We start from the raw sequence: 55815 nt of genomic DNA on the forward strand, positions 1-55815 counted from the left end.
GCGGCCTGGATGGTGAGCTCGGCGATTGCCGCCTTGGCCGCAGCATAGTTGCCCTGACCGACGGAACCGAAGATGCCCGCACCCGAACTGGTGTTGATGATGCGAGCTTGAACGTTCTCGCCCGCCTTGGCCTGCGCCCGCCAGTGCGCGCCGGCGTGGCGCAGCATCACGAAATGCCCCTTGAGGTGCACGCGGGTCACCGAGTCCCATTCCTCTTCGCTCAGCGAGAGCAGCATGCGGTCACGCAGGAAGCCCGCGTTGTTGACCAGCACGTCGAGACGGCCGAAGGAGTCGATCGCGGTCGCCACGATCGCCGCGCCGGTGTCCCAGTCGGCGACGTCGCCCGCGGCGACCACCGCGTCGCCGCCCGCAGCCGTGATCTCACCGGCGACGGTCGCTGCCGAATCGGCGGCGTAGTCGTTGACCACCACCTTGGCGCCGTCGGCCGCGAAGGCGTGCGCGTGGGCGCGGCCGATGCCCTGGCCCGCGCCGGTGACGATGACGACGCGGCCGTCGTTGAGTGTGTTGCTCACTGGTTCTCGCTTTCTCTTGTTACGACTCGTTGCCAGCGTTGGCGGCCGCGAGGAAGGCCGGCTTCTCGCCGCCGCCGTGGACGGTGACGGTGGAGCCGGTGATGTACTGGGCCAGCGGCGACAGGAAGAATGCCGTCGCGTTGCCGATGTCGGCGGGGCTCGCCAGACGGCCCATCGGGATGGTCGCCCCGACCGCCGCAACCCCCGCGTCGTCGCCGTAGTGCAGGTGCGCGAGTTCGGTCTCGACGGGTCCGCAGACGACGGAGTTCATCCGGACGGCAGGCGCCCACTCGACGGCGAGGGATTCGGTGAGGTTGTCCAGTCCGGCCTTGGCGGCGCCGTACGCGGAGGTGCCGGGCGACGGCCGGTGACCGCTGACGCTGGAGATGTTGACGATGGCCCCGCCGCCCTCCTGGCCCGCCATCACCGCGTGGGCGGCCCGCGCGACGACGAGGGGCGCCACCAGATTCAACTCGATGATCTTGCGCGCGAAGTTGTCCGAGGCGTCGGCGGCCAGCGCGAACGGCGAGCCGCCCGCGTTGTTGACGACGCCGTCGAGCCTGCCGTGCTTGGCGACGATCGCGCCGATCATCTCGGTCACCGCGTCTGCGTCGCGGACGTCGCACGAGTAGAACTCGCGGCCGTCGTCGACGGGACGTCGGGCGCAGACGATCGGAATGGCGCCGAGGCCCTCGAGGACGCGGGCGATCCCCGCCCCCACGCCGCGTGCGCCGCCGGTGATCAGGACGGTTCGGCCACTCAAGCCCAGGTTCACCGGGCTGTGCGCTGGTTCGGTCATGGTGCTACTGTAGCAAACAACCAAGCATTTGCTTGGGTGCTCTCACGCCTCCCAAGAGCCCCACTCCGCACTAAACAAAGGAGACGGTGTGCCGATCACCACCGCCCGAGCCGAATCCGGCATCGTCACCGTGACGGTCGACTTCCCGCCGGTCAACGCGCTCCCCAGCGCCGCCTGGTTCGAACTCGCCGACGCGATCCTCGCCGCAGGCGCCGACCCGGAGACCACCGTGGTGATCCTGCGGGCCGAAGGCCGCGGCTTCAACGCGGGCGTCGACATCAAGGAGATGCAGAGCACCAGCGGCTTCGACGCCCTCATCGGCGCCAACAAGGGTTGCGCCGCCGCCTTCTCAGCGGTGTACGACTGCGCGGTCCCGGTGATCGTCGCCGTCAACGGGTTCTGCGTCGGCGGCGGCATCGGGCTGGTCGGCAACGCCGACGTCATCGTCGCGTCCGACGACGCCGTGTTCGGATTGCCCGAGGTGGACCGCGGCGCACTCGGCGCCGCCACCCATCTGGCACGACTGGTCCCGCAGCACCTGATGCGGACGTTGTACTACACCGCGCAGAACGTGACCGCGCAGCAGTTGGTGCACTTCGGCTCCTGCTACAAGGCTGTCCCCCGCGACGACCTCCTCGAGACCGCGCTGGAGGTCGCGCGACTGATCGACGCCAAGGACACCCGCGTCATCCGCGCCGCGAAGGCCGCGATCAACGGCATCGATCCCGTCGACGTCAAGACCAGCTACCTGCTCGAGCAGCGCTACACCTACGAACTGAATCTGGCCGGCGTCGCCGACGAGCACCGCGACGCGTACGTGGCGCAGAGCAGACCCACCACCGCTGACTGAGCGAGCGCAGCGAGTCGACACCCTGTGACATGAAGGAGAACTGAAGTGCCCACCGATAAGACGAGCACGCTCGACGACGTGGTCGCCGAACTGCACGACGGCATGACGATCGGCGTCGGCGGCTGGGGTTCCCGGCGCAAGCCGATGGCGCTGATCCGCGCGATCGCACGGTCGGACGTCAAGGATCTGACCGTGGTGACCTACGGCGGCGCCGATCTCGGTCTGCTGTGCGCGGCGGGCAAGGTGAAGCGCGCGTACTACGGCTTCGTCTCTCTCGACGCCGCGCCGTTCTACGATCCGTGGTTCGCGAAAGCGCGCACGTCCGGTGCGATCGAGTCCCGCGAGATGGACGAGGGCATGGTCAAGTGCGGACTCGAAGCCGCTGCGGCACGACTCCCGTTCCTGCCGATCCGCGCGGGTCTCGGCTCGGCGGTCCGCGAGTTCTGGGGCGACGAGCTCAAGACCGTCGAATCGCCGTACCCGGACGCCGACGGTCGCACGCAGACCCTGGTCGCGATGCCGGCACTCAAACTCGACGCCGCGGTGGTGCACCTGGACGTGGCCGACGCGCACGGCAATGCCGCCTACACCGGCGTCGACCCGTACTTCGACGATCTGTACCTGGCCGCCGCCGATCGTCGTTACGTGGAGACCGACGCCATCGTCAGCACCGAGGAGCTGGTCTCGTCGGTGGAGCGCGAACGGCTCATCGTGAACCGCATGAACGTCGACCGCGTGGTGCACACCCCGAACGGTGCGCACTTCACGTTCGCCGGCGGATACGGGCGTGACAACGCGTTCCTGAAGCATTACGCGACGGCGGCCGCCGACGACGAGAACTGGGCGGCGTTCCGCACTCGCTTCCTCGACGTCGACGAGGCCACCTATCAGAACGAAGTCACCGCGTGGCAGGCCGAGCAGGAGGACACCAAGTGAGCGTCACCGAAACCACCACAGCCATCACGCGCGCCGAGTACTGCGTCGTGGCGTGCGCGGACATCTTCACCGGCGCCGGCGAGATCATGGCGTCGCCGATGGCCACCAACCCGCTGATCGGCGCGCGCCTCGCACGGCTCACCACCGAGCCGGATCTGCTGATCACCGACGGTGAGGCGCTGATTCTCGCCGACACCCCGGCCGTCGGGCAGTCGGGCGCCGTGGAGGGGTGGATGCCGTTCCGCAAGGTCTTCGACGTCGTCGCGTCGGGGCGTCGACACGTGGTGATGGGCGCCAACCAGATCGATCGCTACGGCAATCAGAACCTCTCGGCGTTCGGTCCGCTGCAGCAGCCGACCCGACAGATGTTCGGCGTCCGCGGTGCACCCGGCAACACCATCAACCACCCCACCAGCTACTTCGTCGGCAATCACTCCACGCGAGTGTTCGCCGAGCAGGTCGACGTCGTCTCGGGCGTCGGCTTCGACAAGGTGGACGAGCGCAACCCCGCGTTCGATGCGCTGAACATCCACCGCGTCGTCACCAACTTCGGCGTATTCGATTTCGGCGGCCCCGGGCACACCATGCGGGCGCTGTCGCTGCACCCGGGAGTGACCGCCGAGCAGGTGGCCGAGAACACCGGATTCCCGATCGCCGACCTCGAGAACGCTCCGGTCACCGTCGCACCGACCGCCGAGCAGTTGCGTCTGATTCGCGAGGTGCTCGACCCGAAGGGCTTGCGCGACCGCGAGGTCCGCTCGTGACCGCACCCGCACCGCTGCCCACTCGGTTCACCGAGATGGTCGGGATCGAGTACCCGATCGTGCAGACCGGCATGGGGTGGGTCTCGGGTCCGTCGCTGACCGCGGCGACCGCCAACGCGGGCGGACTCGGAATCCTCGCGTCGGCGACGATGACGTTCGACGAGCTCGAGTTCGCGATCAAGAAGACCAAATCGCTGACCGCCAAGCCGTTCGGCGTCAACCTGCGGGCCGACGCCACCGACGCCGCCGAGCGCGTCGACCTGATGATCCGCGAGGGTGTCAAGGTCGCGTCGTTCGCCCTGGCGCCGAAGCAGGAGCTGATCGCCAAGCTGAAGGACAACGGCCTGGTGGTGGTGCCGTCGATCGGTGCGGCCAAGCATGCGGTGAAGGTCGCGTCGTGGGGCGCGGACGCGGTGATCGTGCAGGGCGGCGAGGGCGGCGGCCACACCGGTCCGGTCGCCACCACGCTGCTGTTGCCGTCGGTCATCGACGCACTCGGCGGCGGCGACGGTCCCACCTCCATCCCGGTGATCGCGGCGGGCGGATTCTTCGACGGCCGCGGTCTCGTCGCCGCGCTCGCCTACGGCGCCGACGGCGTCGCGATGGGCACCCGTTTCCTGCTCACCTCGGACTCCGCTGTTCCCGACAGCGTGAAACAGGAGTACCTGCAGCGGGGTTTGAACGACACGGTGGTCTCGCTCAAGGTGGACGGCATGCCGCACCGGGTGCTGCGCACCGATCTGGTGAACGCACTCGAGAGCGGGTCGCGCGTCAAGGCGCTCGTCGCCGCGGCGCGGAACGCGAGCGAGTTCAAGCAGCTGACCGGCATGCGCTGGACCAGCATGCTGCGCGACGGCGCTGCGATGAAGAAGTCGGGCGAGCGCACCTGGCAGCAGATCATCATGGCGGGCAACACCCCGATGCTCCTGAAGGCCGGTCTGGTCGACGGCAACACCGACGCAGGCGTGCTGGCGTCCGGTCAGGTGGTCGGGATGATCGACGACCTGCCGTCGTGCCAGGAGCTGATCGATTCGATCATGACGCAGGCGCACGCCCGGCTGGCGGCGTTGGGTCAGATCGCCGGCTGACGTCCACCCGAACGCGGCGCCGCTCACCTCATCCTCCGCAGATAGGGAACAATGGGAACTATGGCGTCAACAGAATTCCGAATGGATGGATCCCTCGCACGTGCGGCCCGACACCTCAGCCAAGTCTCGCCGCGCACGATCGCTCGACACGCAGGCATCAAGCCCGAGGCGTTGCGACAGTACGAGAAGGGCGGCAGTTCGCTCAGCGATGCGGAGGTGCAGCGCGTCACCGAGGCGCTGGTCCACTACGGCGCGCACTTCATCCCCGAGGACGAGTTCGGCGGCGTCGGCGTCCGACGCAAGTTCACCCAGACCAGCGTCCAGCTGATCGAGACGTGGGAGAGCGAAGGCGGGCCCGTCGGCGACGACGACGTCTGACCAGCCTCAGCGTCCCTTCCACGACAGGGTGTCGGGCAGGCCGGCGAGCGTGAAGAGTTCGGTCTCGAAGAACGCGCCGACGTGGGCGATCTCGCCGTCGACGATGGTGAGCACGTCGAGCTGAAAGCGTCGCCAGACGTCGCCGTCGCGCATGTACATGCCCGCGGCGGGAAGCCCGTTGCAGGTGGTCTTGACCATCCGGATGTCCCCTGCCTGCTTGGCCGGGCACTGGGTGCTGTTGAGGATTCCGATCGACTCGCGGCCGCGGTACCAACCGGGGAACGGCGGCATCTCCCACACCGCGTCGGCGGCCAGGACGCCGACGACGCCGGGAATGTCGTGCCGCTCGAACGCTGAGCAGAACTCGTCCCATACCTGCTTCTCGTGCTCGGACAGTTCAACAGCACGTCGCCCCTCCTGCCGTGCGCCGTCGCCGATCGTGGCACGAGCGCGCGCCAAGGCGCTGTTGGCCGCCGCGACCGACATGCTCAGCGTCGTCGCGGTCTCCGCCGCGCTGAACGCGAGGACGTCGCGCAAGATGAGCACGGCGCGTTGCCGGGCGGGCAACTCCTGCATGGCGGCGACCATCGCCAGTCCCACGCTCTCGCGCGCGGTCACCTGCGACGCCGGGTCGCCGAGCGCGCCGTCGGGCAGCGGTTGCAGCCACCGGATCTCGTTGTTCGCGATCACCGGTTCACGCGGGTCGGCCGCGTCGGTCCCGAGACCGGTCGGGAGCGGCCGCCGGGCTCGGCCCTCCAACGCGGTCAGGCAGGTGTTGGTCGCGATCTTGTACATCCAGGTCCGGACCGACGACCGTCCCTCGAAACGATGAAACGCCTTCCACGCACGCAGGTACACCTCCTGCAGGACGTCTTCGGCGTCGGTCGCCGAGCCGAGCAGGTGATAGCAGTGCACGAGCAGTTCGGCGCGCAGTGCGCGGGTCGCCTCGTCGAAGGCGCGGTCGCCGGTCATGGTCTGGTCAGTGTCCGTTCTGCGCGGCGGCGTAGTTCTCCGGCCCCGCCTCCACCGCGGCGGGATCCATCCACATGATCTCCCAGCCGTGGCCGTCGAGGTCGTAGAACGAGCTGCCGTACATGAATCCGTGGTCTTCGGTGTTGCCGAACGTCGCGCCCGCGGCGAGCGCCTTGCCGACGATCTCGTCGACCACCTCGCGGCTGTCGGCGTCGAGGCACAGGATGGCTCCGCTGGTGGTCGTGGCGTCGATGACTTCCCGGCCGGGCACGAAGGTCTGGTAGAAGTCGCGCCGCAGGAGCATGGCGACCTGAGTCTCGCCGAGCACCAGCGCGGCGGCGTTCTCGTCGGAGAACCGCTCGTCGAATCGGTAGCCGATCGCCCCGAAGAACGCCTTGGAGGCGTCCAGATCGGCGACGGGCAGGTTCACGAAGATCATCTTGTGCATGGCGGGTTCCTCTCGTCTGCGGTTCCCCGGTGGGATGCCGTCATAGAGATAGACCGCGGTGGTGACCGAAACTGATCGGTGTCGCCGAAGAAACTTTCAGCGCGGTGAGACCTCGCGGATGGTCGGGCCGTCGTCGGGGACGCTGACCACCGTGATCTCGTCACCGGCTTCGACGCTGCCGCGCTCCACCACCCGCAGGTATGGCCCCACCCGGCCCTCGTGCGCGAAACGCTTCACCCAGCCCGGACCGTCGTCGCCCATCCAGCGGGCGAACGTCTGGCACGGGATGCGCGGTGAGGTCACCTCGACGATCACCGTCGCGCCGATCCGCCACCGCTCGCCGATCCGGGCGCCGTTCACGTCGATGCCGACGGTCCGCAGATTCTCGCCGAAGAAGCCGAGCGGGATCTCGCGTCCGAGTTCGGTCGCCCAGAAGTCGGCGTCCTCCTGCGCGTACGCGTACAGCGCCTTGTCCGGACCGCCATGGTGTTTCCGATCGGCCTGCACATCCCCGTAGACGCCGTATTCGCCGATCCGTACCGGGCCGTCGACCGGGCGCTTGTCGATCGCCGTGGTGCCGACCGCGCCGGAGTCCGGATGAAGCCGTGCCACGACGCAGATCGCCGTCACCTCTGCCATGCGGGCCAGGGTACCGACCGGCGGCTGTCGTTTCGCGTCTCAGCGACGAGTCGTGAGGAAGGCTCCCGCCGACAGCAGCGTGCACACCAGCACCACCGTCGCCATCGGCACTGCACTGGTCGATCCGCCGAGCCCCGCGAGCGGCGGCACGATCGCCCCGACGACGAACTGCAGCGTGCCGAGCACCGCCGACCCCGACCCCGCGTTGTCGCGCACTTCGCCGAGTGCGAGCGCCGTCGCATTGCCCGCGGTGAGTCCGAACGACGACGTCAGGCAGAACATGAGCACCAGCAGCAACCAGTGCACGCCGGGTGCGAACACCGTCGTCAGCATCATCGCGATGCCGACCGTCACGAACATGCCGACGCCGACGGCGAGCAGCCGCTGCGGCCGGACCCGGCCGACGAGTCGGGTGTTCACGGTGCCCGCGATGCCGATGCCGATGGCGTTCACCGCGAAGAGGATCGAGAACACGCCGGGCGAGAAGCCCATCAGATCCTGGATCACGAACGGCGACGCCGAGATGTAGGCGAACATCGCGCCGAAGCCGATCGAGAACGTCAGCGTGTAACCGAGGTAGCGGCGGTTCCGCAGCACCACGCCCATGTTGTGGGCGATGGAACCCGCCTCGAACGGATGCCGCCGCTCCACGGGAAGGGTCTCCGGCACACAGGTGAGAACCGCGAGCAGCATCACGAGGGCTAGGCCGGTGAGGACGTAGAAGATGCCGCGCCAGCCGATCGGCCCGATCAGCGCCCCACCGAGCAGCGGCGCGACCACCGGCGCCGCACTGGTGATGATCATCATGATGCTGAAGAGCTTGGCCGAGCGGTCGCCGGAGGTGCGGTCTGCGATCACGGCGCGAGCGACGACGACGCCGATGCCGCCGGTCAGCCCCTGCATGAAGCGGAACGCGATCAGAACCCCGATCGACGGAGCGAGAGCACACCCGATTCCGGCCACGATCAACAGTGCGGTGCCGAGGATCAGCGGGCGTCGTCGTCCCAGGCTGTCGGAGAGCGGGCCCATGAGCAACTGCCCGGCCGCCAGCCCCAGCATGAACGTGGTGAGCGTGAGCTGGGCCGCCGCCGGCGAGGTGTGCAGGTCGTCGCCCAGTGCCGGGAGCCCCGGCAGGTACATGTCGATGGCCAGGGGCGCGATGGCCGACAGCAGCGCCAGCGTCGCAAGCATCGGGACGGGGATCGACGGTTTACCCGCCGTCGCCGCGGTAGCAGACATGCGATGACGGTACCGCCGTCGCGCAGAGATTCCCGAATCGTCCGCCGTCACCGGTAATCTCCCGATCGTGGACTTCTCCCTGCTGCAGCGCGCCCCGGACGTCGACGGTCCCGACCTCGCCGCGTTCGACGCCGCCGACCGGCTGATCCTGGACCAGGCCACCGATCTGATCGCGGGCAGCGCGCCCGGCACGGTGACGGTGATCGACGACGCGTACGGCGCTCTCACGCTCGGCGCCCTCGCGGCCGGAGCCGTCGACGTCCGCAGTCACCAGGACGCCCTCACCGGTCAGCGCGCGCTCGCCCGCAACGCGGAGCGGCTCGGCGCCGCCGTGACGCAGGCCCCGTTCGACGCCTCCGCGGTCGCCGGCGCCCGAGTGGTGCTGATGCGCCTCCCACGCAGCCTGGATCGACTGGCCGAGGTCGCCGCGCTCCTCGCCGCGCACGCCGAGCCCGACGTCGTCGTCGTGGCGGGCGGACGCATCAAGCACATGTCGGTGGCGATGAACGAGGTGCTCGGTGAGTTGTTCGAGCGCATCGACGTCAGTCATGCCCGCCAGAAGTCGCGGGTGCTCTTCGCCCGTGGTCCGCGCGCCGACCACGGCGCCGAACTGCTCGCGACCTGGCCGCGCACGCAGCGGCACGACGACCTCGCGCTCACCGTGGCCGCGCACGGCGGCGTCTTCGCGGGCACCCGCGTCGACATCGGCACGCGCTTGCTCCTCGGCGAACTCGATGCGGCGCTGCCCGACGCCTCGACCGCCGTCGATCTGGCCTGCGGCAGCGGCGTCGTCGCGAGTGCGCTGGCGCTGGCCCGTCCGCACGCGGCCGTGATCGCCACCGATCGTTCCGCCGCAGCCGCGGCGTCGGCCCGCGCCACCGCGGCCGCCAACGGCGTCGCCGACCGGGTGACGGTGGTGCAGGCCGACGGTCTGGAGACGGTCGGCGACGCGTCACAGGAACTGGTGGTGCTGAATCCGCCGTTCCATGCCGATGCCGCGCTCTCCACCGGTATCGCCCGTCACCTCTTCTCCGATGCGGCCCGCACGCTGGCGCCCGGCGGCGAGCTGTGGTGCGTGTGGAACTCGCACCTGCGCTATCGCCCCGCGTTGGAGAAGATCGTCGGACCCACGCGGCAGATCGCGCGGAATTCGAAATTCACGGTGACGGCATCGGTCGCGCGCTGACGATCACGGGCAACAGACCGTGCATTCCCCGTCTCGCGGTGACGCACCACTTCTCGTTCCCGCACTCCGTCGCGCCCCAGTGCGGAACTGACGACGGTCTCGATAAACTGCGTGCTCGCTCCGCTCGCAGGCAGCACTCGACCAGCGTGGGGAGGCATCCCCATTGAGAGCATCGGTGCCGGGCCACTGCCGAGCACTCGACCACCGTGCGGACGGCCATCAGCGGGAATCAGCTAGCGCGGAAGAATTCCGTCGAGCACGATCGACAGATACTGATCGGCGATCTGCTCGACGGTCATCGAACCGCCCGGCCGGTACCACCGCACGGCCACCCAGACGGTGTCGCGCATGAAGCGGTAGACCAGGTCGATGTCGAGATCGGCGCGAAAATCGCCTTCGTCGACGCCGCGGCGCAGCACCGACTCCCACAGCCCGCGGAATTCGACATTGCGTTCGCCGATGTAGCCGAAGCGCTCCTGGCTGCTCAGCTGGCGAGACTCGTTCTGGTAGATCGCCACGGCCGTGTGCTTGGTATCGATCGCCTCGAAGGAAGCGATCACCAGCTGCCGCAACGTCTGGGTCGCAGGCAGTTCGGCGCCGACGATCTCGCGATAGCGCGCGAACAGGGCGTCGAGGAATTCGCGCAGGAGCTCGTCGACCATCGACTCCTTGGAGTCGAAGTGATGGTAGAGACTGCCCGACAGGATGCCTGCCGCGTCGGCGATGTCGCGTACGGTGGTTGAGCGCAGACCACGATCGGCGAACAACTGCCCTGCGATGCCGAGGAGTTCGTCCCGCCGACTGGGTCCGCTGGTCGTAGTCTTCGACGCCACGATGCCTCCTCGCATTCCACTCCACACCGACCCTAGCAAACGCTTGGTTGGCTACTGTGTCAGGGTGCCGAAACACCACCGCGGACTCGTTTCCGAGTCCGCGGCGGCAGGATGAGACAGACGCTGATCAGCGCTTCTTCGCAGCCTTCTTGACGGCACGACCGTTCAGGAACCGCCACAGCTTCAACTGCATGTCGGTCAGACGCTTGTCACGCTTGGTGAACGGCGCGGTCATGATCTCCGCGAACGAGATCGGCATGGTCGAGACGGTCACCGCGCGCGCATGGCTGAAGGTGTTGAACCCGAACTCACCGTGGTAGTTGCCCATGCCCGACCGGCCGACGCCGCCGAACGGCAGCCCCTGCGAGAGCAGGTGCAGCGCGAAGTCGTTGCCCGAGATGGATCCGCTGCGGGTGTTGTCCGCGACGGTCTTGAGGTTCTCGTTGTCGTCGCCGACCCAGTACAGCGTCAGCGGGTGACCCGCGGAGTTGATCTTGTCGATCGCCTCCGACAGTTCGCGGTACGGGTACACCGTCAGCACCGGACCGAAGACCTCGTCGTCCTCGATCTTCATGCCCGGGGTGACGCCGGTCAGCAGCGTGGGCGGGATCTTCCGCGCAGCGTCGTTCGGCAACTGCTCCCCTGCGGGCACCACCTGACGCTTGGCGGCGCCCAGCTCCACGGCGTCGTCGATCAGGCCGACGATGCGGGTGTAGTTCTTCTCGTTGATCGTCGACGTGTAGTCGGCGTTCTCGACGATGCTCGGGAAGTTCTTGGTCCAGCGCGCCATCACCTTCTCGGTGAACTCGCCGACCTTGGCCTCCGGCACGAAGACGTAGTCGGGGCACAGGCACACCTGGCCGCCGTTGATCATCCGGGCGTCGGCCAGGAAGTTCGCCGCCTTGGTGATGTCGGTGGTCGCGTCGACGATCGCCGGGTTCTTGCCGCCCAACTCCAGCGTGACCGGTACCAGGTTCTTCGCCGCCTCCTGCGCGACCGAGGAGCCGACCTCGGGCGAGCCGGTGAAGAACATGTGGTCGACCTTGAGCTTCGCGAAGTCCGAGCCACCGCCGTGCTTGCTGGTGATGACTGCGAACTCCTCGACCGAGAAGTAGTCCGGCGCCACGCGCGCGATCAGCTCCGTGGTCTTGGCGGTGATCGACGACGGCCGCATCAGCACGCGGTTGCCCGCCGCCAGGGCCGACGCCGCCGGAACGAACGTCAACTGGAGCGGGAAGTTCCACGGCCCCATGATCCCGACGACACCCAGCGGGTCGCGGCGCAGCCGCTGCTTGTAGCCGATGAGTCCCTGCAGTTTGGCGACGTTGGTCTCGCGCATCCACTTCTCGGCGCTGTGCCGCTGGTGCGCGATGTCGATCATGCAGCCGGCCACGTCGGCGGCGATCGAGAGATCGCGCGGCCGCGTACCGAAGTCGGCGTTCAGCGCTTCGGTGATGGCGTCGGCGTGATCGAGCAGCAGCTGCCCCAGCCGGTTGATCCGATCGATGCGCGTGGCCGCGTCCGGGATGCCGTCACGCAGGAACGCGACCTTCTGGATCTCGAGGAGTTCGTCCAGCGTGTGCGCCTCGGACGACACCTTGTCCCCCGCACGGACGGTCACATCAGCAGGCTTGGTCATTCCACACTCCACTCAGATTTGATTGAGACAGATTTGCCTTCTCATCCCAAGTGTAGCCGTCGCGTGGTCTCAATCACAGGGGCCGTCAGCCCAGCCGCTCGATGATCGTCACGTTCGCGGTGCCGCCGCCCTCGCACATGGTCTGCAGTCCGTAGCGTCCACCCGTGCGCTCCAGCTCGTTGAGCATGGTTGCGAACAGTTTGGCGCCGGTGGCACCCAGCGGGTGGCCGAGTGCGATGCCGCCGCCGTTCGGGTTCACCCGGGCCGGATCGGCGCCGGTCTCCTTCAGCCAGGCCAGTACGACCGGCGCGAACGCCTCGTTGATCTCGACGACGTCGATGTCGTCGATGCTCATCCCCGTCTTCTTCAGGGCCCACGCAGTGGCCGGGATGGGGGCGGACAGCATCATCACCGGGTCGTCGCCGCGGACCGTCATGTGGTGGATGCGCGCCCGCGGGGTGAGCCCGTACTGCTTGAGCGCGCGCTCCGAGACGACGAGCGTCGCCGACGCCCCGTCGCAGATCTGGGAGGCGACGGCCGCGGTCAAGTCGGAGCCCTCGGCGAGGACGTTCAACGATGCCATCTTCTCCAGCGTGGTCTCGCGCGGGCACTCATCGACCACGCAGTCGCCCAGCGGGACGTACTCGTTGTCGAAGTGCCCGGCAGCGATCGCGGCCTTGGCCCGCTGGTGGCTGGCGAGCGCGAACTCCTCCATGTCGAGCCGACTGATGTCCCACTTCTTCGCGATCATGTCGGCGCCGACGAACTGACTCACCTCGGCGTCGCCGAACCGTTTCTGCCACCCCGCCGACTCGGCGAACGGCGTGGTGAAGCCCAGCGCCTGGCCGGCGATCATCGCCTGACTGATCGGGACGGCGCTCATGTTCTGAACGCCGCCGGCCAGGACCACGTCCTGCGTGCCGCTCATGACGCCCTGCGCCGCGAAGTGGATCGCCTGCTGGCTGGATCCGCACTGGCGGTCGACGGTGGTTCCGGGAACGCCGAGCGGCATGCCTGCGGCCAGCCATGCGGTGCGGGCGATGTTGCCTGCCTGTGGTCCGACGGTGTCGACGCAGCCGAGGACGACGTCGTCGACCACCTCGGGGTCGATGCCGGTGCGCTCGATGATCGCGGTGATCACGTGCGCGGCGAGGTCTGCCGAGTGCACGGCGGCGAGCGATCCGCCGCGTTTGCCGACGGGGGTGCGGACGGCGTCGACGATGTAGGCCTGCGGAGTTGTCATGCTGGTGCTTCTTTCGAGAGGGTCAGGCGCGCTGACTGGAGACGGCGACGACCTCGCCGGTCATGTACGTGCTGTAGTCGCTGGCGAGCATGGCGACCACCGAGGCGATCTCCCACACTTCGGCGGCACGACCGTAGGCCTCGCGGGAGGCCAGTTCGTCGAGCAGATCGTCGGACGTGACCTTCGCCAGGAAGGGATGCTTGGCGATGGACGGGGAGACGGCGTTGATGCGGACTCCGTCATCGGCGGCCTCGACGGCCGAACAGCGCGTCAGCGCCATCACGCCCGCCTTGGCCGCGGCGTAGTGCGCCTGCCCGCGCTGGGCGCGCCAGCCGAGGACGGAGGCGTTGTTGATGATGGAGCCGCCGTGGTCGGCGTCGCGGAAGTACCGCAGGGCGGCGCGGGTGGCGCGGAAGGTGCTGGTGAGGGTGATGTCGAGGACGCGATCCCACTGCTCGTCGGTCATGTCGGCGACCGGCGTCTCGCCGCCGAGGCCCGCGTTGTTGACCAGGACGTCGATCCGCCCCAGCTGGGCCGCAGCGCTGCTGATGAGGGCGTCGACCTGTTCGGTGCTGGAGACGTCGCAGATGAATGAGCACACCTGGCGGTCGCCGAACTCGGCCTGCAGCTTCTCGACGGTCTCGCCGAGACGGCGCTCGTGGAAGTCGGAGACCAGCACGTCGGCGCCTTCCATGAGGACGCGTCGGGCGGTGGCGAAGCCGATGCCGGTGCCTGCGGCCGCGGTGACGACGACCTTCTTGCCGGTCAGGAGTCCGTGGCCGGGCGTCTCTTCTGGCGGGGTGGCGAGGGGTGATGCGGGTCGGGTCATGCGGGTCGTGCCTCTCGGGGAAGGCCGAGAACGCGCTCGGCGATGATGTTGCGCTGCACTTCGTTCGAGCCGCCGTAGATGGTGTCGGCACGGGTGAAGAGCAGCAGGCGTTGCCACTCGTCCAGTTCCACGTGCTCGGGGTCTCGGAGGTCGTTGACCCGGCCCTCCGTGGTGGCGGGCGGGCCGATGAGCGTCGGTGCGCCGACGACGGCGGCGGACAGCTCGCCGAGGTCGCGGTGCCAGTTGGCCCACAGCAGCTTGGTGACCGAGGCGGCCCCGGTCGCGGAGACGATGTCCCCAGACAGGGTTCTGCGCGCGTTGGCCTCCATGACGGTGAGTCCGACCTTGGCTCGACGCAGACGGCCGAGGATCTCCGGGTCGTCGATCGCACCGTTGCGGCGGGCGACGGCGATGAGGTCGTCGAGTTCGCGGCGGAAGCCGACCTGCTGACCGAGGGTCGAGACGCCGCGCTCGAACTGGAGCAGCCCCATCGCGACCTTCCAGCCGTCGCCGGGCTCGCCGACGATCAGGTCGGCGTTGGTGCGGGCGTCGTCGAAGAAGACCTCGTTGAACTCGGAGGTGCCGGTGATCTGCTGGATGGGCCGGATGGTGACGCCCGGTTGATCGAGCGGGACCAACAGGAAGCTCAGACCTTTGTGACGGCTCGACTGCTTCTCAGTCCGGGCGATGACGAAGCACCACTGCGACAGGTGGGCGAGAGACGTCCAGATCTTCTGCCCGTTCACGATCCACGCGCCGTCGTCGAGCACCGCGGAGGTGGCCACGGCGGCGAGGTCGCTGCCCGCGCCGGGTTCGGAGTACCCCTGCGCCCAGAGTTCGGTGACGTTCACGATGCCGGGCAGGAAGCGCTCCTGCTGCGCGGGGGTTCCGTATTCGATGAGGGTCGGGCCGAGGAGCTCCTCGCCGAGGTGATTCACCCGCGCCGGGGCGTCGGCTCGCGCATACTCCTGGTGGAAGATGATGCGCTGCTCGATCGTCGCACCTCGGCCGCCGTGTTCACTCGGCCAGCCGAGGCAGGTCCAGCCGGACGCTGCGAGGTGGCGATCCCACTCGAGACGTTCGGCGAAGAACTCGTGCTCGCTGCCCGGTCCACCGCGGCCGCGGAGTTCGGCGAACTCACCGACCAGATTCTCGTCGAGCCAGCTGCGGACGGCTTCGGCGAACACGGTCGCCGCGTTCGGCGTCGCCGCTGCCCATTCGCCCAGATCGACGCTGCGATCGGCGAGATTGATCGTCGTCATGACCGCTAGCTTAACCTACCAAGCATTTGCTAGGTTTTGACCATGCTCCCGAACCCGCTGACCACCCCCGCAGCCCTGCATCGTGCCGAGAATCAGTGGCCCGACGGCGTCGCCGTCGTCGACGACCAGTGGGGTGCGCGCGTCAGCCTCACCTGGCCCGAGTTGGCCGACGAGGTCCGACGATTCGCGGCAGGTCTCATCGGACTCGGGGTCCGGCACGGCGATCGCGTGGCCGTCTGGGCGCCGAACAGCCACCACTGGCCGATCGCTGCGCTCGGCGTCCAATACGCCGGCGCGGTCCTGATCACCTTGAACACCCGATACACGGTGAGCGAGGCATCCGACATCATCGAGCGCTCCGGTGCGCAGGTGGTCGTGGTGTCCGGAGCGTTCGGCGGCATCGACCGCCTCGCCGAAGTGGTGGGATCGACGATTCCCACCGGCCGCAGCGTCGTCTCGATTCCCCTCGACGACGCCGCCGCGGGCCCCGACGTCATCGCGTGGAGCACGCTCCTGGCATCGGCGACCGACGAGTTGCTGCAGCAGGCACGGGACCGGGCCGACGCGGTGCGCGCGGACGATCTGTCCGACATCCTCTTCACCTCCGGCACCACCGGCGCGCCGAAGGGCGTGATGGCCGAGCACCGGCACACCGTCCACGGCGCCCACGCGTGGGGCGCGAACGGTCGGCTGTCGGAAACCGACCGTTATCTGATGGTGAATCCGTTCTTCCACACCTTCGGCTACAAGGCCGGGATCCTGCCCTCGATCCTGTTCGGCGCCACCATGGTCCCCCTCGCCGTCTACTCGCCGTCGGCGTCGATGGACGTGGTCTCGCGGGAGAAGATCACCGTCTTCCCCGGCGCACCGACCATCTTCCAGACCATTCTGGACGCCCCCGACCGCGATCAGCACGACCTCTCCAGCCTGCGCCTGATCGTCACCGGCGCCACCATCGTGCCCGTGGTGCTGATCGAACGTCTCCAGTCCGATCTCGGCGTCGAGACCGTCGTCACCGCCTACGGGCAGACCGAGACCAGCGGATTCATCACCACGTGTCGACCGGACGACGACGCCGTCACCGTCGCCACCACCTGCGGTCGAGCGTTCGACGGCATGGAGGTGACGCTGTCGGAGCAGGGCGAGGTCCTCACGCGCGGACGGATGGTGATGCGCGGCTACCTCGACGATCCGCGGGCCACCGCCGAGACCATCGACGCCGACGGCTGGCTGCACACCGGCGACATCGGCGCCCTCGACGACCGCGGCAACCTCACGATCACCGATCGCCTCAAGGACATGTACATCTGCGGCGGCTTCAACGTCTATCCCGCCGAGGTGGAACAGGTGCTGTCCCGCTTCCCCGACGTCACCGAGGCCGCCGTCATCGGCGTTCCCGACGCTCGTCTGGGCGAGGTCGGCAAAGCCTTCCTCACCGTGCAGCCCGGCGCGACCGTCTCCCCCGACGCGGTCGTCGCCTTCGCCAAGGAGCACCTCGCCAACTTCAAGGTCCCGCGCGTCGTGGAGATCATCGAAGCCCTCCCGCGCAATGCGTCGGGCAAGATCCTCAAGCGCGAGATGCGTTGACGTCCTCGTCAAGGAATCCCCGATTCGACCCGAAATGCGGCCCGCTGAACAGTAACCAGCCGCTCCGGGGATTCATTTACGAGCGCCGCAGAATGAACCGCTGAATCTTGCCGCTCGGCGTCTTCGGCAACGAGTCCACGAAGTGCACCACCCGCGGGTAGGCGTGCTTGGAGTACTGATCGCGGACCAGGTTCTTCAGTTCGGTCTCGAGCGTCTCGGTGCCGTCGACGCCGGCGCGCAGGACCACGAAGGCCTCGACCACCTCGCCGCGGATCCCCTCCGGATCGGGACGGCCGACCACCGCGACCTCACTGACCGCGGCGTGTCCGGCCAGAACGCTCTCCACGTCGAACGGTCCGATGCGGTAGCCGGCGGCGAGGATCACGTCGTCGTCGCGCGAGGTGAAGGAGAAGTACCCCTCGTCGTCCACCTTGCCGGTGTCGGCGGTCAAGTACCAGCCGCCGTCGTCGGTGAAGCGTTCGGCCGTCTTGTCGGGCGCGCCGTCGTACTCGGTGAACCACAGCAGCGGGCTGCCCTCGACGTCGATCGCGATCTGCCCGTCGACGATGCCGCAGGTGTAGCCGGGCATGGCCTGGCCCATCGAGCCGACTTTCAGCGGCTGGGCGAGTTCGGGGTGCCAGTGGTTGCCGATGACCATGCCGAGCTCGGTCTGACCGTAGTGGTCGCGCACCTCGCAGCCCAGGTTCTCCACACCCCACGAGACGATGTCCGGGGTCAACGGCTCACCGGCCGACGACGCGCGGCGCAGGCTGATGCGACTCAGGTCGGCGCCCGCGCGCAACGCGCGGTAGATGGTGGGTGCGGCGGCGAAGTTGGTGACGCCGAACTTCTCGATGACCGCGACGGTCGAGTCCGGGGTGAAGCCCTGGTTCAGCAGCAGGCTGGTGCGGCCGGCGACCATCGGCGCCAACAGTGCGTAGTACAGGCCGTACGCCCAGCCCGGGTCGGCCGCGTTCCAGAAGACGTCGTCCGCACTGACGTCGAGCGAGTAGTGCAGGTAGGTCTGGAACGACGCCAGGCAGTAGAGCGGGACCGGGACGCCCTTCGGTTTGCCGGTGGTTCCCGACGTGTAGAGCTGGATCAGTGTGCCGTCGCCGCCGATCGCGACGGACTCGGCCAGCGGCTGCGCGTCCGCCGATGCCGCGACCAACTCGTCGACGTCGAGCACCGTGACCGCCGAGATCGGATCCACCTTCTCGCGCTGCCCGGCGTCGGTGACGACGAACCGGGCGCCCGACCCTTCGGTCCGGAGTTCCACGGCGCCGGTCGCGAAGGCCGTGAACAGCGGAACGTGGACCGCGCCGAGCCGCCACAGTGCCACCAGCGTCACCACCAGCGCTCGACGCTTCCCCAGCAGGACCGGCACGCATTCACCACGCTCGATCCCCTTGCTCGCCAACACCGTCGCCATGCGGCGCGATTCGTCGGCGAGCTCGCCCCAGGTCAGCGACACCGACGTCAGGTCCGGCTCGACGAGGGTGAAGGCGACGGCGGCGGGATCGTGGCGGTCGCAGAGAAGGTTGGCGGCACTGGCCTCCGGGCTCCGGTAGGTCTCCAACCACGCCTGCGTCTGCTGGTCCGCGTTCATTCCACTCTCCACTCGTCTCGAGGACACGATCTGAGACAATGATCGTTGTGACCCGCGACACCGGCAACCCTCCGAAGAGGGGTACGCCTTCTGACGAGCTCGGTCGGCACCTGCGCCGGCCACTGGAGCGACTCCGCAGGCACACCGGCGCCAGCCTCGCCTTCGCCGGTCGGGTGATCCCCGGTCGCGACACCGACGATGCGATCGAGTTGAGCTACTTCGACGGCGACCTCGTCGGCCCGCTGCGCGGCATCCGTCTCGATTCCGGCCACGGACTCGGCGGCCGCGTCCTCACCAGCCGTCGCGCCACCGCCCTGCGCGACTACTTCGAGTCACCGCTGATCACCCACACCTACGACGCGGTGATCCGCGCAGAGCAGCTGTATTCCATCGTCGCCGCGCCGATCATCGTGGGCCGCAAGCAGATCGGCGTCCTCTACGCGGCACGACGCAGCAGGCACGACCAGATCGACGCCGCCCTCGACGCCGCCGCCGACGAAGCCCGCGCCGTCGAACAGCAGTTGACGGTCTCGGAGGTCCTCGGCATGCGGACCGAGGACGAGGAGATGGAGTTGGCCGCCTGGCGCAGTCGCGTCCAGGACTCGTACACCAAGCTGCGCGGTCTGGCCGATTCGGTCGACGACCCGTCCGTGCGGGCGCAGATGCTGGAGATCGCAGCCGAGTTGGCGGGTCAGGCGCCCGACGACCAGGTCGCCGTCCACCTCACCGGTCGCGAGCAGGACGTCCTCGACCTGCTCGGCGCGGGCCTCACCAATCCCGCGATCGCCGACCGACTGGGGATCGGACTGCACACGGTCAAGGGCCACGTGAAGTCCCTGCTGGTGAAACTCGATGCGTCATCCCGCTTCGAGGCGGTCGTGAACGCGCGTCGGGTGCGGTTGATCCCGTAGCGTCCTGCGTCATTCGGTCGATCGACCTCCTGTCACGCCGCCCGACCGGGTTCCGACAGTCCCGGTAAGCGGTCTCCACCCACACACGCAGGCGCATTCCGCGGTCGGACCGCTGCCGCTCCCTGCGGGAGGAAGTGATGATCATGCGCAAGCGCATCCGCACGACGACTCGCATCGCCGCAACCACCCTGGCCGCCATCGGCATCGCTGCCGGGACTGGAGCCGTCGGCGTCGGAACCGCCTCGGCCGACGGACTTCCCGGCGGACCGTATTGCAACGGCCCGGCCAAGATCCTGGCGGAGTCGAACTGGTCGCGAGTCGCCATCTGCCCGGTGCAGGGTCCGACCGGCTGGGCGTACAAGGGCGTCGCGAAGACCACCGGCGACAGCATCGCGTTGTGGGGCGCCACCTGGGACGAGAACGGGTACCACGCCTACAACAACGGCTACACCTACCACGTGCACCCGGATCGCCTGTTGATCACCGCACCCAACGGAGCGGTGATCGCCAACGAACCGTGGATCAGCTACCAGCGACGCTGACCGGCACAGCGTTCGTTGGATCTGCGCCCGTGGAGGGCGCAGATCCAACGAACACATCTCAGTTCTGGATCGGCTTCACCAGCGGGAACAGCACCGTCTCGCGGATGCCGAGACCGGTGATGGCCATCAGCAGGCGGTCGATGCCCATGCCGGTGCCCGCGGTCGGCGGCATGCCGTGCTCCATGGCGGCGAGGAACTCCTCGTCGAGGACCATGGCCTCGTCGTCGCCTGCCGCGGCCAGTCGCGCCTGATCCACGAAGCGCTCGCGCTGGATCACCGGGTCGACGAGCTCGGAGTAGCCGGTCGCGAGCTCGAAGCCGCGCACATACAGGTCCCACTTCTCGACCACGCCGGGAATGGTGCGGTGCGACCGCACCAGCGGCGAGGTCTCGACCGGGAAGTCGCGGACGAAGACCGGCTCGTCGAGCTTGCTGCCGACGAGGTGCTCCCACAGCTCTTCGACCAGCTTGCCGTGGCCGTACCCCTTGTCCTTGGGGATGTCGAGGCCGACGCGGGCGGCGATGGCCAGGAGTTCCTCGACGCTCGTCTCGACCGGTACGATCTCCTCGCCGAGCGCCTCGGACAGGGACGGGTACATCGACAGCGAGGTCCACTCACCGGAGAGGTCGTAGGTGCTGCCGTCGGGCATGGTCGGCGTCAGGGTGCCGACGGCGCCCAGCGAGACGGCCTGAACCAGTTCGCGGATCAGGACGGCGGCGTCGTCGTAGGTGCCGTACGCCTGGTAGGTCTCGAGCATCGCGAACTCGGGCGAGTGCGTGGAGTCGGCGCCCTCGTTGCGGAAGTTGCGGTTCACCTCGAAGACGCGCTCGATGCCACCGACCACGCAGCGCTTCAGGAACAGTTCCGGCGCGATGCGCAGGTAGAGGTCCATGTCGAAGGCGTTGGAGTGGGTGACGAACGGGCGGGCCGCGGCGCCGCCGTGCAGCGTCTGCAGCATCGGCGTCTCGACTTCGAGGAAGTCGCGGTCGGTCATGAACTTGCGGAGCTGCGCCATCGCCTCGACGCGCGTGCGGGCGACGGCACGCGCCTCGGGCCGGACGATGAGGTCGACGTAGCGCTGGCGGACGCGTGACTCCTCATTCATCTCCTTGTGCGCGACGGGCAGCGGTCGCAGCGACTTGGACGCCATCTCCCAGGCGTCGGCCATCACCGACAGTTCGCCGGTGCGCGAGCTGATCACCTCTCCGTGGACGAAGACGATGTCGCCGAGGTCGGTGTCGGCCTTCCACCGGGCGAGGGACTCCTCGCCGACCCCGTTGAAGCTGACCATCGCCTGCAGCTGAGTGCCGTCGCCCTCCTGCAGGGTGGCGAAGCAGAGCTTGCCCTTGTTGCGGAGGAAGATGATGCGGCCTGCAACGCCGACCTGAACTCCGGTCTCGGTGCCCGCCTCGAGGTCCGGGTACTCCTCACGGATCTGTTTGAGGCTGTGGGTCCGTTCCACTGCGACCGGATACGCCTGACGCCCCTCATCGAGGATCCGCGTCCGCTTCTCCTGGCGCACCCGAACCTGCTCGGGGGTCTGATCTGCAGTCTGGTCGCCTGATACCTGGTCACTCACGCACCCCAGGTTATGCGGCCCACCTGCGTCAAGACCAATCGAGCTGGGGTGGTGTGTCAGTGCACACCGAACATGACGAGGAACTCGTCGCCGACGCTCCCGTTGATGTGCGCCGAGCGCAGTGCGGCGTGCCCGCCGACCACGAAACGTGCACCGGACACCCCGCGCGCCTGCAGATGCCAGGCCAGCATCTCGGCGTCGTAGCCGTCATCGGAGATCAACACCCAACGGGCGTCGATCGACGCCGACCGCAATCGGTTCGGCGAATCGGGGGCCAGGAGGTCGAGCGCTTCGGCGGCGTCGACGGCGATGGCACCGACGAGCGCGCCCTCCGCCGTGCGAGTCGGCAGGTCGCGGAGATCGACGGCGACGGCGCCGTCGGACAGCGCGGCACGGTACTGGCGGGCCTGCAGCGACAGCGGCGCGGCGGTGTACGAGGTGGTGACAGGGCGGGCGAAGGCGAGCGTCATGGCGAGGGAGTCCTCTGGTGATCGAACGAGCGGGGGTTGGCGAAAGTGGCCGACCGCGGAAGGCGGCGTCAGCCTCGACAACACTCCTGACAACTCTTGATCACGAGAAAGAGTCTGCCACAGTCACGAACCGGTGACCAGGCTTTCCGCTCAGTCCGATTTTTATTGCCCACAGCCCTTATGCCGTATTTCGTGACCCGATGCCGGTCACGAAATACGGCGCAACTCATTCCAGGTCACATTCGGGCGAGCATTTCCTGACGCGGCCCGGCCAACCTCGGCGGTTCAGCGCCTTCCCGACCTTTCCTGCGGTCCGGCACGCCCGGTCGACGGTTTGTCCCCACCCGAGTCGGAGGCTTGCCTTGTCCGCGAAGGCGAACGCATCGAGGTCGCGCTCCAGATCCGCGTCGCGCGCAAGTGCGTCGTCGTGGTGGGCACGACCGTCCAGTTCTATGATCAGCCCCCACTCCGGGTATTCGACGTCGCGAAAACCTCGACGTCCGACACCGGTCTTCGACTGCCGGACCGACCGCGGCAGCCCGTGTGCGCGCTCCACATCGTGCAGGTACCGGTGCTCGAGCACCGAGCAGGCTCCGTCGCGCACATCTTCGAGGACGCCTTCGACGAATGCCCGACGAGGCATCCGCCGCCGGGCGCGTACCGCGGCGAGCAGTCGGTCCGGTGTCGTCAGACGCGACTGCACTGCCCCGGACAAACAGGCGACAACGGCGAACTCCGACGACGCTGTGGCCGCGACGTCGAGGACCGCGTGCTCAACTCGCACCCTCGGCGGATGGGTATGCATCACGACTCGCTCGTCCATGTGTCGGCTGTAGTGGATCACCATTCCCGGCTGTTTGGTAACCCGTCGATGCGCGTCGACAACGACGTGAATGGGCCCCGCGGACCGCTCACTGCGTACCGCCGACGACACGACCCGGATCGCCGATCCATGGCTCAACGCTGCGGGCCACGCATACAGAACCGCCGCCCATTCACGTTGACGCTGAGTGAGCGCGCCGGTATGACTCACGTACACCCCGGGAAACGCCGGCTTGGTATCCCCCGCAGTCCCCATCGCACAAGCGTGCGCGCCATCCGATCCCACTTCCAGCCGATCCGGCCGATTGTGGATAGATCCGCCGAATTCCACAATTCCGCCTTTCCTGACTCAATGCCGGTGACGCGCTACAACGCAACAAATGAACGTCATCTGGCCCGGAGGTGAACATGCGGGGTGTGCCGCGCATTACAGTTGCTGCCATGTCGAATCCCCTCTCACGTCGTCAGTTCCTGCGCGCGAGCGCCGCCACGGCCGGAGTCGTCGCCGCGGGCAGCGTGTTCGCCGGCCACGTGCACGCGAATCCGGCCGCGACGGCGAACACGTCGGGAACCACGTTGGCGCGGGTGGCGACACCCGGACGGGCCCGCAAGGGCGGCTACCGACCGCTGGTCGCAGGCCGGGGCTGGCCGCTGTTCATCCGGCAGGAACTCGCGACGGCGAAGTCGGGACGCGAGACCAAGCGCACGGCGCTGGCGTCGTTCGTGCAGCTCACGGACATGCACATCACCGACGTTCAGAGCCCGGCGCGCTTCGAGTACGTACACCCGATCCAGGGACCGGCGTTCCGGCCGCAGGAGGCGCTGGGCACGCAGGGCGCCGTCGCACTGATCAACCGCATCAACGACGTCGCCCGCGGGCCGTTCACCGGCCGCGCCTTCGACTGCGTGGTCTCGACCGGAGACAACACCGACAATCACGAGTCCATCGAGCTCGACTGGTTCCAGCACCTCCTCTCCGGCGGGACCGTGACGCCGAACACCGGTGCCAAGAATCGCTTCGAGGGCCTGCAGGCACTCGGCTCGTCGCTCTACTACCGGCCGGAACTGGACTCGTGGGACATCTACAAGGACCGCGGCTTCATTCAGATCCCCGGCCTGTTGCGCGCGGCCATCCGGTCCCACCGCAGCCCCGGCCTCAACACCCCCTGGTATGCGGTCTTCGGCAACCACGACGACCAGTTGCTCGGCACCGTTCCCAACAACATCGTGGACTGGCTGTACTACTCCGGCGTCAAGTACGACCTCCCCGACACCGACCCCACCGCCGTCGCGATCGGCCGCGCTCTGGGCAGCGACCCGACGGCGGTCGGCGCGCTGCTCGCGAAACTGCGCGTGACCGGCCCGGTGATCCCGGTGACCGCGGACGCACGTCGTCGTCCCGTGTCCCCGCGCGAGTTCGTTCGACGACACTTCGACCCGGGGATCACCGGCGCCGGCCCTGTCGGCCACGGCTTCAGCGACCCCGACGGCCCCACCTGGTATCGGTTCCGGATCGCCGACGGCGTGCTCGGCATCGCGCTGAACACCACCAACAGCATGGGGATCGCCGACGGTTCCATCAGCCGGCGTCAACTGGATTGGATGACGCGGACCATCGCCGCCAACCGCGACCAACACGTGATCGTGTTCAGCCACCACACCTCGTCGACGATGGGTGCCGCGTTGCCCAACCCGGAGACACCCGGCGAGCAACAGTACGACGGCGCCCACCTCGTCGCGCAACTGCACCGGCATCCGAACGTGATCGCGTGGGTCAACGGCCACACGCACAAGAACGAGATGATCGCGCATCGCGGCGTCACTGGCAAGCACAGCTTCTGGGAGATCAACACCGCCAGCCACATCGACTTTCCGCAGCTCGCCCGCATCTTGGAGGTGACCGACAACGGCGACGGCACCCTCAGCATCTTCACTCCGCTGATCGAGGCCGACAGTCCCTACACCGCCGACCCGTCGGACCTCTCCCAGCTCGGCCTGGCGAGCCTGTACCGCGAGCTCTCGTACAACGACATCCACCAGAACGACGACCTGCTCGGCAAGCCGAGCGACCGCAACTGCGAGTTGCTGCTGGCGAATCCGCTGCACTGAGATCGCTCCGTCCGGAGCCATGCCGTACTTTCGGTCCGGCATGGGTCACCAGCGCGGTCGCTGTACAAACGCATGGGAAATAGTTCACCCGTATAGTCGCGTTTGTATACTCGTCCCCGGGAAGAGGTGACGAGATGAGCGATCCACGGGCCGCCGACGGCGACTTGACCGCCAAGGCGAAGATCCGCAACGCGGCACTCGACATGTACGCCGCGCACGGCGAGGACCGGGTGTCGATGCGCGCGGTCGCCGCCGCGGCCGGAGTGACGGTCGGCCTCGTCCAACACCACTTCAAGACCAAAGACGGGCTGCGACGCGCCGTCGAAGAGCTGGTCGTCGACTATCACCGCACCGCGATCGCGAGCGTCCCCACCGGCGGCAGCCCCGCCCAGGTCGCGTCGGCTCGCGACGCCGCGGTGCGCGCGATGCTGACGGCCAATCCCGCCGTCATCGGCTATCTGCGGCGAGTCCTCCTGGACCCGAGCGTGGAGCAGACCCTCCTGAAGCAGCTCACCGAGCTGGCGCGCGACGAGGTCCGCAAGATGCGCGCGGCCGGGCTGGCGTCCACCCGACGCAGCGTCGCCGATCAGACCGTCGACATGATGGTTCGCAATCTGGGGCAGCTGTTTCTGCAACCGATGGTCGACGCGATGTGGGCGCAGCTGCGCAGCGAACCGGACGAGGCGGACGACGAGCCGAGGCCGTCTGCGGATACGCCGACCTGAGGCCTCGCTCAGTCGGCGCGAAGGGGCGGCGCCGCGTGCACGTACGAGGCCATGTGGACGCTCATGACCGGCTTGCCGTCCACCGTCAGCTCGCCGTCCACCTCGACGAGGGCGCGGTTGCGGTCGTCGAAGGCGACGTCGGTCACCGTCAGGCTGCCGGTGAGGGTGTCGCCGGGCCGGACCGGGCGCAGGAAGGCGACGTCGCGCATCGACTTGCCCGCGATGACCGCCCAGTGGTCGTAGACGTCGAGCACCGACAGCCGCTGCAGAATCGCGAACGTCTGCACGCCGCTGGCGATCAGACCGCCGTACACACCGGCGTCGGCGACGTCCTCATCGACGTGAAATCCCTGCGGATCCCAGCGCTCGGCGAAGGCGACGAGCTCCTCTTTGGTCAGCGTGAACTCGCTGAGCCCGAACACCTGCCCGGGCTCGATGTCGCGACCGTAGACGATCGGCCTCTGCTGGATCTCGGTGCTCACTGCCGTCCCTTTCCGACGCGGCGGCTGCGCTCGTACACGCGGCGGAGGCCGTCGAGCGCCAGATACTTGTGGTGCACCGTGACGGTGCGACATTCGTCGACCATCAACGGGGCCAGAAAACCGGTCGCGACCACGGAGACGTCGTCGCCGCCGAATCCGGGGACGTCGGCGCGAATGCGGTCGACGAGGCCGTCGACCTGACCCGCGAAGCCGTAGATGATCCCCGACTGCAGCGCTTCGACGGTGTTCTTCCCGATGACGCTGCGCGGCGGCATCAACTCCACTTTGCGGACCGTCACGGTGTGCTCGCTCAGCGCCTCGACCGCCAGGTTCACGCCGGGTGCGATCACGCCGCCGAGGAACTCCCCCTTCGCCGAGACCGCGTCGATGACGGTCGCCGTGCCGAACGCGACGACGATGCACGGCCCATCCGGATAGTTCTCATGCGCGGCCAGACAGTGCGCGACGCGGTCGGTGCCGACTTCCTTCGGATTGTCGACGAGCAGCGGCACACCGGTCCGGACGCCGGGTTCCAGCAGCACGTGCGGTCCGGGACCGAAGTAGCGGGGCGCCATCTCGCGCATCTCTCGCAGCAGCGACGGCACCGTCGACAGGCCCGCGACGGCCGTCACCTGCTCGATGTCGGGACCCAGCAGTCCGCGCAGTTGCAGCGCGAACTCGTCGGCCGTCATGTGCGGCTGAGTGTGGATGCGCCAGTCACGCACCAGGCGTGCGTGATCGCCAGAGCCCGCGAACACTCCGACGTGAATGTTCGTATTGCCGACGGTGACGGTGAGGAGCACGTCGTGGCAGCGATCAGACCGACGCGGTCGCCAGACCGCGGGGATCCTTGAGCCCGGAGCCCTCGGGGACGTCGGCGGGGTCGTCGCCGAGCGTCACCGGACGGTTGTCGGCGTCGACGAAGACGACGTGCGGCGAGTACTCGGCCAGCTCGGCCTCGTTCATGACGCCGTAGGCGATGATGATCACCAGGTCACCGGGGTGCACCAGATGCGCTGCCGCACCGTTGATGCCGATGACGCCGGTACCGCGCTCGCCGGCGATGGCGTAGGTCTCGAGCCGGTTGCCGTTGTTGATGTCGACGATGCAGACCTGCTCGCCCTCCATCAGGTCGGCGGCGTCGAGCAGGTCGGCGTCGATGGTCACCGATCCCACGTAGTGCAGATCGGCCTGCGTCACCGTCGCGCGATGAATCTTCGACTTCATCATGGTTCGGAACATTGTCGGTCACTCCTCTTCCGGAAGGGCTGCGTCGCCGGCAGTCGTCGAGTTGAAAGCGTTGTCGGTCAACTCCGCGACCGCGTCGGGGTCGCGGAGGTCGACGCCGATCAGGACGCCGACGTTGTCGATCAGTCGGGCCGGGCCGACGCGGGCGGCCACCAGCAGACGGCCGTCGCCGTGTTCGGGCGCCTCCTGCAATCCGCGTCCGCGAAGCTCGAGGTAGTCCACCTCGATCTGCGGCGCGGTGTCGAGCACTGCGCGGGCAGCGGCGATGATCGCGTCGCGGCCGCCCGCCGCGGCGTGTGTGCCCGCCAGCAGTGCAGCGGACAGGATGGTCGCAAGCTGCCGTTCATCGTCGGAGAGGTACCGATTGCGCGACGACAGCGCCAGCCCGTCGGCTTCACGCACGGTGGGGACGCCGATGATCTCGACGTCCATGTCGAGGTCGTGGACCATCTGGTTGATGAGGACCAGCTGCTGATAGTCCTTCTCGCCGAAGTACGCGGCGTGCGGCGCGACGATGTTCAGCAGTTTGTTGACGACGGTCAGCATCCCGGCGAAATGCGTGGGGCGGGCCGCGCCTTCGAGGATCGCGCCGGTCTCTCCCGGCGCAATCGTGGTGCGCGGTCCCGACGGGTACATGCCCGCTGCAGTGGGCGCGAAGACCAGTTCGACGCCGAGCGGTTCGAGCAGCGCGCAGTCGGCGTCGAAGGTGCGCGGGTACGCGTCGAGGTCTTCGCCCGCGCCGAACTGCAGCGGATTGACGAAGATCGAGACGATCACGACGTCGCACCGCAGCTTGGCGGTCCGCACCAACTGCAGATGCCCCTCGTGCAGGGCGCCCATGGTCGGCACCAGGCCGACACGCTTGCCCGCACTCCGCAGCGCCTTGGTGACGCGATGCAGGTCGGCGGGGTCGCGGTGCACGGTCAGTGCGCCGGGAGCATAGAGGGCAGATCCGGTCACGAGGAGGCCTCCAACAGTTCTCGTAGTTCTCTCCCGGCGCCGCTCTGCTCGGCGGCGCGCGCCGACAGCGCCCGGTACCCGCTGACCAGAGTGTGGTCGGGCAATGCGGACAGGGCCGCGAGATGACGGCGGACGGTCGCGGCGTCGTCGCGCGCCACCGGCCCGGTGAGAGCCTCCGGGCCCATCGCCAGGACGTTCTCCAGGGAGGCGCGCACCAGCGGCCCGAGGATGCGGGCGGCCACACCGGCATCGGGGCCGTCCACGGTGGCGGTCTCTCGACCCGTCCCGTCCGGTCCAGCGATCGCGGCGTCGAGCGCGGCGACGGCGTCGGTGATCAGTGCGATCAGATTGTTGGCTCCATGCGCGAGAGCGGCGTGGTACAGCGTGCGGTCGGTCTCGGCGATCCGCACCGGAGTGCCGCCCATCTCCAGAACGAGCGAGGCGGCGATGGCGTCACCGATCTCGTCGGAGGAAGTGATGCCGAAGCACGACGCCGCCAGCCGGGCGGTGTCGTCGGACGTGCCGACGAAGGTCATGGCCGGATGCATGGCGACGGTCACCAGCCCCAGACGAGCGAGCGGTTCGAGGATCGCGACGCCATGCGCGCCCGCGGTGTGGGCGACGATGGTCCCGGGCCGCGGGCGGGCGGCAGCAACCTGGTCGATGACGGTCGGAAGTGCGGTGTCGGGGACGGCCAACAGCAGCAGCTGGGATTCGGCGACGACGCCGGGAAGTTCGAGGATGCGCGCCTGCGGCAGACGGGACGCTGCGCGGCCGACGGAGTGCGGGGAGCGTGCGCCGGCGGCGACGATGTGGTGACCGGCGGAAGCGAGTGCTTCGCCGAGTGCGGTGCCGACACGACCGGCCGAGATGATGCCGACGCGCAGACGCGCCGGCGCGATCGGTGAATTCACCGCCGTTCCTCCAATTCCGTTCCAGTCCCGTTGCTGGTGTCCTGGAGGACACCCGGGTACCAGACGTTCCTTCGCAAGGGTAGGCGCGCCCGTGTACTCGGGGCTACGCGGTGTGACAACTTTCACCGCCGAACACAGCACCACCGCCCGAATCCGACGTGGTGGATCAGGGCGGTGGTCTGGGGTCGGAGTGACCGGCCGTCATCAGTCGCGGCGGCGACGTCCGGACCGACCGGCGCCGTTGCCGGAGGCGGCGCGCAGTTGGCTCAGCAGTTCGCTCGCAGGCAGACCGGCCGAGTGGGCGCCGTCGTCGCCCTCCGGCGCGCCGCGGCGACCGCGCTCGGACGGCTCCGGCTCGGGCTGAGCCGGGAACGGACCGCTCTGCGGCGGTACCGGTGGCGGCTCGTAGGCCTGCGCGCCGTAGGCGGCGCGCTCGAACGAGCCGGTGTCGGGACCGCGCTGCGGCTCCACGTACTCGTGAGTGGGCTCGTCCTCGTGTTCGGCGACCGGCACCGCGCCGTCGTCCTCGGTCTCCGCAAGACCTTGGAGCGCCTGCGTCGCATAGTCGGCGGGGTCGTCGGTGACGACGGGGATGATCTCGGTGAGCTCGCTGGGGTCCACCTCTTCGGCGTCCTGCGGCTCGTCGGGCACATGGCGCCCGGGGTCGACCGGCGGCGCGGTGGTGGCGAAGTCACGCTCGGCGACCACCCGATCGTCGTCCACCGCCTGCGCATAGCCTGCACCGCTCAGACCCGAGCTCAGCTCGCGCGGACGGTCCAGACCGATGGCCGCACGCACATCGGGCAGCGGCTTGCCGAGCAGGTGCTCCAGGCTCGCGCGCAGCGCCAGCACCTGGGCCTTGAGCTCTTCCAGTTCAACGTTCGACTCGGCCGCGATCTCGTGACGGATCGCCGACTCGACGTCCGACTCGTACTGGCGGCGGGCCGCGATCTCCCGCTCCAACTGCAATTCGTACACCAGTCGGAGGTCGCGGCTGCGCGCCTCAGCGACGTCGGCCTGCCGCCGGTACTTGGTCACCAGGACCGCGCCGATCACCGCCGCCCACAGCGCGGCGATCACCGCGAGGGTCGCCTGAATGGAGAAGTCGTTGCCGAAGATCATCAGCAGACTCGCGACCAGTGCGAGCACTACCAACGATCCGATGAGCCATTGTCCGACCGAGGACGGTCGTTTGGTCGAGGCCTCTTCGGATCGTTCCTTAGTGGTCATGCAGGCAAACTTACCGCCCACGACGGCGCGTCCGGCGTCACCCCGTCACCGTGTCGGGATTCGACGTCTCACGCGGCGGACGGCGAACCGTCGGCCGCCGCATCCGGATTGTCCGGTGTGGGGTCATCGGGCGTTCGGCAGCAGTGCTCCAACCAGAGCGCCGCAGCGGCCAGCAGCAGGCCTCCGACGATCCCGATGATCGCGCCGGGACGATCGGCCCGAGCGACGTCGAGGATGCCGTTCTGCAGCAGGAAGATCAGGATTCCGGTCCACCCGCCCGCCGCGATCGCACCGAGGATCGCCGACGCCTTCGCCAGTGCCACCAGGCGCGCCGCGTTGATCGGGTGGAGTTTGCCCCCGGCGCCGACCTCGCGGTCGGCGATGCGTTTGCGGACGATGACGCCGATCCCGACTTCGAGCGCGGCGACGACGTAGAGCGAGACGCCCGCGAGCCACGGCAGGCTCGGGAAGGCACCGTAGTTGTAGCGGATGAGGATCCACAGGGCCAGCGCCGCCACTGCGGCGACGGCGATCAGGTCGCGGACACGGGTGGGGCCTAGTTTGTGCTCGTCGTCCGGAGTGGGCGAGCCGTTGGGGTGGGGTGCAGTCACGTCAGGGCCCCCGCGCGGCGCACGCCCGCCACATCGGCGGGCGCGAGATCGGCGATCAGGTCGGCGACCGGCCGCACCCCGTCCGGCGTCCACAGTCGCGCGTCGGGATCCACCTGCAGCCACGGGACCAGGACGAAGGCCCGCAGACGCGCCCGCGGATGCGGAAGCAGCAGCGTCTCGTCATCGGAGAGCACCGGCGTGCCGTCGATCTCGGCGGAGACGACGTCGACGTCGAGCGTCCGCGGTCCCCACCGCACCTCGCGCACCCGGTCGGCGGCGCGCTCGCACTCCCAGCACCACTCCAGCCACTCCCGCGGCGTCCGATCGCCGTCGGCGATCAGGGTGATGTTGGCGAAATCGTCCTGCTCCACCCCGCCCCACGGCGGCGTGGTGTAGACGTCCGACACGGCGCGGAGGTCGTCACCGAGGGCATCGACCACGGTCTGCAGATGTGCCCGCGTGTCCCCGATGTTCGAGCCGGCCGACAGCACCACCCGGCTGGTCACCGCGGCTGGTCCTGCCTCGCGGCCGCGATCGACGGCGTTTTGACCGACCGTCGGGTCACGACGGCGACGTCGTCGAAGGTCAGCGGAATCGGCGCGGACGGCTTGTGCACCGTCACCTCGACGGCGGAGATCCGTTCGTCGGTCATGACCGCGTCGGCGATCTCCGCGCCGACCGTCTCGATGAGATTGCGCGGCGCGCCTGCGACGATGTCGTGCGCCGTCTGCGCGAGGGCGCCGTAGTCGACGGTGTCGGCGAGGTCGTCGCTGGCGGCCGCCTGCTGCAGGTCGATCCACAGCGTGATGTCGATGAGAAAGTCCTGGCCGTCGCGCCGCTCGTGGTCGAAGACCCCGTGATTGCCGCGGACCCGCAATCCGCGCAGTTCGATTCGGTCAGCCATCGTCTCTGCCTCTCCGGCCTCCGCCGCGCCAGGCGGTGGCCACGTCGATCGCATCGCGGCTGGTCGCGACGTCGTGCACGCGGACGCCCCAGGCGCCGCCCGCCGCGGACAGCGCGGAGATCGCCGCAGTCGCCACTTCGCGGCCGGCCGGCGGGCGGTCGGTTCCCTCCGCCGCCAGCAGCGTACCGAGGAATCGTTTCCGTGACGCGCCGATCAACACCGGGAAGCCGAGCCCGACGAGGGTCGGCAGCGCGTGCAGCAACGCCCAGTTGTGGTCCGCCGTCTTCGCGAATCCCAACCCGGGGTCCAGCACGATCTGGTCGGGGTCGACGCCGGCGGCGACCGCGGCGTCCACCTGCCCCAGGAGTTCGCCCGAGACCTCGGCGACCACGTCGCGGTACCCGCCCGCGTCGTCGACCCGATGAGTGAAGTGCCGATCGTCGGTGGGACCGCTGCCCGCAGGCCGCCAGTGCATCAGAATCCACGGCACACCTGCGTCGGCGAGCACCCGCGCCATGTCGGCGTCGGCACGACCGCCGGAGACGTCGTTGATCAGCGCCGCCCCCTCGGCGAGAGCATCGGCGGCCACCGCCGCCCGCATCGTGTCGACTGAGACCCGGGCGCCCGCGGCCACGAGTTCGCGGATCACCGGGACCACTCGCGCCGACTCGGTGACGGGATCGACGCGGACCGCCCCGGGTCGGGTGGACTCGCCGCCGACGTCGATGATGTCGGCGCCCGCGGCCAGGAGCCGCAGACCGTGCTCGACGGCCTTGTCGGTCTGCAGGTAGCGGCCGCCGTCGGAGAACGAGTCGGCGGTCACGTTCAGCACGCCCATGACCAAGGTGCGCTCCTGACCGTCCCCGTGGGCCGTCACCGGGCGATCCGCGATCACCGGGTGATCAGGTCCAGCGCTTCGCCGCGGGAGACCGCACTGGTCTTGAACAACCCGCGCACCGCGGACGTGGTGGTCCGGGCGCCGGGTTTACGGATGCCGCGCATGGCCATGCACAGGTGCTCGGCCTCGATCACCACGATCACGCCGCGCGGATTCAGCTTCCGGACCAGCGCGTCGGCGATCTGACTGGTGAGCCGCTCCTGCACCTGCGGCCGCTTCGCATACAGGTCGACGACACGCGCCAGCTTCGACAGCCCGGTCACCTGACCGGTGGGGCCGGGGATGTAACCGACGTGCGCGACACCGTGGAACGAGACCAGATGGTGCTCGCAGGTCGAGTACATCGGAATGTCCTTGACCAGCACCAGCTCTTCGTGGTCCTCGTCGAAGACGGTCGCGAGCACCTCGTCGGGATCGCAGTACAGTCCCGCGAACATCTCCTCGTACGCTTTGGCGACCCGATGCGGCGTGCGCTGCAGGCCGGGGCGATCGGGGTCCTCGCCGACCGCGAGAAGCAGTTCGCGCACAGCGGCCTCGGCACGCGCTTGGTCGAACACCTTCGCCTCACCCGTGTTCGACACCATGAGGGCGTCGACTGCGTGATCCGTCGTCATGTCTCTGGTCTCCTTCACTGACCGTCGCGCGGCTCGTCCGCGGGCGGCCAGCCGGGGGCCGACCAGTCGCGCGGAGCGCCGTAGTCGGGACGGGTTCCATGGGTGGGCCCGCCCGTCGGCGCGCCACCATTGCGCTCCCCGGGTGTTCCCGGTTCGGGCTGCCCGTACTGGGGTTGGCCGTACTGGGGTTGACCGTAGTTCGGCTGACCCGGCTGCGGCTGACCGTAGGCAGGCTGCCCGTAGGGCTGACCATACTGGGGCTGGCCAGGCTGCGGCTGTCCGTACTGGGGTTGTCCAGGCTGGGGCTGTCCGGGCTGGGGCTGCGGGTGTTGGGGCTGCGGGTGGCCGTACTGCTGCGGCTGGTACTGTCCCGGACCGGTCTGCGGCGGCTGGCCGTAGGGCTGCGCGCTGTAATCAGCGACCGGGGCCGCAGGCACCGGCACCGGCTCTTCGACCGGAGGCCACGGCTCGCCGCGCTCCTTCGCGAGCTCGCCCGGCGTCTTGATCGGCGGCTTGTCGCTGGGAATGCGGTCGCCGAAGACATCGAACTGGGTGATGCGCGGCCGCTTGACCACCTCGTCGAGGATGGCCTCCAGATCCTTGCGGACCAGCGTCTCCTTCTCCAGGAGCTGGCCGGCGAGCACGTCCAGGACGTCGCGGTACTGATTGAGAATGGCCCACGCCTCGGTGTGCGCGGCCTCGATCAGGTTCCGGACCTCGTCGTCGATCTCTGCGGCGACGCCCGTCGAGTACTCCGGCGTGGAGCCCATGCCGCGGCCCAGGAACGGATCGCCCTGCTCCTGGCCGTAGCGCACGGCGCCCAGCTTGGCGCTCATGCCGTACTCGGTGACCATCGCGCGAGCGATCTTGGTCGCCTGATCGATGTCGGAGCTCGCACCGGTGGTCGGCTCGTGGAACACCAGTTCCTCGGCGGCACGACCGCCCATCGCCATCACCAGTCGCGCGATCATCTCCGACCGCGTCATCAGGTCCTTGTCCTGCTCCGGGACGGCGAGCGCGTGTCCGCCGGTCCGACCGCGGGCCAGGATGGTGACCTTGTAGATCGGATCCAGGTCGGGCATCGCCCAGGCGGCGAGCGTGTGCCCGCTCTCGTGGTACGCGACGACCTTCTTCTCGTGCTCGCTGATGACCCGCGACTTGCGGCGCGGACCGCCGACGACGCGGTCGACCGCTTCTTCGAGCGCTTCGCCGCTGATCACGGTCTTGTGCTCGCGAGCGGTGAGCAGCGCGGCCTCGTTGATCACGTTCGCGAGGTCGGCGCCGGACATGCCGGGGGTGCGCTTGGCCAGGCCGTCGAGGTCGGCGTCGGGCGCGATCGGCTTGCCCTTGGAGTGCACGTTGAGGATCGCCTTGCGGCCAGCGATGTCGGGGTTGGTGACCGGGATCTGGCGGTCGAAGCGGCCCGGACGCAGCAGCGCCGGATCCAGGATGTCGGGACGGTTGGTCGCCGCCATCACAATCACGCCGGAGCGGTCGCCGAAGCCGTCCATCTCCACCAGCAGCTGATTCAGGGTCTGCTCGCGCTCGTCGTGACCACCGCCCATGCCTGCGCCGCGCTGGCGGCCGACGGCGTCGATCTCGTCGACGAAGATGATGCACGGGCTGTTCTGCTTGGCCTGCTCGAACAGGTCACGCACTCGCGAGGCGCCCACGCCGACGAACATCTCGACGAAGTCTGAGCCGGAGATGGTGAAGAACGGAACGCCGGCCTCGCCTGCCACGGCTCGCGCGAGCAGCGTCTTACCGGTGCCGGGCGGGCCGTACAGCAGCACGCCCTTCGGGATCTTGGCGCCGAGCGCCTGATAGCGCGACGGGTTCTGGAGGAAGTCGCGGATCTCGTCGAGCTCCTCGACGGCCTCGTCGGCGCCCGCGACGTCGGCGAACGTCGTCTTGGGCATGTCCTTGGTGAGCTGCTTGGCCTTCGACTTGCCGAAGCCCATCACCCCGCCGCGACCGCCCTGCATCCGGCTCATCACGAACAGGAACAGACCGAACAGGATCACCATCGGGAGGATGAAGACCAGGATGGACTGCCAGATGCCGGAGTCTTTGGTGACGTTGGTCTGGTACTCGGCGCCGGTCTTGGTGACCGCGTCGAAGATCCGACTGGACACCTGCGCCGGATACTGCGTCTGGATCTTGGTGGCGTCCGAGCCGTCCACCTTGACCGGCGTCTTGAGCTCCACCCGGAGTCGCTGCTCCCGGTCGTCGATCTGAACCGACTTCACGTTCTTCGTGTTCAGCTGGGTCATGGCCACCGACGTGTCGACGTCGGTGTACTCGCGATCGGAACTCCGCAGCATCGAGAAACCCCAGATGGCGAACAGAATGACGGCCACGATGGCCAGATTCCGAATCAGTGTCTTGCGATTCATGCGTGCACGCGAGGGTGCGGGTCGGTGTGCTGGTGTTCCATCACACTTCCGCTCCCGTTGTCCTTCCCGTCGGCTCGGAATACGAGGCTACCTGTAGTGGGCCGCCGAACCGCCGTCGCCGCCTGTCCTCGCCCGGTGCCCGTCGACGACAGTCGTCGACTGACGGATCAACGTCGCGAGAGTCCGATTGGTTCCGCGGTGACTCCCAGTGGGACTCCCAGGGGATTCTCAGTGGGAATAGACCGACGGGTGGAGGCGCCCGACGTAGGGCAGATCGCGGTAGCGCTCGGCGAAGTCGAGGCCGTAGCCGACGACGAACTCGTTGGGGATGTCGAAGCCGACGTCCGAGACGTCCAGGGTCGCGCGGACCGCCTCCGGCTTGCGCAACAGGGTCACCACCTCCAGCGACCGCGGCGAGCGCGTCGCGAGGTTCTTGATGAGCCACGAGAGCGTGAGCCCGGAGTCGATGATGTCCTCGACGATCAACACATCGCGGTCGGTGATGTCGCGGTCCAGGTCTTTGAGGATGCGCACCACACCGGACGACGAGGTGGCCGAGCCGTAGCTGGAGACCGCCATGAACTCCAGCTGCGAGGGGATCTCCAGCGCCCGGGCGAAGTCGGTCATGAACATGACCGCGCCTTTGAGGACGCCGATCAGGACCAGGTCGTCGGGTGCGTTCCGGTACCGCTCGCTGACCGCGCGGGCCATCTCGACCGTGCGCGCCTGGATCTGGTCTTCGGTGATCAGGACTTCTTCGATGTCATCGCCATAGCAATCGCGCTCCACCCGTCTAGCTTCGCACGTCGCCCGTTCATCGCAAGCGCGGGTGCCGCCGCCTGGCGCTCCCGATCCTCCGAACAGTCCAATTTGTGCCGACATTTCTCTCGTGAACCCCATTCCGGCGAATAATTCGCATCACATGACTCGCGAGTAAGTCATTTATCTGAGATCTTTGATGGCGATTTGGTGTCGAGCCGATCACGTCTTGCTGATTTTTGAGAGGAACTTCATGTCTTTCCGCCACCTCATCCGCGGTGTGTTCATCACGCTGCTCGCGGTGCTGACGGCCCTGCCCTTCCTGGCGGCGCCGGTGAACGCGGCACCTGCGAAGGGCGCCCAGACGACCGCCGACGTCCAGCGCGGCGACGACAACGACGTCACGGTGAAGATCCACAACGGCAGCCTCGCCGTGAAGGACGGCGTTCTCGAGCTCCGCAACAACGCGGGCAAGGCCCTCGAGACCGTGCCGCTGACCTACACCGGTAAGGATGCGCGCACCTACCCGATCGACGCCACCGTGAAGAACAATGTCGCCACCCTGGTGCCGTCGACGGACGTGAAGCGCTCGGTCGACACTCCGAAGAGCGTGCTCGAGGCGGGTAAGACGACCGTCGCCAAGCAGAAGAAGCAGAAGGTGATCTGCGGCCCGCAGACCAAGAAGCAGCGCGACAAGGAAGCCCTGCAGACCCTGCAGGCCGAACTCGCTACCGCCGCCACCATCGGTGGCGTGGCCGGCGCAGTGATCGGGTTCATTCTCGGCCTCGGTCCCCTGTCACCCGTCGCAGGCCTCGCAGGTGCCGCAATCGGTGCCCTCGGCGGACTTGCCGGCGCAGCCATCAACGGAGCTTTCGCCCGTTACTTCGGCACCATCAACCAGAAGAAGTTCAAGCCGAAGACCTGCTACATCTAGGTCAGCGCGCCTCGCGCTTGATGTGAAGTTCCCGAGCCCGCCTCGTCACGACGAGGCGGGCTCGCTGGTCTCCGCCGACGGCGATGGGGCCCTGGCCGTGCCAGTCGGTGACCAGCGCGTCGACGGCCGAGACCACCCGGTACGACGGCTCCGCAGCACCGATCGAGAGCAGCCACGCGCGCAGCACCCGGGTCCGCAGGGCGGCGGGGGCATCATCGAGCGGCTCCAGGTCTAGCGTCCGGCCGTAGGCGCACTCCGCCAGCAGTTCCTCGGCAGGCGCGTCGAGCGCGTCGAGATCGTCCTGCAATTGGGTCGCGGTCCGCGCGAGGGCTTCGGCCACACCCCCGCCGAGGACGTCGTCGAGCAGCGGCAACACCTCGGAACGGACGCGGACCCGCGTGAAGCGCGGATCGTCGTTGTGCGGATCGTCCCAGACCGGCAGCTCCCACCCCGCGCAGGCCGCGCGGGTCTGCGCCCGCCTGATCCCGAGCAGCGGCCGTCCCCACGGGCGCGACCACGGTCGCATCCCGGCCAGCGATCGCGCCCCCGAGCCGCGACCAAGTCCCAGCAGCACGGTCTCCGCTTGATCGTCCAGGGTGTGGCCGAGCAGGACCGGACGCGCTGACCGCGCCTCGTCGAGTGCGGCGTACCGGGCCCGGCGGGCGGCGGCTTCGGTCCCGCCGGCACCGGTGACGGTCACGGCCCGGACCTCGGCGGTCGCCCCCAGCGAGCGCGCGGTCGCCGCGGCCCGATCGGCGACGCCGCCCGAGCCGTCCTGCAGCCGGTGGTCCACCACCACCGCATGCACCTCGAGCCCCGCACGGACCGCAGCCGCCGTGAGTGCGAGCGAGTCGGCGCCACCGGAGAGCGCCACGCAGACGCGGTCGGCGGGCGCATACTGCGCGGCGAAGGCGCGGACGGCGCCGATGATCGCGCGCTGCGCCTCGGCGCTCGCGTCCGAGGTCAGAGAACGCGCTCGATCCATGCGTCGGGAGTCCCGATCTCCGACATCAGCGGCATGGTCTCGGGCGAGGTCCAGACGGTGTTGAAGCGCTCCATGCCCACTGTGTCGACCACATGGTCCACAAAAGCCTTGCCGCGCACGTACTGCGCCATCTTGGCGTCCATGCCGATCAACGCGCGGATGAGCCGCTGGAGCGGATTCTTGGGGCCGTTACGACGCCGGTCGAAGGCGGCGCGAATCGATTCGACGCTCGGCACGTGTGCGGGGCCCACCGCGTCCATCACGTGGTCGGCGTGCCCTTCCAAGAGGGTGCCGAGCGCCAGGACGCGCTCGAAGGCCTCGAACTGCTCGGGCGACTGCAGCAGCTGCATCAGCCCGATGACGCCCTTCTCACGCGGCTTCCCGCTCCGCAGCCCCTCGGTGATGCGGCTGACGATCTCGGCGACGGAGTCGTCCTCGTCGCCGGTCAGCGCGCCCACGTTGGACCGCATGTACTCCGCCAGCCACGGGTTGGCGGAGAACTGGACGCGGTGGGTCACCTCGTGGAGGCACACCCACAGGCGGAAGTCCGACGGGTCGGCCCGGAGCGCACGCTCCACCGCGATGATGTTCGGCGACACCAGCATCAGGACACCGTCCTGACCGGTCTCCGGGTCCACCGAGAACGGGTCGTACTGGCCGAGGATCGCGCTCGACAGGAACGCGAGGAGACCGCCTGCCTGCACGCCGGCCACCTTGCCGGTGAAGCCGGTGCCGGTCCGGCGTGCATCGGCGCCCGCAGCGCCGTCGTCGACGCCGTCATCGCCGGATTCCGTCGGCGCCGGACCGAGCATGGCGGGCATCGACCGGGTCGCGGCATCGATCCACCCCGACCGGTCCAGAATCTGCGCGGTCGGGACGGCGAGGCCGTCGGCCAGGCCGGTCACCTCCCGCACGGGCCCCTCCGCCCGGACGGCGGCGTCGAGCAGTTCGGCGCGGGCGCGGTCGGCGGTGTAGCGGGTCACCCGCGGTCCGGGTCGCGCGATGCGCTTGCCGACCGAGGCGGCCAGTCCCCAATCGATGTTCTCGACGGGCGTGGAGTCCACGTCAGCGACGGTATCCAAATCGTTCATCCTTCCGAGTCGGTCAGTCGCGGCAGCCGCAGTCGCGTAGCGCGCCGACCACTGCGTCGACGGCGGGTCGTGCGTCTTCGGGCGAGGTGCCGCCGGAGATCATGGCGAACGCCAGCACCCGGCCGTCGACGGTCTGCACCACTCCGGTCAACGAACTGACGCCGGTGAGTGTTCCGGTCTTGCCGCGCACCCACCCGGCGCCGGGTGTCCGGTCGGGGTCGAAGCGATCGGCGAGCGTGCCGGTTCCCGCCGCGACCGGCAGCGAATCGAGCAGCGACCGCAGCTTAGGATGGCCGTCGTCTGCGGCAGCCGTCATCAGCGCGTCCAGCAGCGATGCCGGGACGCGATCCGAGTACGAGATGCCCGACGAGTCCACCAGGGTCGCCGCATCGGCGTCGAAGCCGTTCTTCCGCAGCGTCGTCAGGACGGCCTCGGCTCCGCCGGCAATGCTCGCCTCACCGCCGGTGGCGCGGGCGAGTTCGATCGCGAGGGATTCGGCGAGCACGTTGTCGCTGAACCGCATCATGTCGCCGACCCGCACCGTGAGCGGTGCCGACGAGACCTGGGCGATCGTCGGCGCCCCGGATGGCGCCGGCGCGTTCTCCACCTCGCTGTTGACCCCGAGCTCGCTCGCCAGGGCCCGGCCGGCGTCGAGGGCGGGCTCGGTGGTGCGCGGCGAATACTCCTCGGCGGGCTTGAGCCGACCGCCGTCGACCATCAGCGACTCGATGGGGGCGATGTCGCCGCCCTCGATGTCGCCGCGGTCCCAACTCTTCGCCATGGTCGGGCCGGTGAACAGCGAGGTGTCCACCGCCACCGACGTGACCGTCTTCCCCGACTTCTTGATCTGGTCGACGAGGTCGTCGATCCGGGCGGGGTCGGAGTAGAACGAGCGCTCCCCGTCCGGGATGGAGGTGAGGGTCGGGTCGCCCGCGCCGACGAGGATCGCGCGGCCGCTCGGCTCCAGAACCACCTTGGTGGTCAGGCGATCGTTGTGCGGGAGCGCCAGCAGGACGGCCGACGCGGTGAGGATCTTGGCGTTCGATGCGGGTACCCGAGGCTGATCGGCCCCCCTCGACCACAGGACCTTCCCGGTCAGCGGATCGGTGACCTGCCCGGTCAGCTTGCCGAGCGCGGGATCCTTCAACGGCGCGGCGAGCGCCTTCGCCACCCCCGCGGCCGTCGGCGCCGGAGCGTCTTTCCGCACGGCGACGATGCTGGGATCCACCGAGGTCAACGCGGGCTGCGCGGGCGTGCCCGCGGGGATCGGATCTGCGCGATTCTGGTAGAGCCACCACCCCACACCCGCACCGGCAGCCAGCAGGACCACCAGCACGACGATCAGGAACCACCGCAGGACTCTGCGCGTCCGACTGACTGCTGGACGTGTCGGCTGGGCCACATGTACTCCGGTCTGGGGGCGGCGAGGGACGACCTTAACAGTATCCTTGACAGCCGACGAAGCAATTCTTGACAAGTCATCGCAGCTAGCAGGAGGCAGCATGGAGTTTGAGGTCACCATCGAGATTCCCAAGGGTGGTCGTAACAAGTACGAGATCGACCACGAGAACGGGAAGATCTACCTGGATCGCTACCTGTACACGCCGATGGGGTACCCGGCCGACTACGGCTACATCGACCACACCCTCGGCGAGGACGGCGATCCGTTGGACGCGATGGTGCTGCTCCCCGAGTCGGTGTTCCCCGGCGTCATCGTGAAGGCTCGCATCGTCGGCATGTTCACCATGACCGATGAGGCAGGCGGCGACGACAAACTGCTCGCCGTTCCGGCAGGCGACCCCCGCTGGGACCACGTCCAGGACATCACCGATGTGAGCGACTTCGAACTCAAGGCCATCGCGCACTTCTTCGAGCACTACAAGGATCTGGAGCCCGGCAAGGAAGTCACCGCGGGCGGCTGGGTCGGCAAGGACGAGGCCGCCAAGGTCGCGCAGGCCGCCGTCGACCGCTACCAGGGCTGACGTCCGCAGCGGGTCGTACCGACACCTCGCGAAGCCTCCACCGCTGTTCTGCGGTGGAGGCTTCTGCTGTCTCGGTCGCAGTTTCATTCACCCGATCGAGGATGTCTGCTCGGTACGGTCTAATGGGTACAGACGAACAAATACGAACAGACGAAGCGATCGGGCCATGACACGGTCCGACGGTGACAACGCAGGAGTGCATATGGGAATCATGGCCAAGATGCGCGGCGAGCTCGTCGACATCATCGAGTGGATCGACGATTCGCGGTCCACCCTCGCCTGGCGCTTTCCGCGATACAACAACGAGATCAAGAACGGCGCCGAACTGATCGTCCGTGAAGGACAGCAGGCCGTCTTCGTCTATCGCGGGCAGTTGGCCGACCAGTTCGGTCCCGGCCACTACCAGCTGACCACCGAGGCGCTGCCGATCATGAGCACGCTGCAGGGCTGGAAGCACGGCTTCAACAGCCCGTTCCGCAGCGAGGTGTACTTCGTCAACCGCCGCCCGGTCACCGACCTGCGGTGGGGGACGCCGAACCCGATCACGCTCCGCGATCCCGATTTCGGCATGGTGCAGGTCCGCGCCAACGGCCTGTGCGTCATCCGCATCGCCGACCCGGAGATCTTCCTGCGCGAGGTGATCGGCACCGACAGCCAGGTCGATTCCGACGAGATCGCCGAACTGCTGCGCCGGGTGATCGCCACCGCGTTCTCAGACATGATCCTGGAGACCGGTGTCGGCGCCATCGATCTGCAGGGCAAGCAGGGCGAGCTGAGCCAGAAGTTGCGCGAGTACGTCCAGACGCGGGTCGACGACGAATTCGGCCTCTCGGTCGAATCGATCGAGATGACCATCTCACTGCCGGACGAGATCACGGCCGCCATGACCCGCGGCGTCGCCCGCGGTGTGGAAGAGCGCGGCTTCACCCAGAACGTCGGCGACATGCAGCGTTTTCAGCAGGGACGCGCCGCCGATGCGATGCTCGCCGCCGCGCAGAACCCCGGCGGTTCCGCAATGGGCGATCTGATGGGCGCAGGCATGGGCATGGCGATGGCGAACCAGATGGCCGGTCAGTTCGGTCAGGCGGGCAATGCCCCCGCGCAGACGCCGCCCCCGGTTCCGGCGGCACCGGTGTTCCACATCGCGCAGAACGGCGGCGCAGCGGGACCGTACCCGGTGGAGCAGTTGCGCGGCGTGATCACCGCGACCACCCTGGTCTGGGCGCCGTCGCTGCCCGCATGGACCCCGGCAGGCGAGGTGCCCGCACTGGCCTCGCTGTTCGCTCCGACCCCACCGCCCCTGCCGCCGCAGACGCCGCCCGCACCGCCTGCTCCGCCTGCCGACTAGCGCACCCCCGTCCCCTCGTATCGCGGAGTACTTCGATGACGCAGCCGCCCGGCGATCCCCATCCCCCGGTCCCACCTCCCCTGCCCGACACCGCTGGGCCCACCGCGCCACGATCAGCGGCACCGCCGCCGCTGCCGTCGCAGGCTGCGCCGCCGCCGGTTCCGCAGTCGTCCCCGGTTCCGCAGCCGCCGATCTCGCAGTCGTCGACGCCGGACATCGAGGCAGTACCCCGGGCGCCGCGCGCGTCGGACCGTGCCATGCTGCATGTCACCGAGCAGACGCGGACCTATCCGTGCGGGTCGTGCGGGGCGGCGCTGGCGTTCAATCCGGATCAGCAGAACCTGGCCTGCGGGTCGTGCGGGACCACCTACCCGATCATCATCGATCCGCAGGCGACCCTGTCCCGCCACGACCTCCAGAGCACGGTGCAGGAGATCCGCGCGCTCATCCCGACGGGGCAGGAGGGCAATGAGCACGAGGTGATCTGCCAGTCGTGCGGCGGGCGGACCATTTTCAACGGCACCCTCACCGCCACGCGGTGCCCATACTGCGCCACCCCGATCCAGCGCACCGACATCCAGGACTCTCCCGAGCGGTTGGCCGTCGACGGCATCCTGCCGCTGCGCGTGTCGGAGGACCATGCCCGCACCGAGATCAGCAACTGGATCAACAGCCGCTGGTTCGCCCCGAGCGAGTTCAAGAAGTATCGAACACTCGGCTCGTTCACCAGCGTGTACATGTCGTACTTCACCTACGACGCCGACACGGTGACGCAGTACCGCGGCCGACGGGGCGACAACTACACGGTGGTCGTCGGATCCGGCGAAGACCGGCGCACCGAGACCCGCATCCGCTGGCGATCGGTGCGCGGCACCGTCGCCAACCGCATCCGCGATCTTCCGGAGAACGCGAACACCGGCTTCGACGCCAAACGGGTCCGCGAACTGGAGCCGTGGCCGATGGAGCAGGTGACGCCGTACAAGCCGGAGTTCGTCGCCGGGCACCTGTCACGAACCTACGACAACGATCCGATGCAGGTCTTCACTGCCGCCGCGCGACCGCGGATCGACAGCATGATCGAGTCGACCATCCGCGCCGACATCGGCGGCGACCACCAGCAGATCACCAGCAAGCAGACCAATTTCTCGCTGCTGCAATTCATGTACGTGCTGCTGCCGCTGTGGCTGCTGACGGTGAGCTTCGAAAGCCGTCCGTTCCAGGTGTTCGTGAACGGTCTCACCGGCGAAGTTCAGGGGCAACGGCCGTGGAGCAAGGTCAAGATCATCGCTGCGAGCGTGGCGGTACTGATCGTCGTCGCCGTCATCGCCTACTTCGTCTGGAGAAGTTGACATGGGTCTGATCATCATCATCGTGCTTCTGATCGGACTGTTGGTCGTGGCAGGCGTGGGGATCGGCGCCCTAGCGCTGGCCCGCTCGTCGAGCAAGGCAGCGAAGCAGAACGCCGCGATTCCGGGCGTCGACGTCGCAGTGCCCCAGGAGTGGGCGCTGGGCCACGATCCCGAGGCCCGTCTGCATCGCCGCATCGCGACGGCCGTCGCCTCGCTCGACAACACCATCGGTCAGGCGGGCGTGGCGGACCTCGAGACCCGTGCCGGTCTGCTGAACGACGCGGCCGACCTCGATCGGAAACTCGTCGCGATCTGGTCGTTGCCGCGGCAGGCCAAGCCCGCCGCGCTCGCCGAGGTGGAGCCCCGCATCGCCGCGTTGGAGTCGGCGTCGACCGCCCAGGTGCTGAATCCGGATGCCGGATCGAGCACTCCCCGGCTTCCCGAGATGCCGCCGATCCCCCCGCTGCCGCCGATCGCGGCCGAGCCGCCTGCCGCGGCGCCCCGGCAGGAGCCCGAACAGCCCGCGTGACGCCCGCGGGCGCAGGCTGAAGAACGTTCGTTGGATCTGGGCCCTGTGGGGGCTCAGATCCAACGAACGTTCAGCGACCGTTGCCGCCCAGTGCCGCGAGGAGACGATCGACGTCGTCGGCCGAGGTCCCCAGACCGGTGCTGACGCGGACCGCACCGCACGGGTCGCCGAACGGGTGTGCCACGGCCTGGCAGACGCCGACGCCGTGCCGAACCGACAGTGCGTCGACCACCGCGCTCGCAGGTTGCCCGTCCACCGCGAACGCATACGCGCCCGCGATGTCCAGATGATCGTCGAAGGTCCGGACCGGACGGACTCCGGGCAGTCGCGCGATGCCGACGTCGAGCCGGTGACGTATCGCCTGCTCACGGTAGCCGAGTTCGTCGAACCCGAGGGAGAGCAGCGCTTCCGCCGAGGCGGCGACGGCCGCGGTCGCGATGGCTCCGGGTGCTGGGGTGCCGCGTCGTGGGGTCAGCGGCGACGGGGCGAGGCGATCGGAACGCCCGACCAGGACGTGGAAGGCGAACAGGCTGTCGAGCTCGTGGCTCGCGAACACCAGATAGTCGATTCCCCACGAGGAGATCGAGACGGCACGGTGCGCGACCAGCCGGTCGGCGACGACCAGGATCCGCGCGCCGTTTCGGTGGGCGACCGCCGCGAATCGGCCGAGCGGAAGCACTTCGCCGGTGACGCTCGAGACGGCGGTGACGACGACGAGTTCCGCGGGCCGAGCGGCCAGGTCCGCGTCGAGCCGAGCGAGGGTGTCGTCAAGCGAGCGGGTGGGCGCGATGATGCGCGCTCCCGGTCGATCACCGTCGGCGGTGAGCTCGACGACCGCCTCCGGCGCGTCCGGGGACACCAGCGCGATGAGCTCGTCGGCGTCGCGCGATACGACGACGGCGTCGTCTCGGCGTCCACCGACAAAGCGGCGCAGCCGATCCGATGCGCTGTCGCGTCCCATCGCGGGCACGGCGGGACTGGCTGCGGCCCGGCTCGGGGCCCGGTCAAGAAGGAGGCTCATGCCGAGAAGACTCCCCGACCGCGTCATTCGCGGGAAGGATTCCACGCACGGCGAGTTCAACGCCGACCCGAAACCGGGTTAGCGTGGAGATCGACGACCAGCAAAGAGAGGCACCCCGTGGTACATCCGTCCGATCCGAACCACCCGCAGGGCGGTGCTGAGCAGTTCGGCGAGACGCAGATCGGTGTCCCGAATCTCCCGCCCGGGTACGGCGCACCCGCACCGCAGTATCCGCCGCCCACACAGACACCGCCGTACTCGCAGCCCGCAGCGCCACCCCCGTACCAGCAGCAGTTCGCCCCAAGTCAGTACACACAGAATCAGTACCCCCAGAATCAGTACACACAGGCGCCCTACCAGCAGCCGTTCTCACCGGCCGGGTACCCGCCGCCGTACGGACCCGGTCAGTTTTCGTACGGGCAGCCGACGCCAGCGAAGAAGAGCCGCACGCCGCTGGTGCTGAGCCTGATCGGTGTGGTCGCCGTCGCCGCCGCTGTCCTGGCCGTGGTGATCGTCGCACCGTGGAAGTCGTCGGAACCGGACGAGGTCACCGAGACGTTCAGCCTCAGCGACGGTGTCACGGTGGAGGTCCGGCTTCCGGCGGGCTGGGACGCCGCCCCGGACACCGATGACGGCAAGACGTTGATTCGCATCCACCAGAACGACGACGACCGCCTGCTGTCGCAGTTGAGCGACAACCTGAAGTCGCTGAGCGATTCGGGTTCCGGCTCGGAGATGCACACGGTGGTGCTGTTCGCCGACGACTGCGCGTCGTCGGTGCCCGCGACCGACTGGACCACCAAGAATCGGGACGACTCGTCCACTCGGCACGCCGAACGGTGGATGTACGCGTCGTCGCGGATCGATGACCGCCGCTGTGTGAATCTGTCGGGCGTCGACGGCGCCACCGATCCGGTGACGGCGGGCTCGCAGGCGCGCGATCTGGTCAAGAAGCTGATCGACGAGGATCGCGTCACCGCCGCCAAGGCCGTCTGACCGTCGACGGCGACCACCGTCTGATCGACGAGGGACGCATCACTCTGCCACGGTGGGGCGCTGATTCGCGGGTACCCTGACCTGGTGTCTTCTGGTCTCTCGTTCGGGTACTCGAACACCGAGTTCAACGCGCGTGCCTTCGGTGTCCGCGCCGCCTACGGTTCGGTGACCGACGCCGACGCCGCGCTGCGCTCCGGCGCCGCGGAGTTCGTCGGCGGAGCGATCGGTTTCGACGCCACGACGACGGCGTCGTTGATCGCCCCCGAACACGTCGACTTCTCCGCGGCTTCCCCTGAGACTCCACCGAGCACGGACTCGGTGACCCGGACCCTGTCGGTGACGCCCGACGCCGTCCACCGCGCCCGCGTCCAGTCCGCGATCGACGCCATCGACGCCGGTCGCGTCGAGAAGGTGGTCGTGGCGCGCAGTCTGCAGGCAGAGTTGTCCGAGGCGGTGACCCCGGAGCAGATGGTGGATCGATTCCGGGCGACGGCCGGAGATGCGACCGTGTTCGCCGCCGACCTGAGCGGGAGTCCCGACCACCGGGGTCGCTGGTTGATCGGGGCGAGCCCGGAACTGCTTCTCCGCAAGCGCGGCGCGACGGTCCACTGCGTGCCGTACGCGGGTTCGGCGCCGATCCACGACGCCGACGGGCTGCCGGTGGCCGACGCCGCCGACAGTCTTGCCCGGTCCGACAAAGACCTGCGCGAGCACGCCTATGTGGTCGACTACCTGCGCGAAATCCTGTCCCCGCTGTGCACCGAGATCGATGTGCCCGCCCGACCGACGACCATCGCCACCCGCCACGTCTGGCATCTCGCGACCCCGATCGTCGGACGCCTGGCGGACCCGACGATCTCCGCGCTCCACCTCGCCGCGCTCCTGTCGCCCACCCCCGCGGTCTGCGGCACGCCGACGGCCGCGGCCGCCGCGTTGATCGGCGAGATCGAGGGACGTCGCGACTTCTACGCGGGTGCCGTCGGCTGGTGCGACGCCGCGGGCGACGGCGAGTGGGTGGTCTCCATCCGCTGTCTGGAACTCGACACCGCGTCGTCGCGCATCACCGCGTGGGCAGGCGGTGGCATCGTCGCCGGATCCGACCCTGACGCAGAGGTCGCGGAGACGACGGCGAAGTTCCAGACCGTGCTGTCGGCGCTGGGCCCCGTCGCCGAACCGGCGAGGACAGGAAACTAAGCGTCAGCCGAGCGCGCCGTCCACATCGCGCAGGAGGTCGTCGGCGCTCTCCAGCCCGATCGACAGCCGAACCATCGAGTCCGTCAGACCGATGGCGGCCCGACCGTCCGGTCCCATCGCCCGGTGGGTGGTGGTCGCGGGGTGCGTGATCAGGCTCTTGGCGTCGCCGAGGTTGTTCGAGATGTCGATCACCTGGAGGCCGTTGAGCATCTCGAAGGCGCTCTCCTTGCCGCTCTTCCCCGGCCGCTGAGCGAGTTCGAAGGTGATCACCGTTCCGCCGCCCGACATCTGCGATCGCGCCAGCTCGTACTGGGGGTGCGACGTCAGGAACGGGTAGATGGCCTTCGCGACCCTGGCATCGCCGTCCAAGAACTCGGCGACGCGCTGGGCGGTGGCGACCGACTGGTCGAGGCGGAGCTTCATGGTCTCGAGCCCCTTGAGCATCACCCAGGCATTGAACGGGCTCAGCGCCGGTCCGGTGTGGCGCATCATGGTGCGAACCGGGCCGTCGATGTACTCCTGGGTGCCGAGCACAGCACCGCCCATCACACGTCCCTGACCGTCGATGTGCTTGGTACCCGAGTAGACGATCACGTCGGCGCCCATGTCGAGGCCGCGTTGCAGCAGCGGGGTCGCGAAGACGTTGTCGAGCACGACGGTCGCGCCGGCGGCATGCGCCATGTCCGACACCTTCCGGACGTCGACCAGCGTCTGCATCGGGTTGGACGGCGTCTCGAAGAACACGGCGGCGGTCGGCTTGGAGAGCGCACGCTCCCACTGCTCCAGATCCTCACCGTCGACGAACTCCGTCTCGACTCCCCAGGCGGGCAGGATCTCGTTGCAGATCACGAAGCAGGAGCCGAACAGACTGCGCGCCGCGACCAGACGATCGCCCTTCTTGAGGAGCGCGGCCAGCGAGACGAAGACTGCGGCCATACCGCTCGCAGTGGCGAAACACGCCTCGGTACCCTCGATCTGACGCAGACGTTCCTGGAACATCGCGACCGTCGGATTGCCGTACCGGGTGTAGACGAACCGCGGTTCCTCACCGGTGAAGGCGCGCTCGGCCGCCTCGGCCGACTCGTAGACGTATCCGCTGTTCAGGTACAGCGCCTCGGAGGTCTCGAAGAACCCCGACCGCAGGATTCCGCCCCGAACGGCGACAGTCTCGGGCGAGACCCAATCAGGTAGTTCTCGGCTCACGGTTCCGTTCTCCTCATGATTGTTGCCACGGCAGCGACGCTGCGCGCCAGCCCGCTCCACCGCGGTGCCCTTCGGCATCGATCGGGCCTTCGAACCCGTCCAAAACGTTGTACGCCTGCTCGAAGCCCGCCGCGAGCGCGGCCTCCGCTGCACCGAGCGACCGGTGCCCCGATCGACACAGGAACAACACCTCGTCGCCCTGCTGCACGCCCGCGGCGCGCAGCTGATCGGTGAACGCGGGATTCAACTCACCGTCGGGGTAGCCGAGCCATTCGACGAAGACGGTCCGCTTGCCCAACGATGAGATGTCGGGGACGCCGACGAAGTTCCATTCGGCCTGCGTTCGGCAGTCCACCAAGACCGCCCGCGGATTCTCCGACAGCCGTTCCCAGGCTTGTTCGCACGTCACGTTTCCGGTGATCATCTTTGGCAGACCTTCCATTCGCCGCTCTCGTTGACGAGCGTGAAAACCGTCTTCTGCTTAGCGTTCTCGTTGTTCTCGCGGTGCCAATGCGCGGTCACCGTCGCGCGGTCACCGGTCACCTCGACGTCCATGTCGGGCACCACGACCCGCCCCTTGGCGTCGTTCTCGGCACGGTTGGTGTCGGCGAACGCCACGGACGTCGGGAACTCCGGCTTGGCGAGGTCGGCCGCGCAGAACGACGCCCGGTAGCGCTCGTAGTTCAACGTGCCCATCGCGCTGTACATCTGGTTCACGGTGCGCTGCACCTGCGCCGAATCCGAGATCCGCTCTTCGGAGGGATTGACCAGCGCCGAGATCCCGATCCACGCGAGGATCACCAGGACCAGACCACCCGCGATCATCATCGGAAGTGCGGCCTTCATCGAACGCGGCTGATCGTCGTCGCCGTCCACGGCAGGCTCGTCTACGTTCATGACAGCCGAGTGTATCGGCCCCGCACCTGCGACTTCGCGGCCGGAGCACCGTTGCCCAGGGATGGTCATGAGACCGTTTTCGTCAATAGTTTTCGCCAGCCGTCATCGAACTGAGGTAGACCTCACACAGAAATTTTGGCAGTGGCCCAACAAGACTTAACGTAGAAGGCAATCCTGTCCAACCAGCTGAGGAAGCACCAGTTCATGAGTGACAACAGCCGCCCCTTGCGGGTCGCGATCGTCGGCGCCGGACCTGCCGGCATCTACTGCGCTGATGCGCTGATGAAGTCGGAGACGGCTTCCGAGCGCGGCGTGAGCATCGACCTGTACGAGCGCATGCCCGCACCGTTCGGCCTGATCCGGTACGGCGTCGCACCGGACCACCCGCGCATCAAGGGCATCATCACCGCGCTGCACAAGGTGCTCGACAAGCCGCAGGTGCGTCTGCTGGGCAACATCGACTACGGCACCGACATCACGCTGACCGATCTGCGCAAGCACTACGACGCGATCGTCTTCTCCACCGGAGCCACCGACGACCGCGGTCTCACGATCCCCGGTGTGGACCTCGAGCGCAGCTACGGCGCCGCCGAGTTCGTCGCCTGGTACGACGGCCACCCCGACTTCTCCCGCGAATGGCCGCTGGAGCAGGAGAAGGTCGCCGTCATCGGCGTCGGCAATGTGGCGCTCGACGTGGCGCGCGTGCTGGCCAAGACCGGCGACGAGTTGCTGCCGACCGAGATCCCGGACAACGTGTACCAGGGACTCAAGTCCAACAAGGCCGTCGAGGTGCACGTCTTCGGTCGCCGCGGCCCCGCGCAGGCCAAGTTCACCCCGCTCGAGCTCAAGGAGCTCGACCACTCGCCGAACATCGAGGTGATCGTCGACCCCGAGGACATCGATTACGACGAGGGTTCGGCCGTCGCACGTCGGTCCAGCAAGATCACCGACCAGGTCGCGACGATCATCGAGAACTACGCGATCCGCGAGCCCAAGCAGGGCGCCATCCACAAGCTCTTCCTGCACTTCTTCGAGAACCCCGTCGAGATCCTCGGCGAGGACGGCCAGGTGGTCGGGCTGCGCACCGAGCGCAACCAGCTCGACGGCACTGGCAACGTCAAGGGCACCGGCAAGACCCGCGACTGGGACGTGACCGCCGTGTACCGCGCCGTCGGCTACCTCTCGGACAACGTTCCGGACGTGCCGTTCGACGACCAGGCGGGCGTGATCCCGAATGAGGCCGGACGCGTCTTCGACGACGGCAAGCACCTCACCGGTCTCTACACCACCGGCTGGATCAAGCGCGGCCCCGTCGGCCTGATCGGCCACACCAAGGGCGACGCGTCGGAGACCGTCGAGTGCATCGTCGACGACATGCAGAACGATCGGTTGAACAACACCGAGTCGCCGTCGGAGGAGTCGGTGATCGACCTGCTGAACGAGCGGAACATTCCGTTCACCACGTGGGACGGCTGGTACCGCCTCGACGAGCACGAGCGGAAGCTGGGCGAGGCCCAGGGCCGCGAGCGCGTGAAGGTGGTCGAGCGCGAAGACATGCTCGCCGCCTCGGAGCCGCACAAGGTGCAGAAGTAGCAGCGGGCTCCCCGACCAACGACAAGACCCGCCCCGATGCGTTCGGGGCGGGTCTTGTCGTCACGGGTGAAGCGCTCAGCTGGTGGGCTTCTCCTCGATCTTGCCGTTCTCGCCGTTCTTCGGCTGCGCGCGTCGGACGTTCTGCCAGAAACCGACGTTGTTGACCGGGTTCTCGACCTGCTGGCCAATGGTGTAGCCGGAGATGGACGACGGCCAGCAGCCCTTCCACTTGGTGGAGAACAGGACGGAGGTCTGGCCGGGCTTCAGCTGACCGACCTTGGTCTTCTTGTCCTTGTTCGCGGGCACCCACCTGGTGGGGCCGCCGAATTCGGTGACGGTGACGCTTGTCATCGTGGAACCGCCGATGTTCGTCACACCCATCCAGCGGTGCATCTGCCACTGCGGGCCGTCGGCCCAGTTGGGACCCCACGGCTTGAAGGTGCAGCTGACTCCGCCGATGATCGCGAGATCTCCCGGTCCGGCCGCGTGGGCCTGCGGGGCGGCGACGAGTGTGCCGGCGCCGATCGCGCCCGCCGCGACGGCGGCTGTCGCCATCCGCGTCAATGACTTCTTCATATCGAGTGCCTTTCTTGTCATCGGTCGGTTGGCGGGTCCAGCCCAACCCTCACCCCATGTATCGCCTGCGTCACAGCCTCCCGTTACCGATTGGTCAGCAGACTCTCGGGTAACTGGGATTCTCACGGTCTCGACACCGCCCGGTCAAGACCCCCAGCACCAGGTTAGGTAAGGTAATCCTTTGTGAAAAAGGGGTTCGGAATCGTCGTCCTGGTGGTCGCCATCGCGATCGCCTGTGTGGCATCCGTGGCGTTCGGCACCCGCGTGGTGCCCTGGGGCGAGACGGTCGAGGCATTGCGACACGGCCTCGCCGGCGACGGGTTACCCCAGCTCTACGACAACAGGCTCACCCGCACCGTCCTCGGGCTCATCGTCGGACTGGCCATCGGTGCGGCGGGCGCGCTCACCCAGGGCCACACCCGTAATCCGCTCGCCGACCCCGGCCTGCTCGGCATCAACGCGGGCGCCGCCTGCGCGGTCGTGACCGGCGCCTTCGTCTTCGGCGCGCCCGGCGCCCTGGTCAACACGATCCTCGCACTGATCGGCGCACTCGTCGCCGCGGCCGCGGTCTTCGGCCTCTCGAGCGTCACCGGCTCGTCGCCGCTGACCCTCGTCCTCGCGGGCGCAGGCCTCACCGCCGCGCTGACCGCAGTCTCCTCCGCGCTGATCCTGATCGACGGTGCCAGCCTCGACACCTGGCGCTTCTGGAACGTGGGCGCCATCCGCGACAATCCCGACGTGCTCTGGACGGCGCTGCCGTTCATCGTCGCCGGACTGGGCCTGGCCGCCGTCGGCGGCTGGTTTCTGAACCTGCTGAGCCTCGGCGACGACATGGCCACCGCGCTGGGTGGTCGGGTCGGCATGATGCGCGCCACCGGGGTCCTCGGCATCGCGCTGCTGACCGGCGCCGCGACCGCCGCGTGCGGCCCCATCGTCTTCCTCGGCCTCGTGGTGCCCCACATCGCGCGGGCCTTCACCGGCCCCGACTACCGGTGGATCGTGCCGTACTCGGCGCTCACCGGCGCCCTGCTGGTCCTGGTCTGCGACGTCATCGGGCGCGTCGTAGCGCGGCCCGGCGAAGCGCAGGTCAGCGTGGTGCTGGCGTTGATCGGCGGTCCGGCGCTGATGCTCATGGTCCGACGCAGAAAGCTCCCGACGATATGACAGTGTCAGGCGATACGACTGGGTCAGGCGACAGGCAGGCGACGTCCGACGCCACGACGGCACCCCGGCCCGAGGTGACCGCGACAACGCTGGACATCGGCCCCACCTCGTGGGTGATCCGCCCGCGGCTGGCGATCTGCAGCGGCATCGGCGTGGGCGCGATCCTCATCCTGATGCTGGTGGGGCTCTCGGTCGGATTCACCACGCCGATCGACACCGCCCGGATCCTGCTCGGCGGCGGTCGGGTCGCTGAGAACATCGTCGTCTTCGACGATCTGATGCCCCGCATGCTGATCGGCGCCTTCGCCGGATTCAGCCTCGCGCTGGCCGGATCGCTGACCCAGATCATCACGCGCAATCCGCTCGCCACCCCCGACCTGCTCGGCATCACCTCGGGCGCGAGCGTCGGGGTCGTGCTGGCGATCACCTCGACGAGCACCGGGTTCGGAACTGTGTTCGCCACCCTCGGCGTACCCGTCTCCGCACTGGTCGGCGGCCTGTCGACCGCGGTGGCGATGTACCTTCTCGCGTGGAGTCGCGGCCAGGTCGTCACCAGCACCCTGCGACTGATCCTGATCGGCGTCGGCATGACGTGGACCATGCAGTCGGTCGTCGGATTCCTGATGTCCCGGGCCGACATACACGATTCCAGCACCGCCCAGCGGTGGATCGTCGGATCCCTCTCCGGAACCGGGTGGAGCCTGGTGGCGCCGGTCGCCGCCGCGACGGTGTTCGGCCTGATCTGGGCCGCGATCATCGCGCGGTCGTTGACCGTCAGCGGGCTGGGCCCCGACATCGCCCGCGGCTTGGGCGTGCGCCTCGGCGTCGTCACCTACGGCACGTTGATCGTCGCGGTGGTCATGGCGTCGCTCGCGGTGTCCGCGGCCGGCCCCATCGCCTTCGTCGGCCTGGTGGCGCCCCAGGTCGCCCTGCGCCTGGCGCGCACCGCGCAGCCCACGCCGGTGTTCTCCGGCATCGTCGGCGCGTGCATGGTGCTGCTCGCCGACATCGTGTGCCGCGGCATCCTGCCGGGCGGACTGCCGGTCGGCGTGGTCACCTCGGCCGTCGGCGGACCGTTCCTGATCTTCCTGATCGTGCAGACCGCGCGACGCTCGTCGGTCTGACCGACACCTACAACTGCGCGAACGCCGACCGGAGGGCGTCGATGCCCGCCCGCACCGTCGGCCGGTCGTTGTCCCGTCGGACCAGGGCCGAGATCTCGCGGGACAGCGTCGGCTCGGTGCGCACCAGCACCACGCCCGCCGGGACCGACACCTTCGCCAGTTGCGGAATCAGCGTCATCGCCAGCCCCAGACCGACGAACTCCAGATGGGTGGCGTAATCGGCCACCTGGAAGTCGATCCGCGGGTCGACGCCTTGGGTGCGGAGCGACTGCACCAGCCAGTCGTGGAACTGGGTGCCCTCGCTCCACGACGCCCAGCCGAGTCCGCTCAGTTCTGCCAGCCGCACCACCTCGCGACCGGCCAGCGCATGCTCGGCGGGCAGAGCCAACTCCGCGACGTCGCTGTACAGCGGTGTCAGTTCCATGTCCGCCGGGATCTCGAGCGGATGCGTGGACCAACTGTCCACGACCGCGACGTCCAACTGTCGCCGCCGCACACGCGGAAGCAGTTCTTCGGCTTCGCCCTCCCACAGTGTGACGTCCAGATGCGGATGATCGTCGCGCAACGCCGCCACGGTCTGCGGCAGCACCGACCGACTGGCCGACACGAACGATCCGAATCGCAGTTGGCCCACCACCTCGCCGTGCAGCGAGGCCACCTCCGACTCCGCCCGTTCGAGTTGCGAGACGATGCCTGCGCCACGCCGCGCCAGCAGCATGCCCGCGTCGGTCAACCGCACACCCCGCCCCTCGCGTTCGACGACGGCGACGCCGAGCTCTGCTTCCAGTCGCGCCAGTTGCTGCGAGACTCCGGACGGGGTG

58 protein-coding genes (2 of these 58 cut by a window edge) are annotated in these 55815 nt (G+C 68.4%); 21 read left to right on the forward strand and 37 right to left on the reverse strand.

What is annotated here, in order from left to right; genetic code table 11:
* Positions 1-533: the 5' portion of an SDR family oxidoreductase gene (locus GH2_RS07500; protein WP_066165249.1), read on the reverse strand. The gene continues 364 nt to the left of window position 1, outside the view; 533 of the gene's 897 nt are visible here — the first part of the coding sequence; its start codon is at positions 531-533; its stop codon lies beyond the left edge, outside the window.
* 19 nt (positions 534-552) lie between these two features.
* Entirely contained in the window at positions 553-1332 is a 780-nt protein-coding gene (locus GH2_RS07505) for an SDR family oxidoreductase (RefSeq protein WP_066165251.1), read from the reverse strand.
* Between the two features lie 88 nt (positions 1333-1420).
* Between GH2_RS07505 and GH2_RS07510 the strand changes: the two genes are divergently transcribed.
* The 5 genes from GH2_RS07510 (at position 1421) to GH2_RS07530 (ending at position 5348) form a co-directional block, all read left to right on the forward strand.
* Positions 1421-2182, forward strand: a complete 762-nt coding sequence (locus GH2_RS07510) for an enoyl-CoA hydratase family protein (RefSeq protein ID WP_066165254.1) — start codon at positions 1421-1423, stop codon at positions 2180-2182.
* Positions 2183-2227: 45 nt separating this feature from the next.
* Positions 2228-3118 carry a CoA transferase subunit A gene (locus GH2_RS07515; RefSeq protein WP_066165257.1) on the forward strand — a complete coding sequence of 297 codons (891 nt, stop codon included), beginning with the start codon at positions 2228-2230 and terminating at the stop codon, positions 3116-3118.
* Positions 3115-3882: a CoA-transferase subunit beta gene (locus GH2_RS07520; RefSeq protein ID WP_066165263.1), complete on the forward strand. Its 768-nt coding sequence runs from the start codon at positions 3115-3117 to the stop codon at positions 3880-3882. The genes GH2_RS07515 and GH2_RS07520 overlap by 4 nt, the downstream gene beginning before the upstream one ends.
* Positions 3879-4970 carry an NAD(P)H-dependent flavin oxidoreductase gene (locus GH2_RS07525; protein WP_066165265.1) on the forward strand — a complete coding sequence of 364 codons (1092 nt, stop codon included), beginning with the start codon at positions 3879-3881 and terminating at the stop codon, positions 4968-4970. Before GH2_RS07520 ends, GH2_RS07525 begins: the two co-directional genes overlap by 4 nt.
* An 81-nt stretch (positions 4971-5051) precedes the next feature.
* Positions 5052-5348, forward strand: coding sequence for a helix-turn-helix domain-containing protein (locus GH2_RS07530; RefSeq protein ID WP_239588415.1), 297 nt, complete (start codon positions 5052-5054; stop codon positions 5346-5348).
* Between the two features lie 6 nt (positions 5349-5354).
* Here the strand turns inward: GH2_RS07530 and GH2_RS07535 are convergent, their stop codons facing one another.
* The 4 genes from GH2_RS07535 to GH2_RS07550 all read right to left on the reverse strand — a co-directional run bounded on the left by GH2_RS07535 (position 5355) and on the right by GH2_RS07550 (position 8646).
* Positions 5355-6320, reverse strand: a complete 966-nt coding sequence (locus tag GH2_RS07535) for an RNA polymerase subunit sigma-70 (RefSeq protein ID WP_066165273.1) — start codon at positions 6318-6320, stop codon at positions 5355-5357.
* 7 nt (positions 6321-6327) lie between these two features.
* Positions 6328-6768, reverse strand: a complete 441-nt coding sequence (locus GH2_RS07540; protein ID WP_066165275.1) for a VOC family protein — start codon at positions 6766-6768, stop codon at positions 6328-6330.
* 96 nt (positions 6769-6864) lie between these two features.
* Positions 6865-7407: an MOSC domain-containing protein gene (locus tag GH2_RS07545; RefSeq protein WP_066165277.1), complete on the reverse strand. Its 543-nt coding sequence runs from the start codon at positions 7405-7407 to the stop codon at positions 6865-6867.
* Positions 7408-7446: 39 nt separating this feature from the next.
* Positions 7447-8646, reverse strand: coding sequence for a multidrug effflux MFS transporter (locus tag GH2_RS07550; RefSeq protein WP_239588416.1), 1200 nt, complete (start codon positions 8644-8646; stop codon positions 7447-7449).
* Between the two features lie 67 nt (positions 8647-8713).
* On the opposite strand from GH2_RS07550, the gene GH2_RS07555 reads away from it, so the two are divergent.
* Entirely contained in the window at positions 8714-9832 is a 1119-nt protein-coding gene (locus GH2_RS07555; RefSeq protein ID WP_066165283.1) for a class I SAM-dependent methyltransferase, read from the forward strand.
* A 233-nt stretch (positions 9833-10065) separates the two neighbouring features.
* Here GH2_RS07555 and GH2_RS07560 read toward each other — a convergent pair whose 3' ends face one another.
* From GH2_RS07560 to GH2_RS07580, 5 genes are all read right to left on the reverse strand, one after another.
* Complete coding sequence (locus GH2_RS07560) at positions 10066-10680, reverse strand: TetR-type transcription factor C-terminal domain-containing protein (RefSeq protein WP_066165285.1); 615 nt, start codon at positions 10678-10680, stop codon at positions 10066-10068.
* A gap of 112 nt (positions 10681-10792) precedes the next feature.
* Positions 10793-12304, reverse strand: coding sequence for an aldehyde dehydrogenase family protein (locus GH2_RS07565; RefSeq protein ID WP_066165290.1), 1512 nt, complete (start codon positions 12302-12304; stop codon positions 10793-10795).
* Between the two features lie 85 nt (positions 12305-12389).
* Positions 12390-13547: an acetyl-CoA C-acetyltransferase gene (locus tag GH2_RS07570; protein WP_066165294.1), complete on the reverse strand. Its 1158-nt coding sequence runs from the start codon at positions 13545-13547 to the stop codon at positions 12390-12392.
* Between the two features lie 22 nt (positions 13548-13569).
* Positions 13570-14376 (reverse strand): SDR family oxidoreductase, encoded by an 807-nt coding sequence (locus GH2_RS07575; protein WP_066165299.1) that lies wholly within the window; start codon positions 14374-14376, stop codon positions 13570-13572.
* Positions 14373-15638, reverse strand: a complete 1266-nt coding sequence (locus tag GH2_RS07580; protein ID WP_066165302.1) for an acyl-CoA dehydrogenase family protein — start codon at positions 15636-15638, stop codon at positions 14373-14375. The genes GH2_RS07575 and GH2_RS07580 overlap by 4 nt, the downstream gene beginning before the upstream one ends.
* A gap of 42 nt (positions 15639-15680) precedes the next feature.
* On the opposite strand from GH2_RS07580, the gene GH2_RS07585 reads away from it, so the two are divergent.
* Positions 15681-17225 carry a FadD3 family acyl-CoA ligase gene (locus GH2_RS07585; protein WP_066165306.1) on the forward strand — a complete coding sequence of 515 codons (1545 nt, stop codon included), beginning with the start codon at positions 15681-15683 and terminating at the stop codon, positions 17223-17225.
* A 76-nt stretch (positions 17226-17301) separates the two neighbouring features.
* Here GH2_RS07585 and GH2_RS07590 read toward each other — a convergent pair whose 3' ends face one another.
* On the reverse strand, positions 17302-18834 hold the full coding sequence (locus tag GH2_RS07590) for an AMP-binding protein (RefSeq protein ID WP_066165309.1): 1533 nt from the start codon (positions 18832-18834) through the stop codon (positions 17302-17304).
* Between the two features lie 38 nt (positions 18835-18872).
* Here GH2_RS07590 and GH2_RS07595 point away from each other — a divergent pair, with 38 nt between their 5' ends.
* Together GH2_RS07595 and GH2_RS07600 are read left to right on the forward strand one after the other, a co-directional pair.
* On the forward strand, positions 18873-19745 hold the full coding sequence (locus GH2_RS07595) for a helix-turn-helix transcriptional regulator (protein ID WP_239588417.1): 873 nt from the start codon (positions 18873-18875) through the stop codon (positions 19743-19745).
* A gap of 143 nt (positions 19746-19888) precedes the next feature.
* Positions 19889-20287: a hypothetical protein gene (locus GH2_RS07600; RefSeq protein ID WP_066165529.1), complete on the forward strand. Its 399-nt coding sequence runs from the start codon at positions 19889-19891 to the stop codon at positions 20285-20287.
* A gap of 58 nt (positions 20288-20345) precedes the next feature.
* On the opposite strand, the gene lysS is transcribed toward GH2_RS07600, so the two are convergent.
* The 3 genes from lysS to GH2_RS07615 form a co-directional block, all read right to left on the reverse strand.
* On the reverse strand, positions 20346-21866 hold the full coding sequence (gene lysS / locus GH2_RS07605) for a lysine--tRNA ligase (RefSeq protein ID WP_066165312.1): 1521 nt from the start codon (positions 21864-21866) through the stop codon (positions 20346-20348).
* A gap of 56 nt (positions 21867-21922) precedes the next feature.
* Positions 21923-22336: a hypothetical protein gene (locus GH2_RS07610; protein WP_066165315.1), complete on the reverse strand. Its 414-nt coding sequence runs from the start codon at positions 22334-22336 to the stop codon at positions 21923-21925.
* A 226-nt stretch (positions 22337-22562) separates the two neighbouring features.
* Entirely contained in the window at positions 22563-23414 is an 852-nt protein-coding gene (locus GH2_RS07615; protein ID WP_239588418.1) for a putative endonuclease domain-containing protein, read from the reverse strand.
* Between the two features lie 185 nt (positions 23415-23599).
* On the opposite strand from GH2_RS07615, the gene GH2_RS07620 reads away from it, so the two are divergent.
* Both GH2_RS07620 and GH2_RS07625 read left to right on the forward strand, forming a co-directional pair.
* Positions 23600-25267 (forward strand): TIGR03767 family metallophosphoesterase, encoded by a 1668-nt coding sequence (locus GH2_RS07620; RefSeq protein WP_066165318.1) that lies wholly within the window; start codon positions 23600-23602, stop codon positions 25265-25267.
* A gap of 134 nt (positions 25268-25401) precedes the next feature.
* A complete protein-coding gene (locus tag GH2_RS07625) occupies positions 25402-25992 on the forward strand; it encodes a TetR/AcrR family transcriptional regulator (protein ID WP_066165321.1) in 591 nt (196 codons plus the stop codon).
* An 8-nt stretch (positions 25993-26000) separates the two neighbouring features.
* Here GH2_RS07625 and GH2_RS07630 read toward each other — a convergent pair whose 3' ends face one another.
* From GH2_RS07630 to hpt, 13 genes are all read right to left on the reverse strand, one after another.
* Complete coding sequence (locus GH2_RS07630; protein WP_066165324.1) at positions 26001-26474, reverse strand: MaoC/PaaZ C-terminal domain-containing protein; 474 nt, start codon at positions 26472-26474, stop codon at positions 26001-26003.
* The gene (locus tag GH2_RS07635) at positions 26471-27277 is read right to left on the reverse strand and encodes a type III pantothenate kinase (protein ID WP_066165327.1); all 807 of its coding nucleotides are present in this window, start codon (positions 27275-27277) and stop codon (positions 26471-26473) included. Before GH2_RS07635 ends, GH2_RS07630 begins: the two co-directional genes overlap by 4 nt.
* Before the next feature lie 13 nt (positions 27278-27290).
* Positions 27291-27716 carry an aspartate 1-decarboxylase gene (gene panD, locus GH2_RS07640; RefSeq protein WP_066165330.1) on the reverse strand — a complete coding sequence of 142 codons (426 nt, stop codon included), beginning with the start codon at positions 27714-27716 and terminating at the stop codon, positions 27291-27293.
* Positions 27717-27722: 6 nt separating this feature from the next.
* Positions 27723-28682, reverse strand: coding sequence for a pantoate--beta-alanine ligase (gene panC / locus GH2_RS07645; protein ID WP_066165333.1), 960 nt, complete (start codon positions 28680-28682; stop codon positions 27723-27725).
* Entirely contained in the window at positions 28679-29596 is a 918-nt protein-coding gene (locus GH2_RS07650) for a Rossmann-like and DUF2520 domain-containing protein (RefSeq protein ID WP_066165335.1), read from the reverse strand. The genes panC and GH2_RS07650 overlap by 4 nt, the downstream gene beginning before the upstream one ends.
* A 204-nt stretch (positions 29597-29800) precedes the next feature.
* Positions 29801-30826: a DUF6779 domain-containing protein gene (locus tag GH2_RS07655; protein ID WP_066165338.1), complete on the reverse strand. Its 1026-nt coding sequence runs from the start codon at positions 30824-30826 to the stop codon at positions 29801-29803.
* 68 nt (positions 30827-30894) lie between these two features.
* Positions 30895-31437 carry a DUF3180 domain-containing protein gene (locus GH2_RS07660; RefSeq protein ID WP_066165341.1) on the reverse strand — a complete coding sequence of 181 codons (543 nt, stop codon included), beginning with the start codon at positions 31435-31437 and terminating at the stop codon, positions 30895-30897.
* Positions 31434-31943 carry a 2-amino-4-hydroxy-6-hydroxymethyldihydropteridine diphosphokinase gene (gene folK / locus GH2_RS07665; protein WP_066165344.1) on the reverse strand — a complete coding sequence of 170 codons (510 nt, stop codon included), beginning with the start codon at positions 31941-31943 and terminating at the stop codon, positions 31434-31436. The genes GH2_RS07660 and folK overlap by 4 nt, the downstream gene beginning before the upstream one ends.
* Entirely contained in the window at positions 31940-32341 is a 402-nt protein-coding gene (gene folB / locus GH2_RS07670) for a dihydroneopterin aldolase (RefSeq protein ID WP_066165347.1), read from the reverse strand. Before folB ends, folK begins: the two co-directional genes overlap by 4 nt.
* Positions 32334-33179 carry a dihydropteroate synthase gene (gene folP, locus GH2_RS07675; RefSeq protein ID WP_066165536.1) on the reverse strand — a complete coding sequence of 282 codons (846 nt, stop codon included), beginning with the start codon at positions 33177-33179 and terminating at the stop codon, positions 32334-32336. The genes folB and folP overlap by 8 nt, the downstream gene beginning before the upstream one ends.
* 53 nt (positions 33180-33232) lie before the next feature.
* Positions 33233-33853: a GTP cyclohydrolase I FolE gene (gene folE / locus GH2_RS07680; protein ID WP_066165349.1), complete on the reverse strand. Its 621-nt coding sequence runs from the start codon at positions 33851-33853 to the stop codon at positions 33233-33235.
* Positions 33854-33867: 14 nt separating this feature from the next.
* Positions 33868-36249 carry an ATP-dependent zinc metalloprotease FtsH gene (ftsH, locus tag GH2_RS07685; RefSeq protein ID WP_066165352.1) on the reverse strand — a complete coding sequence of 794 codons (2382 nt, stop codon included), beginning with the start codon at positions 36247-36249 and terminating at the stop codon, positions 33868-33870.
* A gap of 228 nt (positions 36250-36477) precedes the next feature.
* A complete protein-coding gene (gene hpt / locus GH2_RS07690) occupies positions 36478-37038 on the reverse strand; it encodes a hypoxanthine phosphoribosyltransferase (RefSeq protein WP_066165355.1) in 561 nt (186 codons plus the stop codon).
* Between the two features lie 223 nt (positions 37039-37261).
* Here hpt and GH2_RS07695 point away from each other — a divergent pair, with 223 nt between their 5' ends.
* Positions 37262-37942: a DUF8020 domain-containing protein gene (locus GH2_RS07695; protein WP_066165358.1), complete on the forward strand. Its 681-nt coding sequence runs from the start codon at positions 37262-37264 to the stop codon at positions 37940-37942.
* Between the two features lies 1 nt (position 37943).
* Here GH2_RS07695 and tilS read toward each other — a convergent pair whose 3' ends face one another.
* The 3 genes from tilS to dacB are packed head-to-tail and all read right to left on the reverse strand — an operon-like array spanning position 37944 to position 41420.
* Positions 37944-38927 (reverse strand): tRNA lysidine(34) synthetase TilS, encoded by a 984-nt coding sequence (gene tilS, locus GH2_RS07700; protein WP_066165361.1) that lies wholly within the window; start codon positions 38925-38927, stop codon positions 37944-37946.
* Entirely contained in the window at positions 38906-40018 is a 1113-nt protein-coding gene (locus tag GH2_RS07705) for a zinc-dependent metalloprotease (protein ID WP_066165364.1), read from the reverse strand. The genes tilS and GH2_RS07705 overlap by 22 nt, the downstream gene beginning before the upstream one ends.
* A gap of 13 nt (positions 40019-40031) precedes the next feature.
* Complete coding sequence (dacB, locus tag GH2_RS07710) at positions 40032-41420, reverse strand: D-alanyl-D-alanine carboxypeptidase/D-alanyl-D-alanine endopeptidase (protein WP_066165367.1); 1389 nt, start codon at positions 41418-41420, stop codon at positions 40032-40034.
* A 100-nt stretch (positions 41421-41520) separates the two neighbouring features.
* On the opposite strand from dacB, the gene GH2_RS07715 reads away from it, so the two are divergent.
* From GH2_RS07715 to GH2_RS07730, 4 genes are all read left to right on the forward strand, one after another.
* Entirely contained in the window at positions 41521-42000 is a 480-nt protein-coding gene (locus tag GH2_RS07715) for an inorganic diphosphatase (protein WP_066165375.1), read from the forward strand.
* 202 nt (positions 42001-42202) lie between these two features.
* Positions 42203-43348, forward strand: coding sequence for an SPFH domain-containing protein (locus tag GH2_RS07720; RefSeq protein WP_066165377.1), 1146 nt, complete (start codon positions 42203-42205; stop codon positions 43346-43348).
* Between the two features lie 35 nt (positions 43349-43383).
* Complete coding sequence (locus GH2_RS07725) at positions 43384-44697, forward strand: TFIIB-type zinc ribbon-containing protein (protein ID WP_084247359.1); 1314 nt, start codon at positions 43384-43386, stop codon at positions 44695-44697.
* Position 44698: 1 nt separating this feature from the next.
* A complete protein-coding gene (locus GH2_RS07730; RefSeq protein ID WP_066165380.1) occupies positions 44699-45226 on the forward strand; it encodes a hypothetical protein in 528 nt (175 codons plus the stop codon).
* A 70-nt stretch (positions 45227-45296) separates the two neighbouring features.
* Here the strand turns inward: GH2_RS07730 and GH2_RS07735 are convergent, their stop codons facing one another.
* Positions 45297-46247, reverse strand: a complete 951-nt coding sequence (locus tag GH2_RS07735; protein WP_169802427.1) for an aminotransferase class V-fold PLP-dependent enzyme — start codon at positions 46245-46247, stop codon at positions 45297-45299.
* A gap of 117 nt (positions 46248-46364) precedes the next feature.
* On the opposite strand from GH2_RS07735, the gene GH2_RS07740 reads away from it, so the two are divergent.
* Complete coding sequence (locus tag GH2_RS07740) at positions 46365-47243, forward strand: hypothetical protein (RefSeq protein ID WP_066165385.1); 879 nt, start codon at positions 46365-46367, stop codon at positions 47241-47243.
* A gap of 84 nt (positions 47244-47327) precedes the next feature.
* Entirely contained in the window at positions 47328-48437 is a 1110-nt protein-coding gene (locus GH2_RS07745; RefSeq protein WP_066165388.1) for an isochorismate synthase, read from the forward strand.
* Positions 48438-48440: 3 nt separating this feature from the next.
* On the opposite strand, the gene GH2_RS07750 is transcribed toward GH2_RS07745, so the two are convergent.
* The 3 genes from GH2_RS07750 to GH2_RS07760 are packed head-to-tail and all read right to left on the reverse strand — an operon-like array spanning position 48441 to position 50537.
* Positions 48441-49640 carry an O-succinylhomoserine sulfhydrylase gene (locus GH2_RS07750; RefSeq protein ID WP_066165541.1) on the reverse strand — a complete coding sequence of 400 codons (1200 nt, stop codon included), beginning with the start codon at positions 49638-49640 and terminating at the stop codon, positions 48441-48443.
* Positions 49641-49653: 13 nt separating this feature from the next.
* Positions 49654-50064 carry a rhodanese-like domain-containing protein gene (locus GH2_RS07755; RefSeq protein WP_239588419.1) on the reverse strand — a complete coding sequence of 137 codons (411 nt, stop codon included), beginning with the start codon at positions 50062-50064 and terminating at the stop codon, positions 49654-49656.
* Positions 50061-50537 carry an Rv0361 family membrane protein gene (locus GH2_RS07760; RefSeq protein ID WP_066165394.1) on the reverse strand — a complete coding sequence of 159 codons (477 nt, stop codon included), beginning with the start codon at positions 50535-50537 and terminating at the stop codon, positions 50061-50063. Before GH2_RS07760 ends, GH2_RS07755 begins: the two co-directional genes overlap by 4 nt.
* 204 nt (positions 50538-50741) lie before the next feature.
* On the opposite strand from GH2_RS07760, the gene GH2_RS07765 reads away from it, so the two are divergent.
* Positions 50742-52130, forward strand: coding sequence for an FAD-dependent oxidoreductase (locus GH2_RS07765; RefSeq protein ID WP_066165396.1), 1389 nt, complete (start codon positions 50742-50744; stop codon positions 52128-52130).
* A gap of 75 nt (positions 52131-52205) precedes the next feature.
* On the opposite strand, the gene GH2_RS07770 is transcribed toward GH2_RS07765, so the two are convergent.
* Positions 52206-52706: a hypothetical protein gene (locus GH2_RS07770; RefSeq protein ID WP_066165399.1), complete on the reverse strand. Its 501-nt coding sequence runs from the start codon at positions 52704-52706 to the stop codon at positions 52206-52208.
* Between the two features lie 183 nt (positions 52707-52889).
* Between GH2_RS07770 and GH2_RS07775 the strand changes: the two genes are divergently transcribed.
* Both GH2_RS07775 and GH2_RS07780 read left to right on the forward strand, forming a co-directional pair.
* Positions 52890-53870: a FecCD family ABC transporter permease gene (locus GH2_RS07775; protein WP_066165402.1), complete on the forward strand. Its 981-nt coding sequence runs from the start codon at positions 52890-52892 to the stop codon at positions 53868-53870.
* Entirely contained in the window at positions 53867-54994 is a 1128-nt protein-coding gene (locus GH2_RS07780; protein ID WP_084247361.1) for a FecCD family ABC transporter permease, read from the forward strand. The genes GH2_RS07775 and GH2_RS07780 overlap by 4 nt, the downstream gene beginning before the upstream one ends.
* A 7-nt stretch (positions 54995-55001) precedes the next feature.
* Here GH2_RS07780 and GH2_RS07785 read toward each other — a convergent pair whose 3' ends face one another.
* A protein-coding gene (locus GH2_RS07785; protein ID WP_066165408.1) for a LysR family transcriptional regulator crosses the window boundary here: on the reverse strand, positions 55002-55815 show its 3' portion. The gene runs 83 nt beyond the window's last position; the window shows 814 of its 897 coding nt (coding positions 84-897); its start codon lies off the right edge, out of view; its stop codon occupies positions 55002-55004.

The organism is Gordonia hydrophobica NBRC 16057, from assembly GCF_001592365.1.
GTDB lineage: Bacteria > Actinomycetota > Actinomycetes > Mycobacteriales > Mycobacteriaceae > Gordonia > Gordonia hydrophobica.

Bases quoted from the DNA above. Each gene is read 5' to 3' on its own strand.
- GH2_RS07570 (WP_066165294.1), bottom strand. From the start codon at position 13,547: ATGACAACTCCGCAGGCCTACATCGTCGACGCCGTCCGCACCCCCGTC.
- GH2_RS07735 (WP_169802427.1), bottom strand. From the start codon at position 46,247: ATGAGCCTCCTTCTTGACCGGGCCCCGAGCCGGGCCGCAGCCAGTCCC.
- GH2_RS07705 (WP_066165364.1), bottom strand. From the start codon at position 40,018: ATGAACGATTTGGATACCGTCGCTGACGTGGACTCCACGCCCGTCGAG.
- GH2_RS07780 (WP_084247361.1), top strand. From the start codon at position 53,867: ATGACAGTGTCAGGCGATACGACTGGGTCAGGCGACAGGCAGGCGACG.
- GH2_RS07590 (WP_066165309.1), bottom strand. From the start codon at position 18,834: ATGAACGCGGACCAGCAGACGCAGGCGTGGTTGGAGACCTACCGGAGC.
- GH2_RS07550 (WP_239588416.1), bottom strand. From the start codon at position 8,646: ATGTCTGCTACCGCGGCGACGGCGGGTAAACCGTCGATCCCCGTCCCG.
- GH2_RS07610 (WP_066165315.1), bottom strand. From the start codon at position 22,336: ATGACGCTCGCCTTCGCCCGCCCTGTCACCACCTCGTACACCGCCGCG.
- GH2_RS07540 (WP_066165275.1), bottom strand. From the start codon at position 6,768: ATGCACAAGATGATCTTCGTGAACCTGCCCGTCGCCGATCTGGACGCC.
- GH2_RS07560 (WP_066165285.1), bottom strand. From the start codon at position 10,680: ATGCGAGGAGGCATCGTGGCGTCGAAGACTACGACCAGCGGACCCAGT.
- GH2_RS07755 (WP_239588419.1), bottom strand. From the start codon at position 50,064: ATGATCACCGGAAACGTGACGTGCGAACAAGCCTGGGAACGGCTGTCG.
- GH2_RS07695 (WP_066165358.1), top strand. From the start codon at position 37,262: ATGTCTTTCCGCCACCTCATCCGCGGTGTGTTCATCACGCTGCTCGCG.
- GH2_RS07585 (WP_066165306.1), top strand. From the start codon at position 15,681: ATGCTCCCGAACCCGCTGACCACCCCCGCAGCCCTGCATCGTGCCGAG.
- GH2_RS07725 (WP_084247359.1), top strand. From the start codon at position 43,384: ATGACGCAGCCGCCCGGCGATCCCCATCCCCCGGTCCCACCTCCCCTG.
- GH2_RS07720 (WP_066165377.1), top strand. From the start codon at position 42,203: ATGGGAATCATGGCCAAGATGCGCGGCGAGCTCGTCGACATCATCGAG.
- GH2_RS07505 (WP_066165251.1), bottom strand. From the start codon at position 1,332: ATGACCGAACCAGCGCACAGCCCGGTGAACCTGGGCTTGAGTGGCCGA.
- GH2_RS07580 (WP_066165302.1), bottom strand. From the start codon at position 15,638: ATGACGACGATCAATCTCGCCGATCGCAGCGTCGATCTGGGCGAATGG.
- GH2_RS07615 (WP_239588418.1), bottom strand. From the start codon at position 23,414: ATGGGGACTGCGGGGGATACCAAGCCGGCGTTTCCCGGGGTGTACGTG.
- GH2_RS07535 (WP_066165273.1), bottom strand. From the start codon at position 6,320: ATGACCGGCGACCGCGCCTTCGACGAGGCGACCCGCGCACTGCGCGCC.
- folP (WP_066165536.1), bottom strand. From the start codon at position 33,179: ATGGGCGTGCTGAACGTGACCGCCGACTCGTTCTCCGACGGCGGCCGC.
- ftsH (WP_066165352.1), bottom strand. From the start codon at position 36,249: ATGAATCGCAAGACACTGATTCGGAATCTGGCCATCGTGGCCGTCATT.
- GH2_RS07595 (WP_239588417.1), top strand. From the start codon at position 18,873: ATGATCGTTGTGACCCGCGACACCGGCAACCCTCCGAAGAGGGGTACG.
- GH2_RS07565 (WP_066165290.1), bottom strand. From the start codon at position 12,304: ATGACCAAGCCTGCTGATGTGACCGTCCGTGCGGGGGACAAGGTGTCG.
- GH2_RS07575 (WP_066165299.1), bottom strand. From the start codon at position 14,376: ATGACCCGACCCGCATCACCCCTCGCCACCCCGCCAGAAGAGACGCCC.
- GH2_RS07730 (WP_066165380.1), top strand. From the start codon at position 44,699: ATGGGTCTGATCATCATCATCGTGCTTCTGATCGGACTGTTGGTCGTG.
- GH2_RS07545 (WP_066165277.1), bottom strand. From the start codon at position 7,407: ATGGCAGAGGTGACGGCGATCTGCGTCGTGGCACGGCTTCATCCGGAC.
- GH2_RS07765 (WP_066165396.1), top strand. From the start codon at position 50,742: ATGAGTGACAACAGCCGCCCCTTGCGGGTCGCGATCGTCGGCGCCGGA.
- folE (WP_066165349.1), bottom strand. From the start codon at position 33,853: ATGACGACGGATCACGCAGTCGACGCCCTCATGGTGTCGAACACGGGT.
- GH2_RS07760 (WP_066165394.1), bottom strand. From the start codon at position 50,537: ATGAACGTAGACGAGCCTGCCGTGGACGGCGACGACGATCAGCCGCGT.
- panD (WP_066165330.1), bottom strand. From the start codon at position 27,716: ATGTTCCGAACCATGATGAAGTCGAAGATTCATCGCGCGACGGTGACG.
- GH2_RS07655 (WP_066165338.1), bottom strand. From the start codon at position 30,826: ATGACCACTAAGGAACGATCCGAAGAGGCCTCGACCAAACGACCGTCC.
- tilS (WP_066165361.1), bottom strand. From the start codon at position 38,927: ATGGATCGAGCGCGTTCTCTGACCTCGGACGCGAGCGCCGAGGCGCAG.
- GH2_RS07625 (WP_066165321.1), top strand. From the start codon at position 25,402: ATGAGCGATCCACGGGCCGCCGACGGCGACTTGACCGCCAAGGCGAAG.
- folB (WP_066165347.1), bottom strand. From the start codon at position 32,341: ATGGCTGACCGAATCGAACTGCGCGGATTGCGGGTCCGCGGCAATCAC.
- GH2_RS07530 (WP_239588415.1), top strand. From the start codon at position 5,052: ATGGATGGATCCCTCGCACGTGCGGCCCGACACCTCAGCCAAGTCTCG.
- GH2_RS07620 (WP_066165318.1), top strand. From the start codon at position 23,600: ATGTCGAATCCCCTCTCACGTCGTCAGTTCCTGCGCGCGAGCGCCGCC.
- GH2_RS07715 (WP_066165375.1), top strand. From the start codon at position 41,521: ATGGAGTTTGAGGTCACCATCGAGATTCCCAAGGGTGGTCGTAACAAG.
- GH2_RS07770 (WP_066165399.1), bottom strand. From the start codon at position 52,706: ATGAAGAAGTCATTGACGCGGATGGCGACAGCCGCCGTCGCGGCGGGC.
- GH2_RS07600 (WP_066165529.1), top strand. From the start codon at position 19,889: ATGCGCAAGCGCATCCGCACGACGACTCGCATCGCCGCAACCACCCTG.